This is a genomic window from Aeromonas sp. QDB34 (assembly GCF_027705405.1).
Taxonomy (GTDB): domain Bacteria; phylum Pseudomonadota; class Gammaproteobacteria; order Enterobacterales; family Aeromonadaceae; genus Aeromonas; species Aeromonas hydrophila.
Genome location: NZ_JAPDBT010000001.1, coordinates 451,479 through 509,149, shown reverse-complemented (window position 1 = coordinate 509,149; position 57,671 = coordinate 451,479). Strand labels below are relative to the sequence as shown.

Genomic DNA, 57,671 nt, shown 5'->3' with positions numbered 1-57,671 from the left:
ACTGGCACCCGCTGCCAGCTTCTCGCGGGCCGCCATGGCACTGTCGATACCACCGACGCCAATAATGGGCAGCGCACCATCCAGTGCCTTGGCCAGCTGGCGGATCACTTCGGTGCTCTTGTGCTGCAGCGGACGACCGCTGAGGCCACCCGCTTCAGCGGCATGGGGCATGTCATAAATCATGTCGCGCTCAAGAGTGGTATTGGTGGCAATCACCCCATCAATGCCATTTTTTATCAGAGATGCGGCCACCTGATTAATTTCATCCGGAGTCAAATCCGGCGCAATTTTAACGGCCAGTGGCACGTATTTCTTATATTGCGCGGCCAGCTCCTGCTGACGAACCTTGAGGGCGGCCAACAGTTCATCCAGCGCATCGCCATATTGCAGGGAACGCAACCCCGGCGTATTGGGAGAAGAGATATTGACGGCAATATAACCGGCATGGTCATACACCTTGTCCATGCAGATCAGATAATCATCCTTGCCCTGCTCGATGGGGGTGTCCTTGTTCTTGCCGATATTGATGCCGATGACCCCCTGATATTTGGCTTTCTTGACCTGGGAAACCAGATGGTCGACCCCTTTGTTGTTGAAGCCCATCCGGTTGATGATCCCCTCTGCCGGAATCACCCGGAACAGACGCGGCTTGTCATTGCCGCTCTGGGGTCTGGGGGTGACGGTACCGACCTCGATAAAGCCGAATCCCATCGCCCCGAAGGCATCGATACACTCACCATCCTTGTCCAACCCGGCCGCCAGACCCACCGGATTGGCAAAAGAAAGCCCCATGACAGTGACGGGGCGTTTGGGCAAGGAGTGGCGGAAGAAACAATCAAGCGGCGTACCGAGAAGGCGGGGCAGATATTTGATGGAGAGATCGTGCGCCTGTTCCGGGTTGAGCTTGAACAGGAAATGCCTGGCGAGAGGGTACAGCATGTTTGCTCCTTAAAAAAAGCCCCGGCAACTGGCCGGGGCTTTGGGTGTGATACCGCTGTCATGCCTTAACTGGCAATTACAGTGCTCGGCAATTCAACTGGAGCAGGTTCAACTCCCGCAAGGCCACCGAGAACTTGGCGAACTCGTGGGTACTGGTGGTCTTGAAGTCGGCCAACATGTGGGTCCAACGGGACAAGAGTTGCTCATGCTCCGAAATCCAGTCGGCCAGTATGGTAGCGCATTCTCCCTGATCTTTGCACCCTTCCAGCACTACGGAAGTGAGGCTGCGCTGCTGCCAGTCCAGATCTTCGCGGAAGGAGGCCCGCGCCATCGCCTGCCAGTGGTTGCCCACCGGTTGATGGTTGATCTGGTCGAGGAACCAATGCAGATCCAGCTTGGCGCCGAGACGGTAGTAGACGTTGGCGGCACGCAGGATGTCGGTCTTGTGCTCCGCGGCGATCTGCGCCAGATCCAGGCTGGAGAAGAGGCTGCTCATGTGGGCCACCTGACGGGCGATGGCTTGTGGCACTTGCTTGGCCACCAACGCCGCGACCGCCTGCTGGTGTTCGGCCACTTCGCTCTCGTCCATCACCTCATAGAGGTGCTGCCCCAGCGTCTCGAAGGCCGGGTGGAAGAAGGCGATGTTCTCGCTGATGCTCCAGCTGCGATTGCGGGCGCGCAGGAACCAGCGGGTGGCGCGGCGCACGATGCGACGGCTGTAGAACATCAGTTCGAGCTGGGTCTCTGCCCCCACCAGGTTGTCGCACCCTTCGATGTCGCGCCACAGCTGGTTGAGGCCAAATACCTCGCGTGCCATGGCGAAGCAGCAGGCCACTTCCGCCACCGAGGCACCGGTCTCGTCTTTCATCCGGCTGGCGAAGTTGAGCCCCATGTCGTTGACCAGCATGTTGGCCACCCGGGTCGCGATGATCTCGCCGCGCAGCGGATGCTGGGCCAGTGCTGCCCCGAACTGCTGCTGCAGCTTGGCCGGGAAGCTGGTCACCAGCATGTTGGCGAGGAAGGGCTCATCGGTCACTTCCGGGCAGTTGAGCTGCTCTTTCAGTACCATCTTGCCGTAGGCCACCAGCACCGCCAGTTCGGGTCGGGTCAGCCCCTGCCCCGCCGCCATCCGCTCGGAGAGCTCCTCGTCGGAGGGCAGGAACTCCAGGGCGCGATCCAGCTTGCCTTCCCGCTCCAGCCCCTGGATGAAACGCTGCTGCTCCTTGAGCTGCTCCGCGCCACGGAAACTGGTCACCGAGATGGACTGGGACTGGCGATAGGCGTTGGTGATGACAATCTGCGCCACGTCGTCGGTCATCTCATAGAGCATCTGGTTGCGCTGCTTGAGGGTCAGGTCACCGGCCGCCACCAGCTGGTTCAGCAGGATCTTGATGTTCACCTCGTTGTCGGAGCAGTCCACCCCGCCCACGTTGTCGGTGAAGTCGGTGTTGATGCGACCACCCTGGCTGGCGTACTCCACCCGGCCCAGCTGGGTAAAGCCGAGGTTGCCACCTTCACCCACGATGCGGGCCCGCAGATCGCGGCCATTGACCCGCAGCACATCGTTGCTGCGATCGCCCACTTCGGCGTCGCTCTCGCGGGAGCTCTTCACATAGGTGCCAATGCCGCCGTTCCACAGCAGATCGACGTTCAGGCAGAGCAGCGCCTTGATCAGCTCGTTCGGCGCCATGCTGGCCTTGTCGGTACCGAGCAGGGTCTGGATCTCGGGGCTCAGCTTGATGGACTTGGCCGAGCGCAGGAAGATGCCGCCCCCTTGGGAGATCAGCTCCCTGCTGTAGTCATCCCAGCTGGAACCCGGCAGCTCGAACAGCCGCTTGCGCTCGACGAAGCTCTTGGCCGCATTGGGGGTCGGATCGATGAAGATGTGCATGTGGTTGAAGGCACCCACCAGCTGGGTGTGCTCGGAGAGCAGCATGCCGTTGCCGAACACGTCCCCCGCCATGTCGCCGATGCCGACGCAGGTGAAGTCGGTGGTCTGGCAGTTGACGCCGATCTCGCGAAAATGCCGCTTGACCGATTCCCAGGCGCCGCGAGCGGTGATGCCCATCTTCTTGTGGTCATAACCGACCGAGCCGCCGGAGGCAAACGCGTCGCCCAACCAGTGGCCGTATTCGAGGCTTATTTCGTTGGCAATGTCGGAGAAGGTCGCAGTGCCCTTGTCGGCAGCTACTACCAGGTAGTAATCATCTTCGTCGTGACGCACCACGGATTGCGGCGGGATCACCTCGCCGCCGATGATGTTGTCAGTCACATCGAGCAGGCCGCGGATGAACAGGCGATAGCAGGCCTTGCCCTCTTCCTGGATCACGGCACGGGGGGCGCCTGCCGGCATCTGTTTGCAGTAGAAGCCGCCTTTGGCACCGACCGGCACGATGACGGTGTTCTTCACCTGCTGGGCTTTTACCAGACCCAGCACTTCGGTACGGAAGTCCTCCTTGCGATCAGACCAGCGCAGACCGCCACGGGCCACCTTGCCCCAGCGCAGGTGCACCCCTTCCACTCGCGGCGAGTAGACGAAGATCTCGAACTTGGGCAGCGGCAGCGGCATGTCGGTGATGCTGGAGGGGGCCAGCTTGAAGGAGATGTAGGGCTTGATGTTGCCCGCCTTGTCCAGCTGGTAGTAGTTGGTGCGCAGGGTGGCGTCGATCATCTCCACATAGCGGCGGATGATGCGATCGTCGTCCAGGTTGGCGACCTGATCCAGCTTGGCGGCGAGCTGCTCGTGCAGCTTGGCGGATGCCTTGGCGTCTTGCGATGGCACCTTGGCGTCCTGCTTGCCAGCCGGATCCAGGCGCTGTTCGAACAGGGTGAACAACAGCTGGGCGATATCCGGGTAGCGGGTCAGGGTCTCTTCGATATAGGACTGGCTGAAAGAGACGCCGGTCTGACGCATGTATTTGGCATAGGCGCGCAGCACCGAGACCTGACGACCGGTGAGGCCGGCCCCCAGCACCAGGCGGTTGAAGCCGTCATCTTCCAGCTGCTTGTTCCAGATGGCTGCGAAAGCCTGCTGGAAGCGCTGCTGGCTCTGCTCCAGATCGAACGGCTGCTCACCATGCAGCAGCATGGAGAAGTCGAGGATCCAGAAGATGTCGCCCGCAGGGGTGCGCACCTGATACGGGGTTTCGCCGATGACGCGCAGCCCCATGTTTTCCAGCATGGGCAGCACATCGGAGAGGTGAATGGGTTCGGTGCGGTGGAACAGTTTGAGGCGAACCCGGCGATCGTTCTCCTCCTCCTGGGCGCGGTAGAACAGCATGCCGAGCGGATTGGTCTCGCTCAGGTTGTCCAGCTCCATGATGTCGGCCACGGCGGACCCCGGCAGCACATCTTCCTTGTAGGCGCGGGGGAAGGCAGTGCTGAAACGGCGGCGCAGTTCGTTGCCGCGGGCTTCACCGTAGTGAGAGAGCAGCACGGAATCCAGGCGGTCGTCCCAGCTGCGGGCCGCTTCAATCAGGTTGTTCTGTACTTCGTTCACATCCACATCCACGTTGTTGTTGTTGACCCGCACTATGTAGTGGGTCCGTGCCAGCACGCCCTCGGTGAAGTAGACGTTGAACTCCACCTCTTCGCTGCTGCCAAAATACTTCTGCAGGATCTGCTGGGTCTTGACCCGCAGCGCCGTGTTGTAGCGCTCCTTGGTGACATAGACCATGCAGGAGAAGAAGCGGCCGTACACATCGCGGCGTACGAACAGGCGCAGCATGTCGCGTTCCTGCATCTCCAGCACGCCAAGACCGGTGGCCAGCAGCTCCTCTTCACGGGCCTGGATGAGCTCGTCGCGCGGGTAGGTTTCCAGTACGTTCAGCAGCGCCTTGTAGGCGTGGGAGCCCTTCTCGTGACCGGAGGCGGCCATGATGTGCTCGAGACGGTGACTGATGAGCGGGATCTGGGTCGCGCTGGTGTTGTAGATGGAGGAGGCATACAGGCCGATGAAGCGATCCTCTCCCACTACCTTGCCGTGCTCGTCGAAGCGCTTGATGCCGATATAGTCCACATACGCCGGGCGATGCACCCGCGACTTGCTGTTGGACTTGGTGAGGATCAGCAAGTCAGAACTCAGCGCCGCGTGACGGGCACTGGCCGGCATGTTGCCAAGGCGCTGACCCACTTCCTTGATGGAGTTTTTCATCAGACCCAGGCTGGAGTCGGCCTGGGGCAGGATCTCGTGATCCCCCTCCACCGCCTTGACGTCGTAGCGGCGGTAGCCCATCAGAGTGAAGTTATGGGCGGCTACCCACTTGAGGAAGGCAACGCAGGAGTCCACTTCGGCTTGACTAACCGGGTTCTTGCGTTTGGGCAGCTCGTCGATGATCTCGTTCAGGCGCGCCAGCATCGGCTGCCAGTCACCGACTGCCAGCGCCACTTCACCGGCCACCGAGTTGAGCTCGGCGGTCAGCCCTTCCATCTGCTCCTCGCTGGTGAGGTGATCGATTTCGATGAGGAAGGCGGTCTCGACCGAGGTCTGTTCGGCGCTGTTGTCTAGATCCAGAATGGCGCTGATCTTGCCCTCGTTGCCGCGAATGAGGTGCAGCGGCTGGTGCAGCATCATGTGCGCCGTGATGCCCCGGCGCTTGAGCGCCATGCGGATGGAGTCCACCAGGAAGGGGGAGTCCTGCAGGATGATCTCGACGATGGTATGGGGAGACTGCCAGCCATGGCGGGTCAGCTCGGGATTGTAGACTCGGATATAGGGGGAGGTCGAGGTGCGCTGGTTGAGCGCATTCCACAGGCTGAGCGCGGCGCCATAGAGATCGCTGTCATTGCGATCGTGCAGATCGGTGCTCGCCATGTTGCCGTAGAACTTGGCGACGAAGCACTCGACCAGGGAGGCACTCTTCTTGGGCAACTTCTGATGGATCAGGCTGAGAACGTTTTCGAGCAGAACTGAGGTAGGGGCGTCTTTCAATGCCATTTCTATATTCCTTATCGGACGACATTAACCACCGACACAGAGACATCCACCCTGGATGCCCACCGGTACAGAGTTGCTGCGAAGTGTAATGTCTTGGATCAAGGAAGGCGAGCAAAGGTGATAATGAGTTGTTAAAAACAAGGGGCAGATCACGCCTTAAGCTGTGAAAAATTTTGCCGTTCTGGCAAAAAACAGAAAATCCCACTGGATGGTTACGGATTTACCGGATAGATAGTGACTGAAAGCAGTGAATTGCGCGGAAATATGTTCAAGTTTTGTTAATTTATGCGTTCGAGGCTGATAAAGCGATAATCGTCCTGGGTTTTGAGGCGAAAATAGCCATGTACCCCGCTGATGGCGACGAAAGGCCGGATTTTCTCAATGCCCAGCTCCAGGGTCAGCCCCTGCTCGCTGCGTACCACCAGCCGTTTGGCATGGCCCTGATACATCAGCATGACTTCGTCGTGGCTCAGGGACAGGCGAAAGGTAAACTGCTTCACGATGACTCCTCTGGTCTGATAAACGGCCCGGGTGTTGAAAGGGCGGGAGATGGCTCCCCCACCCCGTCGGGTTTACTGCTGCAGCGCCTTGCTCACCTTCTCGAACAGATCCCGTGCCAGCCCCTCGAGGTTGGCCAGACGGGTCAGCTCGGTGCGGATCAGCGCCTTGCGCCCCTCATCGAGCCGCTTGAACTGGATGAGCGGGGTGATGAGGCGGGAGGCCACCTGCGGGTTGACCTCGTTGAGCTCGATCAAGAGATCGGTCAGGAAGCGGTAGCCGCGACCATCGCGCGCATGGAACTGCACCTGGTTGTTCATGGCAAAACTGGCTACCAGCGCCCGCAGCCGGTTCGGGTTGCGGATGCTGAAGGTGGGATGCGCCATCGCCAGCTTCACCTCTTCCAACACGTCTTCCGCCGGCTTGGAGCCCACCAGTCGCAGCCAGTTGTCCAGCACCAGCCCGTCCTTGGCCCACTTGCCTTCGAAATCGGCCAGCAGCTCGGAGCGGCACGGCAGCAGATGGCTGTTGGCTACCTGCAGCGCCGCCAGGGTGTCGGTCATGTTGTCGGCGGTGGCATATTGCTGGCGTACCAGCAGATCGGCACTGCCGGTGTCGAGCGCCGCCAGATAGCCCAGCACCACGCCCTTGAGCGCCCGCTTGGCCATGTCGGCGTGCACCACCTGATAAGCCGGCAGGCGCAGCGCCTCGTAGCTGCTTGTCAGACTGGCACCGAAGGCGTGGGCCAGCGAGGTGTGGATCTCGTTGCGTACTTGATGGATGGCATCGATGTCGGCCACCTCGAACAGCTCGGCCAGGGTCGCCTCACCCGGCAGCGCCAGGATCTCCGCCTTGAGGGCCGGATCCAGCCCGCCGTCGTCCAGAATGGCGACAAAGGCCGCCAGCAGGGTCTGGGAGAGTTCTACCCCCTGCCCGTGCTGCACTCGGGCCACGCCCTCGATGACCGCCTTGTTGATCAGCATCTGCGCCGCATCCCAGCGAGCAAACTCGTTGCGGGCATGCCGCATCAGGAAGGCCAGCGCCTCGTCGCTGTAGTCATAATGCAGCTTGACCGGTGCCGAGAAGTCCCGCAGCAGGGAGGGCACCGGCTTCACCGCCACCCGATCGAAGACGAAGGTTTGCTCCGCCTCCAGCACGTCCAGCACGTTGCCGATGGCCTTGCCCTGATACTGCAGCGGAATGACGGCACCTTGTTCGTCATAGAGCTCGATGTCGAGGGGGATATGCAGCGGCAGTTTTTGCGGCTGATCCTGGGTCGGCGGGGTGTGCTGGCTCACGTGCAGGTGATAGACGCCGCTTTCGGCATCGTACTCGTCGGTCACGGTGAGCTCGGGGGTACCGGACTGGCTGTACCAGCGGCGGAAGCGGCCGAGATCGACCCCGGAGGCATCTTCCATCGCCTGCACGAAGTCATCACAGGTGACGGCCCGACCGTCAAAGCGCTCGAAATAGAGGCGCATGCCCGCCTGGAAGGCGGCCTCACCCAGCAGGGTGTGCAGCATGCGGATCACTTCCGAGCCCTTCTCGTAGACGGTCAGGGTGTAGAAGTTGTTCATCTCGATCACCACATCCGGGCGGATGGGGTGGGCCATGGGGCCGGCATCTTCGGCAAACTGCGGGCCGCGCACGGTGCGCACGTTGTTGATCCGATTGACCCCGCGTGAGCCCAGATCGGAGGAGAACTCCTGATCCCGGAACACGGTCAGCCCCTCTTTCAGGCTGAGCTGGAACCAGTCGCGGCAGGTGACGCGGTTGCCGGTCCAGTTGTGGAAATATTCGTGGCCGATCACCCGCTCGATGCCGTGGTAGTCGCTGTCGGTGGCGGTAGCCGGATTGGCCAGCACGAACTTGGAGTTGAAGATGTTGAGCCCCTTGTTCTCCATGGCGCCCATGTTGAAGAAGTCCACCGCCACGATCATATAGATGTCGAGGTCATACTCGAGACCGAAGCGCTGCTCGTCCCAGCGCATGGAGTTGATGAGGCTCTCCATGGCAAAACCGGCGCGATCCAGATTGCCCTTGTCGACGAAGATCTCGAGGGCCACCTTGCGGCCGCTCTTGGTGGTGTAATGGCTGCGCTCCACGTCGAAGTCCCCGGCCACCAGGGCAAACAGGTAGCTCGGTTTGGGGAAGGGATCCTGCCACTGCACGAAGTGGCGGCCGTCACCCAGATCGCCACTGTCGACCTTGTTGCCGTTGGAGAGCAAGAAAGGGAACTGGGATTTGTCGGCGGTGATGCGGGTGCTGTAACGGGCCAGAATGTCGGGCCGGTCCAGATAATAGGTGATGCGCCGGAACCCTTCCGCCTCGCACTGGGTACAGTAGGCGTCGCCGGACTTGTAGAGCCCTTCCAGCGCGGTGTTGGCGGCCGGATCCAGCAGGGTCACGATGGTCAGCACGCACTCGGCCGGCAGGTTGAACAGGGTCAGGCTGCTCTCGCCCTGCTCGTACTGGGTGAAGGGCACCCCGTCCACGCTGACGCTGTGCAGGGAGAGCCCCTCCCCATCCAGCACCAGCGGTTCATTGTGCTCGCCATTGCGCCGCAGACGGGAGATGGCGGTCACCTGGGTCAGCGGCTCCTGCAGTTGAAAGTCGAGATCGATGCTGTCGATCCAGTAGAGCGGAGCCCGGTAATCCTGGCGATATTTGGCCGTCATGGCCTGGGAGTGATCGGTCATTATTGTTTGCTTCCACGCTTGTAATTGACGTGTCAGAGGCTGTCACAACCGGTTGGCAGGGTCAAATAGTTTGCATTCAGGCAAAAGAAAGGGCGACCTCAGTCGCCCTTGTTGATTAATTGACTCGCCGATGATCAGCTGCGTTTGCTGAGCTTGGCCAGGTCCGCCGTGATGTTGGCAGCCTCGACCAGATACTCGTCGGGGGCCTCGAAATCGGCAGGCAGTTCATCCAGACTCTTCACCGCCGGCTTGCCGAGACGGGCAAGGCGCTCGTTGGTGCGTTTGAGAGCCTTCTCGTCCTGCTTGGCCTGATCCGCCAGACGCTCCGCCTCGTTGAGGGAGACCGACTTCTTGTCTTTCTCCTCCTTGTAGTCGGCAATGTCCTGCATCACGTAGGCAAACTCCGGATCCTTGTTGATCCGCGCCTCGTGGGCAGACTGCAGCTTGGGCAGCAGGCTGGCGAAGTTGCCGAGCTTGTCGTACTTGGCCGATGCAATCTTGTCCCACGGCAAGGCGTTGAACTCACGGCTCTCGCCCGTCTCTTCCGGCGCCACCGCAGTCGGGAAGCTGATGTCCGGGGCGACACCCTTGTTCTGGGTGCTGCCACCGTTGATCCGGTAGAACTTGGCGATGGTGTACTGCACGTGACCGAGCGGCTGCTCGTAGAAGTCGTACACCTTGGCGAGGCTGCGATGCTGCTGCACCGTGCCCTTGCCGAACGAGTTCTCGCCGAGGATCAGGGCGCGGCCGTAATCCTGCATGGCGGCGGCGAAGATCTCGGAGGCCGAGGCGCTGTATCGGTCGATCATCACCGACATGGGGCCGCCGTAGTAGACGTTGCCGTCGTCGTCACCGTTGACGGTGATGCGGCCCATGTGATCCCGGATCTGCACCACGGGTCCGCTGGCAAAGAACAGGCCGCTCAGGGCAGAGGCTTCGGTCAGCGCACCGCCGCCGTTGCCACGCAGATCGACGATGAGGCCATCGATCTTCTGCTTGTTGAGGCTGGAGAGCTCCTTGATCACGTCATCGTGCAGGTTGACGTAGAAACTCGGGATCTCGAGCACCCCGATCTTCTTGCCTTCGGCGGTGATCACCTTGGACTTGGCGGCTCGGTCTTCCAGACGCACCTTGTCGCGCACCAGCTCGATCTGCTCGGTCTTGGCGGCGGCACCCTTGCCACGCTGGATCTCCAGCTTCACCTTGCTGCCTTTTGGTCCCTTGATGAGTTCGACCACGTCATCGAGACGCCAGCCGATCACATCGACAATCTTGCCGTCGTCCTGCCCTACCCCGACAATTTTGTCATCAGGCTTGAGGTGATTGGACTTGGCAGCCGGACCACCGGGCACCAGGGAGCGAATGACGGTAAAGTCATCCTCGGCCTGCAGCACGGCACCAATCCCCTCCAGCGAAAGGTTCATCTCGGTGTTGAAACGATCGGCGCTGCGCGGAGACAGATAGCTGGTGTGTGGTTCGATGGCGCGGGCGAAGGAGTTCATGAAGAGCTGGAACACGTCCTCGCTCTCGGTCTGGGACATCCGCTTGATGGCGTTGTTGTAACGCTTGCCAAGCAGTTCCTTGATCTCGGGCCACTCCTTGCCGCTGAGCTTGAGGCTCAGGGCATCGAACTTGACCCGCTGGCGCCATAACTCGTTGAGTTCGGCTTCGTCTTTCGGCCAGGCCGCCCCTTCCCGATCAAAGATGTAGTTGTCGGGCTGGGTAAAATCGAAAGGAGTATCGAGCAGTTTGAGGGCGTATTCGAACCGCTCATAACGCCGCTGCTGACTCAGATTGAACATCTCGTAAGCCGGCGCCAGCCGCCCTCTCTCGAGGTCGGTGTCAAAACCGGTACGGTACTTTTCAAAGCGGCTGATATCAGAGGCCAGAAACAGGTTGCGGCTGTAGTCCAGATTCTCCAGATACTTGTCAAAGATCACGGAGGAAAAGGCATCGTCCAGCTTGAACTGCTTGTAATGCGAGCGGGTAAACAGATTGGCAATTCGCTTGCTAGCCGTAGCATGTTGGCTCTCCTGAGCCAACACAGGCAAATCACTTTCCTTGAGCACCGGCTCGATGGCCTGTGCAAGCCCGGCAAGCGCCAGGCTACAGGCAACGAGGGAAAAACGAATTACGCCATGCTTCAACATTTGTCTCCTTAGAGAACCAGGTGCTCGAATTTGACCCGCAGCATCATGCCGGTCTGCAATTGAACCTGAACGTCATCCTTGGTCACTTCCTTGATGGTGGCCGGCACCGGAGACTTGCCCAGCACAACCCGGACGCCCTGATCCACTTTCAGGGTAGCGGCATCCACTTTGACCAGCGGTGCTTCGACAGCAGCGGGAACAGCCTTGGGAGCGGCTTTCGGCTTGTCGGATTTGGCGGCAGCATCGGCCTTGCGCGGGGCAGGACGACGTGGCTGCTTGGCCTTCTCTTCCTTGGTGTTGGTACGACGGCTGGCAAAGACACGCTCTTTGCTCTCTTTGAGGGCTTGCTTGGCATGCTCGATGTGCTCTTCGGTGAGCAGCTCGCCCGGATTGCCGTCCAGATCGACACGGGCCTGACCGGCCTTGAGGCCATGCAGGTAACGCCAGCTGGAGGTGTATTGACGCAGAGCAGAACGCAGCATGGTCTTGGAGACTCTGGCGTCGTCAGCAAGACGCTCGGCCAAATCCTGGAAGATGCCAATCTTGAGCGGCTTGGCCTCTCCTTCAGCGATGAAGCAGGCCGGGAATTTCTCGACCAGGTAGGCAACGATCTCTTTACTGTTCTTCAGCTTCTCAGTGTTTTCCATGTATAACCTTGGCTTTCATATAAACGCGCGGGCACACCCGAGCACAACAAAGGCCCCATTATAGAGAGCTTGGGGCCTTTTGCGAACCATCAAGCAATGACTTAGAGCATGCTTTCCAAAATTTGCACCGTTTCTTCCAGTCCAATCCGATCTTGCGCATCAAAGCGGTTAAAGATTGGACTATCGATATCCAGTACGCCAATGATCTCGCTACCACGCCGCAGCGGGATCACGATTTCGGCATTGCTGGCACCGTCGCAGGCGATGTGACCTTCAAACTGGTGCACGTCGTCGATGAGCTGGGTCTTGCCCTCGGCCACCGCCGTACCACATACCCCGCGCCCGACCGGAATGCGCACGCAGGCCGGCTTGCCCTGGAACGGGCCGAGCACCAGGGTCTCGCCCTGCAACAGGTAAAAGCCGACCCAGTTGATGTCGACCAGCTCCTGGTTTAGCAGTGCAGACAGGTTGGCCAGGTTGGCGATGAGATCCGGTTCCCCTTCCAGCAATGCCTGGGCCTGCTGGTTGAGGGTGCGATAAAATGCTTGTTTTTCAATCATGATTAAATGAACTTCACTCCCTGACAATCAGTGCAAGGTAACGCCCCGCCTGAAAAATTCAAATCAATTTTCACCTCACCCCCCATCCTTTCTTCAATCAGGCGAGGCATTTAGCGGGCGACGGAGAGCGCCAGTTGCTGGCGCTGGCCATTGCTCCACTCGATATTGAGCAGCCAGACCATCAGCGGCGAGGTGCAGGATCCCACCAGGGTAGTCCCCTGCCAGCCCTGCTCGGTGGCCTCAAAGTTGACCGGAATGGTCCCCATGAACATGTCCCGCCCCTCCAGCCACGCTTTTACCGGCGTCACGGCCGGCTCGCCGCCCTGAAGCTGTATCACAAAGTCACGTTCGGCCTGCACCGGCAGCGAGGCAACACGCACGGTCAACGGCTTGTCGCCCAGCCGGGTGTTGCAGCTGGTGTGGGACAGATCACAAATCTGATCTTTTTCTGATCCCGCCACCGCGGTCTGCGCGTTGCCGAACCAGGTTCGATAGGCAACCAATCCGAGCAAAATGGCCAATACGATCGCCAAATGGACAATTTTGCGTGAAGTGAGTCTCTCTTTCATGAAAAAACAGCCTTGTAAGATGTCTGAAAAATGACATTTTCGTGATCTCGCGCAAGGTAAATAATTGAACAGGCGAGACCCAACGGAGCCAAATATATCACTGTTTATACTGTTATTTTACCTGTCAGTTCAGTATCATTCCCATTGAATTTTCATTTAGCTACTTTTTGCTTTTCCTTTTATTAACAGTTGTTAACAAGAGAAAAAGCAGTAGCCAATGAAGTCGGTCCACGTCACTGGACACAAAATCAAACAACAGCAGCATCGGAAGCGGAATACAACGATGAGCCATACAACTAACCATCCTGAGTACAACTACACCGTTGTTCGCCAGTTCACCATCATGACGATTGTCTGGGGAATTGTCGGCATGTCGGTTGGCGTACTGATCGCAGCCCAGTTGATCTGGCCTGCCCTCAACTTTGATACTCCCTGGCTGACTTACAGTCGCCTTCGCCCTCTGCACACCAACGCGGTGATCTTCGCGTTTGGCTGTAGCGCCCTGATGGCGACCTCCTTCTATGTGGTGCAACGCACCTGTCAAACCCGACTGTTCGGCGGCAAACTTGCCTCCTTCGTGTTCTGGGGCTGGCAGGCGATCATCCTCTCGGCCGCCATTTCGCTGCCGCTGGGATACACCACCTCCAAGGAGTACGCAGAGCTGGAATGGCCGATTGATATCGCCATCACCATCGTCTGGGTCGCCTATGCCGTGGTCTTCTTCGGCACCCTGGTCAAGCGCACCACCTCCCACATATATGTGGCGAACTGGTTCTTCGGTGCCTTCATCATCACGGTGGCCGTGCTGCACATCGTCAACAACATGGAAGTGCCGCTCTCCGGCATGAAGTCCTACTCCATGTACTCCGGCGCCATGGATGCCATGGTGCAGTGGTGGTATGGCCACAACGCGGTAGGCTTCCTGCTGACCGCCGGCTTCCTCGGCATGATGTACTACTTCGTACCGAAACAGGCGGGTCGTCCGGTCTACTCCTACCGTCTCTCCATCGTGCACTTCTGGGCGCTGATCTCCCTCTACATCTGGGCCGGTCCGCACCACCTGCACTATACCGCGCTGCCTGACTGGGCCCAGTCGCTGGGCATGGTGATGTCCCTGATCCTGTTCGTACCCTCCTGGGGCGGCATGATCAACGGCATCATGACCCTCTCCGGTGCCTGGCACAAACTGCGTTACGACCCCATTCTGCGCTTCCTGATCGTGTCCCTGTCGTTCTACGGCATGTCCACCTTCGAAGGCCCGATGATGGCGATCAAGACCGTCAACGCCCTCTCCCACTACACCGACTGGACCATCGGTCACGTCCACTCCGGCGCACTGGGCTGGGTTGCCATGGTCTCCATCGGTGCCGTGTACCACCTGATCCCGAACCTGTTCGGCCAGGGCCGCATGTACAGCATCAAGCTCATCAACGTCCACTTCTGGCTGGCCACCGTGGGCACCGTGCTCTACATCGTCGCCATGTGGATTTCCGGGGTGATGCAGGGTCTGATGTGGCGTGCGGTCAACGACGACGGCACCCTGACCTACAGCTTCGTAGAAGCGTTGCAGGCCTCTTATCCCTTCTACTTTGTGCGCTTCCTGGGTGGCTGCTTCTTTGTCACCGGCATGTTGCTGATGGCCTACAACGCCTATCGCACCATCACTGCGCCCAAAGGTTCCCTGGAACCTGTCGCACAGCCAGCATGATTGAAGAGGTCAAAGCATGAGCAACAATAACCGTCACGAGATCTTTGAAAAGAGCGTTCCCATGCTGGTGGTCGGCATCATATTTGCCATCAGCCTGGGGGGCCTGGTCGAAATCACCCCGCTGTTCTTCCAGAAGCAGACCACTGAGCCGGTCGAGGGCCTCAAGCCCTATACCGCTCTGCAAATGGAAGGACGCGACATCTTCATCCGCGAAGGCTGCACCGTCTGCCACAGCCAGATGATCCGTCCGTTCCGCGCCGAAACCGAGCGTTACGGCCACTACTCGGTCGCCGGCGAAAGCGTGTGGGAGCACCCCTTCCTGTGGGGCTCCAAGCGTACCGGTCCGGATCTGGCCCGAGTCGGCGGTCGTTATTCCGACGACTGGCACCGTGCCCACCTGATCAACCCGCGCGACGTGGTGCCCGAGTCCAACATGCCCGCCTTCCCCTGGCTCGATACCAACGTGCTGACCGGTGAACTGACTGGCAAGAAGCTGGCCCTGTTCCGCGATCACTTCGGCGTACCCTACACGGATGCCGACATTCAGGGGGCCGGCGAGGCCGTGAAGGGCAAGACCGAGCTGGATGCGCTGGTAGCCTATCTGCAATCACTGGGTCATGCCCTGAAATAAAGGAGTCAGGATATGGATTACGGCACATTTCGCGGCCTGTATACCCTGCTGTTGATGGCCATCATGATCGGCATCATCGTCTGGGCCTACAGCAAGCGCCGCAAGACCTCCTTCGACGAGGCTGCCAATCTGGTTTTTGCCGACGACGAGCAACCCAGTGCTGATAACAAGAACGCAGGAGCGAAACAATAATGAGCACTTTGTTTAGCATTTTTGTCACCGTCATCAGTCTGGGGACCATCCTCGGCTGCTTCTTGCTGCTGGTCTGGTGCCTGCGCGACAAGATGGGGGTGGAAGAGGGCAAGTCCATGGGACACGCCTTCGACGGCATCGAAGAGATCAACAACCCGCTGCCGAAGTGGTGGACCTACATGTTCCTCTTCTTCATCGTCACCGGTCTGGTCTATCTGATTGCCTTCCCGGGCCTTGGCAACTTCAAGGGCGTGCTGGGCTGGCAGAGCTCCAACCAGGACGTACGCTCGCTGGCCGAGTCCAAGGCTGCGGCGGCCTCCGCCAAGGCCGAAGGGCGCGCGGTGGAATACGATCGCGAGCTCATCAAGGCCGACGAGATCTACGGCGCCAAGTTCCGCGAGCTGGCCTATCAGGCCGATGGCAAGACCTATCGCGCCATCGAAGAGATCGCCGCCGATCCGGAAGCCCGCAAGGTGGGTCAGCGTCTGTTCCTGCAGAACTGCTCCCAGTGCCACGGCTCCGATGCCCGCGGTGGTCGCGGTTTCCCGAACCTGACCGACAGCGAATGGCAATGGGGCGGTGCGCCCGACCAGATCAAGACCACCATCATGGGCGGTCGTCAGGGCGTGATGGCCGCCTGGGGCGAGATCCTCGGCAAGGACGGGGTGAAGGAAGTGGCCTCCTACGTGCTGAGCCTCTCCGGTCGCAAGGTGGACATGGTGGAAGCCAAGAAGGGTGAAGCGCGCTTCACCATCTGCGCCGCCTGTCACGGTCCGGACGCCAAGGGCGGCATCGCCTTCGGGGCGCCAGATCTCACCAACAACACCTGGCTCTACGGCGGTTCCCGTCAGGTGGTCGAGCAGACCATCACCCACGGTCGTCACGGCGTGATGCCGGCCTGGAAGGATATTCTGGGTGAAGACAAGGTGCACCTGCTCGCCTCCTACGTTTACAGCTTGTCCCACAACGACCAGCAAAATAAGCAGTAACATGTGATAAACACGTGATTACTCAGCAAAAAGCCTCGACTCTTCGAGGCTTTTTGTTATCTTGTGTTGACTGAAATTCCTCTGTTTCGTTAATCACTGGTTTCACGGTAGTAGCACTATGTCCCAACCCTGGTATCGCCAATTCTGGCCCTGGTTCATCATCGCCCTCCCGACCGCAGCCGTGATCGGCAGCATCAGCACGGCGATCATCGCCAGCAAGGATGGCGTCAACCTGGTGGCCGAAGACTATTACAAGCAAGGCAAAGAGATTAATCAGGATCTCAGCAAGTTTGATCGCTCCGAAGCCCTCAACATCCACATCGCGCTGGAGGTCAACGGCAACGAGCTGACCCTCAAGCCGCTGTCGGGCGATATCCCGGCCGGCCAGGCGCTCTACCTCTCCCTGTTTCACCCCACCCTCGCCGGCATGGACAGCGAGCACATGGTGACCGCCGACGGCAACGGCGTCTATCGCCTGCTGCTCGACAAGCCGCTCACCGGCAAGTGGCACGTGCGGGTGGATGCCTTCAACCACGAATGGCGGCTGCAAGAGACTGTCCAGCTCCCCACCAAGGCCCCCGTCGAACTCGATCCCAAAGGACGCTGAGTCATGAGCCGTCCTGTTCACCATGACGCGCCGGCAGTGACCGGCGCTTCACTGTTTCTGCCGACAGGCCAGGCGGCCTGCGGCCAGCTGTCATGAGCGGCTGCTTTCACTGTGGTGAGCCGGTGCCCGCCGGCAGCCGCTATGCCCTCGAGATAAAAGGCATAGTCCAGCCCATGTGCTGCCCCGGTTGTCAAGCGGTGGCGGAAACCATTCTGGAGTGCGGCCTGGCCAGCTACTACGAGCACCGCACCGCCCCCGGCACCAAGGGTGAACTGGTGCCCGCAGAGCTCGCCGCCCTCACCCACTATGATCTGGCCGAAGTGCAGCAGGATTTTGTCACCGACAGCGCCACCGGCAGCCACAAGGTGCGCGAGATCCAGCTGACGGTGGAAGGCTTGACCTGCGCCGCCTGTGCCTGGCTCATCGAACGCCATCTGGGCAACCTGGCCGGGCTGCACTACATCAACGTCAACACCACCACCCACCGGGCCCGCATCAAGTGGGATCCGGACCGGCTCTCTTTGAGCGACATCCTCAAGGGCTTTGCCAAGATTGGCTATCGCGCCTACCCCTTCCAGACTCACCAGCAGGAAGCGCTCTATGCCAAAGAGGTGCGCAGCTACATGTTCCGGCTGGCACTGGCGGGGCTCGGCTCCATGCAGGTGATGATGTGCGCGGTGGCGCTCTACATGGACCTCTTCATCAGTGTCGAAGAGGAGTTCATGGTCTACTTCAAGTGGATAAGTCTGATGCTCTCCACCCCCATCATGATCTATTCGGCCCAGCCCTTCTACGTGGGCGCCTGGCGCAGCCTCAGGCAGGGGCACCTCTCCATGGACGTGTCGGTGTCGCTGGCGCTGATCGGTGCCTTCGTCGCCTCCATGTGGGCCACCGTGTTCAACACCGGCGAGGTCTATTACGACTCCATCACCATGTTCGTCTTCTTCCTGCTGCTGGGGCGTTTCCTCGAGCTGCGGGCCAGACGCAAAGCCTCCGAGTCGAGCTCCAACCTGGCGCGACTGGTGCCCATCATGGCCACCCGGCTCGATGAGGAGGGTGAACACGAGGTGGCAGCCAAGACGCTGCAGGTGGGCGACCGGGTGCGGGTACTGGCGGGGGCCACCCTGCCGGCAGACGGCATCATCCTGCTTGGGCAGGCCAGCCTCAACGAATCCATGCTGACCGGCGAACAGCTGCCGCTGCTCAAACAGACGGGGGATGCCGTCTATGCCGGCACCATCAACACCGACGCCCCCCTCGAGATCCGGGTCAGCCATCGCATCGAAGAGTCGCGCCTGGCCCAGATCATGCGGCTGCAGGATCACGCGCTGGACGAAAAACCAGCCATCGCCCAGATGGCGGACGTGCTCTCCCGCCACTTCATTCTGGTGCTGCTGTTCATCGCCGCAGGCGTCTGGACCTTCTGGCACTTCCATCAGCCGGAGCAGGCCTTCTGGGTCACCCTGGCGGTGCTGGTGGCCACCTGCCCCTGCGCCCTGTCGCTGGCCACCCCCACCGCGCTCACCTCGGCCACCGCCCGCCTGACCCGTGCCGGCATCCTGCTGCGCCGCGGCCACGTGCTGGACGTGCTGACTCGGGCCAACCGCATCGTGATGGACAAGACCGGCACCCTGACCACGGGCAACATCAGCCTGACCAGCACGGAGGCCCTGGGCAATCTCGACGCGGCGCGCTGCCTTGCCATCGCCCGCGCCCTGGAGGCCTATTCCGAACACCCCATCGCCCGCGCCTTTCGCAGCAACGCCGCAGAGGACGCAGTGCTGCTGGCGGCCAGCAAGGTGACCCCCGTCATCGGACACGGTATCGAGGGGGTGATCGACGGTCGCCACTATCGGCTCGGCAGTGCCCGCTGGCTCGGCATCAGCGATGCCCACGAAACGCAAGCGGACGGGCTGGTCATCTATCTGGCTGACGAGGATCAGGCGCTCGCCCGTTTCCTGCTGACCGACACCCTGCGCCCCGATGCGAAGGCGCTGATCCAGGCCTTCAAGGCGGCCGGCCTCAAGACCACCATCCTCACCGGCGACAGCTCGGCCCAGGCCGACGAGGTGGCCCGCGAGCTGGGGGTCGATGAGCTGGTCAAGGGCGTCACGCCGGATGGCAAGCTGGCCTATCTCAAGGAACACGAGGCCCGCGGCGACATCAGCATCATGGTGGGTGATGGCATCAACGACGCCCCTGTGCTGGCCGGCGCCCACGCCTCCTTCGCCATGGCCGGCGGCACCGATCTGGCCAAGAACAGCGCCGATGCCATCTTGCTGGCCGACGATCTCTCCCGCCTGCTGGATGCCCGCGCCCTGGCGCTGCGCACCCGCAAGATTATCAAGGAAAACTTCGCCTGGTCCATCGGTTACAACCTGCTGGTGCTGCCGCTGGCGGCGAGCGGCTGGCTGCCCCCCTACGTGGCGGCGGCGGGCATGTCATTGAGCTCCCTCATCGTGGTCACCAACTCCATGCGGCTCAACCGCTGAGCCGTGGCCACAGGGACAGACAGGGTGAAGGGAGCGGGCTCCGGTCAGGTTCCCTTCACCATCGAATCGACGGGTCTGCGGGCACCAACGGGTGTACCATGACCCCTTTCATTGCAAGGCTTGCTGCATGAACATCATCTTCGTCCTCATCCCCATCGCCATCCTCTTCGTCATCATCGCCGGCGCCGTCTTCTTCTGGGCCATTCGCTCCGAGCAGTTTGAAGATCTCGACCGCCAGGGCTCCAATATCCTGTTCGATGAAGAGCAACCCGCCCCCAAACACGTCGAGCATGAGCACAAAGATGACGGCCACCCTTGATCTGCTGGGCGCCCTGCTGGTGGGACTGGCTGGCGCCGGCCACTGCATCGGCATGTGCGGCGGTGTCTCCGCCGCCCTCTCCATGGCCATTCCTGCCGAGAAGCAGCACTTCTGGGGCCGGCTCGGTTACCTGCTCAACTACAACCTCGGCCGAATCTTAAGCTATGTGATTGCTGGTGCCTTGGTCGGAGGGCTGCTGGCCACCACCAGTGAACTCGGCGCGGGCAAGCACGCCATCGCCGGCCTGCGGCTGGTGGCGGCCTTTTTGATGATTGCTCTCGGGCTCTATCTCGCCGGCTGGTGGCAGGGGGTGTTGCTGCTCGAGCGCATTGGCGCGAAGCTGTGGCATCGCCTCAAGCCGCTGGCGGGCAAGTTCATCCCCTTCACTTCCGCCTGGCAGGCACTGCCGTTTGGCATGGTGTGGGGCTGGCTCCCCTGCGGGCTGGTCTACTCCATGCTGACCTGGAGCGCAGCAGCGGGATCCGCCGGCGGTGGAGCGCTAGTCATGCTCTTTTTCGGCCTCGGCACCCTGCCGACCCTGTTTGCGCTGGGGGGACTGGCGGATCGGCTGCGCTACTGGCTGACCCTGCGCAGTTTGCGCCTTGGTGGCGCCCTGCTGCTCATCGCATACGGGCTGCATACCCTCTGGATCGGGATTGCGTCCTTTTGAAACCCTATCCAAAACGGATGAGTTGATGGTAAACTTGTTTGATATAAATCAATTATTCGTATGAGCCTATGATCCCGGAAAAGAAACCTGGCAGACGTATTCAGAGCGGTGGCTGTGCAATTCATTGCCAGGATTGCAGCATCAGCCAGCTCTGCATTCCCTTCACTCTGAACGACAACGAGCTCGATCAGCTTGACAGCATCATCGAGCGCAAGAAGCCGATCCAGAAGGGTGAAGAGTTGTTCAAGGCCGGCGATGAGCTCAAATCGCTCTACGCCATCCGTTCCGGGACCATCAAGTCATACACCATCACCGAGCAGGGTGACGAGCAGATCACTGCCTTCCACCTGGCTGGCGATCTGGTCGGCTTTGACGCCATCCACAAGCAGGCGCACCCCTCCTTCGCCCAGGCGCTGGAAACCGCCATGGTGTGCGAGATCCCGTTCGACGTGCTCGACGATCTCTCCGGCAAGATGCCGAAGCTGCGCCAGCAGATCATGCGATTGATGAGCAACGAGATCATGGGCGACCAGGAGATGATCCTGCTGCTCTCCAAGAAGAATGCCGAAGAGCGCCTCGCCGCCTTCCTGCACAACCTGTCGGTGCGCTTCTCCGAGCGTGGTTTCTCCGCCAAGGAGTTCCGCCTCTCCATGACCCGCGGCGACATCGGCAACTACCTCGGCCTCACCGTCGAGACCATCAGCCGCCTGCTGGGCCGCTTCCAGAAGTCCGGTCTCATCAGCGTCAAGGGCAAATACATTACCGTACTGGATCACGTCGCCCTCGGCGTCATGGCCGGTGCAACCCGCCCCCCCTGCGGTTAAGCTTCCTCTCTCTGGTGCCGGATCGGTTTACCCCGAAATTTGATCCGGCACACGTCCCCCCTTCTCCTCCTGAGCTAAGCTGTAATGGCTAAAGGTCTGCTATCATTGGTATTTTTGCCAAGGAGGAGGAGAACATGGTCAAGTACCGAAAAATTCTGGTGGTCATCAACCCGGAAGAAGAGCGGCAAATCGCCCTCGAACGTGCGGTCAAGGTAGCCGAGCTGGATGAAGGCGCCCAACTGACCCTGTTGCTCACCATTTACGACTTCTCGTATGAAATGACCGCCATGCTGTCGGTGGATGAGCGGGAAGAGATGCGCCACGGGGTGATTGCCCAGCGCCGCGAATGGCTCGACGACATTCTCAAACCCTACCGCGCCCGTGGACTGGATTGCGAGATCAAGGTGGTCTGGCACAACCGTCCCTTCGAATGCATCATTCAGGAAGTGCTGGAGCAGCGCCACGATCTGGTGGTCAAAGCCACTCACCACCACTCCTTCCTGCAAACCTTCATCTTCACCCCCACCGACTGGCATCTGCTGCGCAAGTGCCCCTGCCCCGTGCTGCTGGTGAAAGAGGGTCATTGGCAGCGGGGTGGCAACATCATCGCCGCCATCAATTGCTCCAGCGACGATCAGGATCAGAAGCTGCTTAACGAACGGATCACCGAAGAGGGGATCGCCATCGCCGAGCTGCTCGGCTCCAACCTCTATCTGGTCAACACCTACCCGGGCACCCCGGTCAACGTGGCCATCGAGCTGCCGGAGTTTGACCCCAACGCCTACAACGACGCCATTCGCAAACACCACGAGAGCCTGCTGCTGAGCCACGCCGACAAGTACGGCATCGGCCATCTCTGGACCCGGGTGGCGGAAGGCCTGCCCGAAGAGGTGCTGCCCGATCTCGCCGGCGAACTGCAGGCCACCCTGATGATCATGGGGTGCGTCGGTCGCACCGGGCTCTCCGCCGCCCTGCTCGGCAACACCGCCGAACACGTGGTGGATCGCCTCGCCTGCGACATGCTGATCCTCAAGCCCGCCGATTACAGCTGCCCGGTCGATAGCCGCCGTCCAGCATAAGCCTTTCTTGCCCTCCCCCGGGACATGGCTATAATAAGCCGCTTATTTTTGTCCCGGGTTTCAGGTCATGCTAGAAGAGCTTAACGCCAAAGAAAAATACAGTTTCAACAAACTGCAGAAGCGCCTGCGGCGCAACGTAGGTCAGGCCATCGCCGACTTCAACATGATTGAAGAGGGTGACAAGGTCATGGTGTGCCTGTCCGGCGGCAAGGACAGCTTCGCCATGCTCGACATTCTGATGAGCCTGAAGGCCAGCGCCCCCATCCACTTCGATCTGGTGGCGGTCAACCTGGATCAGAAGCAGCCCGGCTTCCCCGAGCATGTGCTGCCCGAATACCTGACCACCCTCGGCATCGACTTCAAGATCGTCGAAGAAGATACCTACGCCATCGTCAAGGAGAAGGTGCCGGAGGGCAAGACCACCTGCGCACTCTGCTCCCGCCTGCGCCGCGGCATTCTCTACCGCACCGCCCAGGAGCTGGGCTGCACCAAGATTGCCCTTGGCCACCACCGCGATGACATCCTCGAGACCCTGTTCCTCAACATGTTCTACGGCGGCAAGCTCAAGTCCATGCCGCCCAAGTTGGTGAGCGACGATGGCAAGAACGTGGTGATCCGCCCGCTCGCCTACTGCAAGGAGAAGGACCTGGTGCGCTATGCCGAGGTCAAGGCCTTCCCCATCATCCCGTGCAACCTGTGCGGCTCTCAGGAGAACCTGCAGCGCCAGGCCATCAAGCAGATGATGCAGGAGTGGGATCGCCGCTTCCCGGGTCGTCTCGAGACCATGTTCACCGCCATTCAGGACGTGATCCCGAGCCACCTGCTCGATCACAAGCTGTTTGACTTCAAGAGCATCAACCGCGACTCCGGCATCATCGACGGCGGCGACAAGGCGTTTGATCCGCCCGAGCTGCCCAAGGCACCGCTGCTGGACATCGACGAGATGGACATGCTGGACGTGATTGAGGTGCGCTAAGCCCACTTCAACCATAAAAAAGGAGCGCCTGGCGCTCCTTTTTCATTTTTATGCCGGCCACCCTCAGTGACAGCTCAAGATGGGCTAGCCCTTGTGCAGCCAGGGGGTCAGCCGCAGGATCTCCCCCTGCAGCTGCAGCTTGCCCTCGGCAAACTCCGCCAGCTGGGCGTTGCTCAGCAGCAGTTGCCCCTCCTGCCAGGGCAGCGGCAGCTGGCGAGCACCATCGATGAGGTAGGCGGTGCCGCTTGGCGGCACCAGGCTGACCCTCACCCCCGTCATCTCGGGCAGGAAATATTTGCCAACCATGCCGGCCAGCTTCTCCAGCAGGCTCTGCATGTCGTGCTGGCGGCCCGTCAGCTCGCTCACCTTGAGCTCCCACCGACTGTCTGCCGGCGGCGGCACATCCGCCATCACCTGTACCGACAGATCGCAGGCCTCGTGAGGCTCGGTGAGTCCCACCACCACGGTCGCCTTGTCGAGATTCAAGTCATCGTCATAGGGCAGCCGCAATTCGCTGTCGACGGTCACCTCGGCCGCCACGTCCCGATCCAGGGTCGAGACCCGGGCCGAAGTGAGCAGGCAGCGCCGGCCATTTTGCTGATCGGTCAGATAAAAACCCAGCCTGGCGTGACCAAACTCCCCTTTGGCGAAGGTCTTCATCTGGCTGTAGAAGGTGCCGTACTGCAGCTCAAGGGAGGGCTGGGCCACTGCCAGCATGGGCGCCATCAGCAGCGCGGCCGCCATCCCGTATCGATTGTTCATATGCCATCCTTTTGCATCACGCATCTGTACGCGCCGCTATCTGTTGCTGTTGTCTGACGCCCTGCATGCCGTCAGGCGTTGAAATGATCGGGGCCCTGGCTCACCTCGGTCACTTCGACCGCCACCCCGCACAGATCCCGGTAGAGGATCCCCTTGCAGTTGAAATAGAGCGGTGCCACCCAGATAAGTCCGAGCCCCATGGGGATCAGCGCCAGGAAGAACAGCGCCATCATGACCCCGTGCAGCAGCACTATGCTGGGCCAGCCGCGGGCAAACAGGCGCAGGGAGACCAGGATAGCCTGCACCGGCGACAGGCCGCGCTCCAGCACCAGCGGCACGGTAAACACCAGCCCCATGCCGATCAGGGCCGACGGAATGAAGGCCAGCATCACCGGCAGACCCAGCAGTTCGAACAGCGGGCCAAACAGGCTGGTGATGAGGCTGCCGAGCAGGCTCAGGCTGCCAAGGCGCAGGAAGTGGCGAAAGAAGTCGAATACCTGGCTCGGCCGGGCACGCACCCCCACCGACTGCTGCAACCCCAGCATGTCGAGGGAGGAGGTCATGGGCGACATGATGATGGTGATGAGCAGGCTCAGCACCAGGGCCACGTCCATCCCCCCTTCCTGATTGACATAGGGGGCGAGCAGGGTGTTGCTCAGCAGCATCCAGATGGCTGTCACCCCGACGATGGCCAGCAGCAGGCCGAATCCGGTGCGCCGTGTCTGTTGCCAGCTCTCCTGCAATACCCCCTTGAGGTCGAGACGATATCCCTGGCTCAGGGACTGTTCGAGGGAACCACCTATCCGCATTTTGTTACTCAATTGACTATCCAACATCCGAAAAACTGCTATTCAGGGAGCACATTATAGCGATTTGACCCGGCATGCGTAGCCGTTTTTCCCGCACGTCTGCGCTCAAAAAGCCTTTGATTTCATCAGCCCCCATAGTCCAGGCCAGGATCCCCTCCTTGGCCGACGCCAACCAGGGGCGTAGGATGCCAGGCGACAGTGCGGATTTTTCGCGCGTCCCGCCCTACCCGGGATCACAGGGGAACGCGCTTCACAAGGAGATGTTCATGTCTGATTTGACCCTCTATCTTGCGCCCGGTACCTGCGCCATGGCCGTGCGTATCGCCCTCACCGAAGCCGGTACCCCTCACCGGATCAAGCAGCTGGATCTGGCGGCCGGCGAGCAGCGCTCCGCTGCCTATCTCGCCATCAACCCCAAAGGCCGAGTGCCGGCGCTGGTGACCGAGCGGGGCGTGCTCACCGAGACGCAGGCCTTGCTGCTCTATGTGGCGCAGCGTTTTCCCGATACCGGGCTGGCGCCGCTGGACGACCCCTTTCTGCTGGCCAGGATGCAGGAGGTGCACGGCTTTCTCGCCGCCACCGTGCACGTCGCCCATGCTCACGGCCGGCGCGGCAGCCGCTGGGCCGATGATCCGCAGGCCATCGCCGCCATGCAGGCCAAGGTGCCACACAACATGCGCGAGGGCTTTGCCGAGATTGAACGTCATTATCTGGCCGGCCCCTGGGTGCTGGGGGAGCAGTTCAGCCTGGCCGACATCTACCTGTTCGTGGTGGCGAGCTGGCTCGAGGGCGACGGGGTGGCCATCAGCGAGTTTCCCAAGGTAGCGGAACACTATCGGCGCATGCTGGCACGCCCCGGCGTGCAGCAAGGGCTCGCCCTTTAATCCTCTCGTTGCAGGTGCCAGTGCTCTTCTGGCACCTGTTTTTCCCCGTTCTCCCCTCGCCATTGAGATCGTTTTCACATTTCTGCCATCTCTTGGTGGATCAAAATCGCCTGAGCGCCTATCTTCCACCTCATGACGCAACCGGTTGCGTAACCGGTTGCCTAGCTAACATCAGATACGCGGGCATAGCCTGCCGAGGTGCTGTATGAAACGAGGCGTACTGCTCAATGCTCCCCTGAGTGCCCTGGTGGCACGGATGGGTCACACCGACGAGATCACCGTCTGCGATGCCGGCCTGCCTATCCCGGCGGGCCCGGAGCGCATCGATCTGGCGCTGATGGCGGGGACGCCGAGCCTTGAAACCGTGCTGACCGCCCTGCTCACCGACCTGGTGGTGGAGAAGGTGATCATGGCAAGCGAGATCAAGCAGATCAGCCCCGCCGCCCATCAGGCGCTGGTGGATCAGCTGGAGGCGCACGCCGCTGCCCAGGGCAAGCCCATCACCATCGAGTACTGCCTGCACGAAGCATTCAAGGCTCGCTCCCACCAGAGCAAGGCCATCGTGCGCAGCGGCGAGGTGACCCCCTACGCCAACCTCATTCTCTGCGCCGGCGTGGCGTTTTAAATTCCCAAGGAAGCAGCTATGAGCAACGCCAATATGCTCCCCTCGCCCATTCTAGCGCTTTCCGGGATCGTCAAGACCTTCCCCGGGGTGCGTGCCCTCGATGAGGCGGGCCTCAAGGTCTATCCGGGTCAGGTGATGGCCCTGCTCGGCGAAAACGGCGCCGGCAAGTCGACCCTGATGAAGGTACTGACCGGCATCTACCAGGCCGATGCGGGCAGCATCAGCTATCGCGGCCAGCCGGTTCACTTCAAGGGCCCCCGCGACTCTCAGGATCAGGGGATCAGCATCATCCACCAGGAGCTGAACCTGCTGCCGGAGTTGTCGATTGCCGCCAACATCTTCCTCGGCCGCGAACCCCGTACCCGTTTTGGCAGCATCGACCACAAGCAGCTGCGCGAGCGGGCCAGCGGTCTGCTGGCTCGGCTTGGCGTCAAACACGGCCCGGATACCCGGCTCGGGGATCTCTCCATCGGCGAACAGCAGATGGTGGAGATCGCCAAGGCGCTGTCGTTCGATGCCAGCGTCATCATCATGGACGAGCCCACCGATGCCCTCACCGACACCGAGACCGAGCAGCTGTTCGTGGTCATCCGCGAGCTGCGTGAGCAGGGCTGCGGCATCGTCTACATCTCCCATCGCTTGAAGGAGATCTTCGAGATCTGTGATCGGGTCACCGTGCTGCGCGATGGCAAGTGGATCGGCGAGCAGGCGGTGAGCGAGCTCGACGAAGACAGGATCATCGAGATGATGGTGGGCCGCCGGCTGGAAGAGCAGTACCCGCGCCTCGTCCGCGAGCTCGGCCCGGTCAGCCTGCAGGTCAAGGATCTGGCCGGCCCCGGCGTGCGCGGGGTGAGCTTCTCCCTGCGTCAGGGTGAAATTCTGGGCTTCAGCGGCCTGATGGGGTCCGGGCGTACCGAGCTGATGAAGCTCATCTACGGTGCCAGCCCCATCAGCGCCGGTGACATTACGGTGGATGGCCATGCTCTAGTCCCCAAGAGCCCGGCCGATGGCCTGGCCGCCGGCATCGCCTACATCTCCGAGGATCGCAAGGGCGACGGCCTAGTGCTGGAGCTGTCGGTGCGCGAAAACATGAGCCTGTGCGCCCTTGGCGAGTTCATCAGCCACGGCAAGATTGACGGCCAGGCCGAGCGCCAGGCGGTGGGCGACTATGTGCGCCTGTTCAACATCAAGACCCCGAGTCAGGATCAGCTGATCAAGCTCCTCTCCGGCGGCAACCAGCAGAAGGTGGCCATCGCCAAGGGGCTGCTGACAAGGCCCAAGGTGCTGATCCTGGACGAGCCGACCCGCGGCGTCGATGTCGGCGCCAAGAAGGAGATCTATCAGCTCATCAACCAGTTCAAGAAGGAGGGGATGAGCATCATCCTGGTCTCCTCCGAAATGCCGGAAGTGCTCGGCATGAGTGATCGCATCATGGTGATGCACGAAGGGCGCATCAGCGCAGAATTCAACACCCGCGATGCCAATCAGGAGAAGCTGATGGCAGCGGCAGTCGGTAAACAGTGGCAAGCAGAGCAAGAGGCAGCACAATGACAACCCAAACCCTTTCCCGCCGCGGCGTCATGAGCAAGGCCTGGTGGATCGAGAACAAATCCCTGGTCGCGCTGCTGGTGCTGATCGGCGTGGTCTCCTTCCTGAGCCCCAACTTCTTCACCGCCGACAACCTGCTCAACATCCTGCGCCAGACCTCGGTCAACGCCATCATGGCGGTCGGCATGACGCTGGTCATCCTCACCGCCGGCATCGATCTGTCGGTCGGCTCGGTGCTGGCCCTGTGCGGCGCCCTGGCCGCCACCATGGTCGCCATGGAGCTGCCCATCGCCCTGGTGATCCCCCTCACCCTGGGGGCCGGTGCCCTGCTTGGCGGCATCAGCGGCCTCATCATTGCCAAGGGCAAGGTGCAGGCCTTCATCGCCACCCTAGTCACCATGACCGCCCTGCGTGGCGTCACCATGGTCTATACCGAGGGGCGCCCCATCTCCACCGGTTTCAGTGACGGCGCCGATCACTTCGCCTGGCTGGGTACCGGTTACCTGTTCGGTCTGCCGGTGCCCATCTGGCTGATGGCCATCGTCTTCCTGCTGGCCTGGTTCATGCTCAACCACACTCGCCTGGGTCGCTACATCTATGCCCTCGGCGGCAACGAATCGGCCACCCGCCTCTCCGGCATCAATGTGGACCGGGTGAAGCTCGCGGTGTATGGTCTGTGCGGCATGCTGTCGGCACTGGCCGGGCTCATCGTCACTTCCCGCCTCTCCTCCGCCCAGCCGACCGCCGGCATGGGTTACGAGCTGGATGCCATCGCCGCCGTGGTGCTGGGTGGCACCAGCCTGATGGGGGGCAAGGGCCGCATCATGGGAACCCTGATCGGTGCCCTGATCATCGGCTTCCTCAACAATGCCCTCAACCTGCTCGATGTATCGTCCTATTACCAGATGATCGCCAAGGCCAGCGTGATTTTGCTCGCCGTGATGATCGATAACAAAAGCAAGTAAGCACACACAAGGAATGAAATGATGAAAAAGCTCAATACCCTGCTCGCTGCCGCCATCATGTCCGTGCTGGGCACCGCCCAGGCCGCCGATCACACCCTGGCCATGGTGGTCTCCACCCTCAACAACCCCTTCTTCGTCACCATGAAGGAAGGGGCCGAAGCCAAGGCCAAGGAGCTTGGCTACGAGCTGGTGGTGCTGGACTCCCAGAATGACCCGGCCAAGGAGCTCTCCAACATGGAAGATCTCACCGTGCGCAAGGTCAACGCCATCCTGATCAACCCGACCGACTCCGAAGCGGTGGGCAACGCCATCCGGCTGGCCAACAAGGCCAACATCCCGGTGCTGACCCTGGACCGCGGCGCGGCGCAGGGTGACGTCAAGGCCCACATCGCCTCCGACAACGTGGCAGGTGGCAAACTGGCCGGCGATTTCATCACCCAGAAGCTGGGTGCCGGTGCCAAGGTGATCCAGCTGGAAGGGATCGCCGGTACCTCCGCCGCCCGTGACCGCGGCGAAGGCTTTGCCCTGGCCGTGGCCGCCAACAAGCTGGAAGTGCTGGCCTCCCAGCCCGCCGACTTTGACCGCACCAAGGGTCTGAACGTCATGGAGAACCTGCTGGCCGCTCACCCGAGCGTGCAGGCGGTGTTCGCCCAGAACGACGAGATGGCGCTGGGAGCCATCCGCGCCGTGCAGGCCGCCGGCAAAGAGGTGATGATCGTCGGCTTCGACGGCACCGACGATGGCAAGGCCGCCGTGGCCAAGGGTAAACTGGCCGCCACCGTGGCCCAGCAGCCCGCGCTGATCGGCGCCATCGGCGTGGAAACCGCCGACAAAGTGCTCAAGGGCCAGCCGGTGGAAAAATCCATCCCGGTTCCGCTGCAAGTGGTCAGCAAGTAAGTTGACGGGGGAGGTTCGCCTCCCCCTTTTCACTCAAGGTTGACGGTGCCTCCCGGCCTGGATCCGGCTTTCGTGTCCATGCCAAGATGCATCAGGAGTACTCAACATGAATCGTCTCGTCGTTCTGGGCAGTGTCAATGCAGACCACGTGCTGCGCGTTCCCCACTTTCCTCGCCCGGGTGAAACCCTGACCGGCCACAGCTATCAAGTGGTGCCCGGTGGCAAGGGCGCCAACCAGGCGGTGGCCGCCGCTCGGCTAGGTGCCGAAGTCTCCTTTATCGCCCGTATCGGCGATGACGCCATCGGCCACCAGATGAAGACCGGCTTTGCCAAAAACGGCATCGACGTGAGCGCCGTCGAACTCGATCCCAAGCTCCCCACCGGCATCGCCATCATCTATGTGAGCGATGAGGGGGAGAACAGCATCGGCATCTCCGCCGAAGCCAACGGCGCCCTCACCCCGGCCGTAGTGAAAAGCCACCAGACGATGATCGCCGCCGCCCACACCCTGCTGCTGCAGCTGGAAGTGCCGCTGGAGAGCGTGCTGGAAGCCGCCCGGCTGGCTCGCGCCCACGGCACCCGGGTGGTGCTCAACCCCGCCCCCGCTCGCCCACTCTCAAGCGAACTGCTGGCACTGGTCGACCTCATCACCCCCAACCAGACCGAAGCCGAGCTGCTGACCGGCGTCAAGGTCACCGACGAGGCGAGCGCAGCCGAGGCGGCTGCCCGCTTCCACCAGATGGGCATCGGGGAGGTGATGATCACCTTGGGGTCGCAAGGAGTCTATTGCAGCAAGGGGCAGCAACAAGTGCTCATTCCGGGTTTTCGGGTGAAAGCAGTAGACACCACAGCGGCCGGCGATACCTTCAACGGCGCCCTGCTGGCGGCCGAGCTCGCCGGCGCCGACTTTGACGCTGCCGTGCGCTTTGCCCACGGCGCCGCGGCGCTCTCCGTCACCCGGTTTGGTGCCCAGAGCTCCATCCCGAGCAAGCAGGAGGTCGACACCTTCCTGCTTGAGCAGACTGCGCAGGGGCACTGATGGCCAATATCAAGGAGGTGGCGGCGCTGGCGGGGGTGTCGACCACCACCGTCTCCCACGTCATCAACGAGACCCGTTTCGTCGCCGAGGAGACCCGCGAGCGGGTCTTCAGTGCCATGCGCGATCTCAACTATGCCCCGAGCCTGGTGGCCCGCAGCCTCAAGGTGAAGGAGACCAACAGTATCGGCATGCTGGTCACCACCTCCAGTAACCCCTTCTTCGCCGAGGTGGTGCGCGGGGTGGAGCGTTACTGCTTCGAGCAGGGCTACAACCTGATGCTGGGCAACACCGAGGGACAGGCCGAGACGGCCCTGTCCTACCTCAAGATGATGCTGCGCAAACGGGTCGACGGCCTGCTCATCATGTGCAGCGAGGGGCAGCAGGAGGTGTTCAACCAGCTCGACTGGCTCAAGAGCCTGCCGGTGGTGGTGATGGACTGGGGGATGGAGAGCGCCGATGTGGATCTCATCGCCGACAACTCCCATCGCGGCGGTTACCTGGCGACCCGCCACCTGCTAGGGCTGGGTCACACCGCCATCGGCTGCATCACCGGCCCCCACAGCCGCGCCCCCGCCAACCAGCGTCAGGCAGGCTTCGAGCAGGCGATGCAGGAGGCCGGGCTCACCGTCAACCCACAGTGGGTCCAGGAGGGTGACTTCGACTGCGCCAGCGGTCATCAGGCGATGACCCGCCTGCTGGCGCTGCCCGAGCGCCCCACCGCGCTGTTCGTCTGCAACGACATGATGGCGATGGGGGCCATCAGCGCCGCTCATCAGGCAGGGCTGGTGATCCCGCGCGATCTCTCCATCGTCGGCTATGACAACGTGGCGCTGGCCGAATTCATGTCGCCGCCGCTCACCACCGTCAATCAGCCGAAAGAGGAGCTGGGGCGCCTCGCCGTCACCCGGCTGCTGGCGCGCATCAACGGCGAGGCGGTGGCGGATCATCTGATCACCGTCGACCCAGACCTGGTGATCAGGGACTCCTGCGCCCCCCGCCCCTGACATTCACCTGCAATACCTGCAATAAAAGCGCAAGGCAACCCTGGGGTCGCCTTGCTGCGTGTTGTCTCTGGCCGGTTCAATACCGCTCTGTGTGCTCAAGCCAGCTGCCTTGCCTCACTGCCCGCCAGCACCTGCAGTTGCACCAGCCCCAGTCGCCGGGCCAGCGGCTGCAACAGTTCACTGTGCTCCGCGTCATCTGGCAACCAGTAGCGGACAGGCCAGCCGGCCGCCAGCTGGGCCGGGGTGGCGCTGCCAATGTCTCTGAGCGCCAGGGTGCAACCCTGCTGCCGCAATCCCGCCAACAAGGCTGCATCCGGCAACAGCGTCGGCATCAGCAGCACCCGCGGTGTGCGGGATGCAGCCGGCAGATAGGCCACGACATGGGCCAGCTGGGCCTGGTTGTCGAGCGGAAGCAACAACGCCCGCCCATCGGCATGCTGCGCGTCGTGCGTTTGCAGCAGCCGGGCCAGCACGGGCCCCAGCACGCCGCACTCCTGCAGCCAGCGCATGGGACAGGGCGCCCCCTGCTCACGCCAGTAGAGCGTCATTTGCCACAGGTCGTTGCCCTGCCCGTCCGTCAGTCCCTGCAACGCCACTCGCAGCGGTGCTGATTCCCGCCCGGCCAGCCACTCTCGCAGCTGATGAAGCTGATGCTGGCTCAACTGCAACTGTTGCAGCATGGCCGGCTCAAACCAGCAGATGTCCCCCTCCTGGCTGCGTTTGGCCTGATTGAGGGCCAGGATGGCCTGATCCAGCAGCCGGCCGGCATCCTGTTGCTGCGCCTTGGCCACCCCAAGCCGACAGGCCAGATCGAAGCTGCACTCCCGAGTCACGAATTCGAAATGGAGCAGGCTCACCAGCTCATGAATACGGGTTTCCAGCGCGCCATCCGCGCTGGTCAACACCACTGCAAACTCGTCGCCGCCGAGCCGGTAGGCGTGGCCATCGTGGGCTTGCTGCAGCTTGTCGGCCACCGTCTGCAACAGCCGATCACCGACCTGATAACCGAGCAGATCATTGACCTGCTTGAAGCGCTTGAGATCGAGCACCACCAAGGCGCTCGCCTCGCCAGCATGCAGGGCGCGGGAGAGCTGCTCCTGCAGGGCACGGCGGTTGCCAAGCCGGGTCAGGGGATCGAGCAGGGCGAGCCGGCGATTCGCCAGATTGGCGCGAATGAGGGCAGCCACCAGGGCGCCGCCGGTCAGCAGCAGGATCAGTTGCCAGATCTGCAGCCAGAACAGGCTGCTGCGGATCTGGCTGACTGAACGCTCCCGCTCCTGGCCGGAGAGGATCTGATCCCCTATCTGCTCGATGAAACGGGTCTGGCTGGCGATCGCCTCCTGCATGCGGGCAAGCTCGGCCCCCTCGCGCAGCGCACCGGCCTCCATCTGGGGTTCGAGCTGCTTGATCTGCTCGAACAGTCCGGCCAGCGCCTTGCCGAGCCCGTGCCGCTGGCGCGCCTCGGCGGTTTCGCTGCTGATGAGAAAGATATCGAGCCGGTTCCACAGCAGATCGTAATCGAGGCTCAGGGTCTCCATCGTCAGCCGGCCAGCCCGGTAGAGCTGCAGGTCATAGAGGAAACGCTGGGATTCCAGCATCACCTGGCTGATGTTCCAGTGGATATTGCGGTAGAAGGTATCGACCAGCTGCTCCTGGCGATGCTGCAGATAGAGGCTGCTGCCCGAGGAGAGCAGAAACAGCAGCGACACCGCCACCAACAGCAGTTTGTGGCGGGATAGCCCCATCAATCAACGATCTCGATGCGGGTTACCTGCCACACCATGCAGTTGTGGATGGCGGGCACGTCCAGCTTGGGATAGGTGGTGAACGGAATGAGCAGCCAGAGCGGGCCCTTGTTGCGCCGGGTCAGCGGCTTGCCGTCCTCCTGGCGCACCAGGGTCAGCGGCACGCCGTCGAACAGGGCCAGATCCACCACCTGCTGATAGCCGTTGAGGGCCGAGACGGCGATCTTGCGGGCATCCAGGATCCCTTGCGCCGCCAGCACGGCTGCCAAGGTCGGCCCGCGATAGTGGTGGGCGCCCTGGGTCCAGGGGGTGGTGGTAGTGAATTCGGTCTGCGGCAGAGCGGACAGGGCCGCCTCATCGAGGGTCACTGACTGGCCACCTGGCAGCACCAGGGTCATCAGGGGGATCGAGGCCGATGCACCGGCACTGGCCAGCATCAGGAGGAAAAAAGCGATCCATTGCTTTACTGCTGTCATGGTAATTTGCGCCAACTGCGTCCCATTTTTTGTGGCTGCCAGTGTGGCGATTTCACCGGTTCATTGCAACTGTCCAGTCGCACAATAGCTCAGGGACCGCGCATCTCCATCCAGTTGTGGCCCTCGATCTGCGCTGGCTGGTGGACGCCGCAGCTTTGCAGCAGCTCATCCACGTAGGCTGGCACCAGCAACGAGGCCGGGCCGTAGCGCTTCTCGTCAAACTGGCTGCCCACTTCGCTCGGTTCGAGATTGAGCTCGATGGTGTGAGCCCCGTTCAATCCCGCCTCGTGCACGAAACCTGCCGCCGGATAGACGGCGCCCGAGGTGCCGATGGAGATGAACAGATCGCACTGGGCCAGCGCGCTGTAGATGCGATCCAGCCCGAGCGGCATCTCGCCGAACCAGACCACGTGCGGGCGCAGCGGCTGGGGAAACTGGCAGCAGGTGCACAGCTCCTCCTGCTGCAGATCGCCGCGCCACTCGATCACCTGGCCCGAGCCTGGGCAGCGCGCCTTGAGCAGCTCCCCGTGCATGTGGATGAGGTTCTTGCTGCCGGCGCTCTCGTGCAGGTTGTCGATGTTCTGGGTCACCAGGGTGACGCAGCCCGGCAGCAGGCGCTCGAGCCTGGCCAGCGCATAGTGGGCCGGATTGGGGTGGATGTGGGGTTGCTGCAGCTGGTGGCGGCGGGAGTTGTAAAAGCCCTGCACCAGGGCGGGATCCCGTGCGTAGCCCTCCGGCGTCGCCACGTCTTCGACCCTGTGCTCTTCCCACAGACCGTCACAGGCGCGAAAGGTCTTGATGCCCGACTCGGCCGAGATCCCGGCACCGGTAAGAATGACGATGTGTTTCGCTGACTGCACCATGACTGACTCCCTCTGACGACCTCTCTGGCTGACCTTAGCACAGGGTGAAAAACCGGCCTATTCGCCCTTGGTCTTATGACGCGGTTACAGGGTGTCGAGCACGCTCAGATCGAGTCGCACGAACACCAGCTCCCGCCCCGTCACCAGGGTGAGCGGCAAGCCCAGCCCGCGCAGCAGCGCCAGCATGGGGCGATTCTGGGGCAGCACCTCCGCCGTCCACTCGCGAATGCCTTCGGCGCGCGCCAGCAAGGCCAGCGCCAGCAGGATGCGCCGTCCCGCCCCCCGGTGCTGGAAGTGATCGGCGACGATGCAGGAGAACTCGGCCCGATCCGGGTGCAGCCGCCGCCGGATGGACTGGGCCTGGGCCAGCGGTCGCCCCTGACCGTCGGTCAGCAGCAGCCCGATCTGGTGCTCCTTGGGGTAATCGAGGAAGAAGGCGAGCTGCTCGTCACTCGGGATCTGCTTGGCGCGCATGAAACGCAGGTAGACGCTCTGTTCGCTGAGCTCGCCATAGGCGGCCCTGATCCGCTCGGGATCGGCCCCCGCCAGCTCCTGCAAGCGGCAGGGAATGCCCCCCACCTCCATCATCAGTGGCAGGGCAGCCCGGGAATGAGGATGCAGCCAGCCGGCCAGGGCGCGTCGCAGCCGGGCCTCGTCCGGTGGCCAGCAGAGGTAGCGGGCCACCGTCTACCAGCGCCCCGCCACGCCCTGATCGCGCCACAGATTGCTGTCCAGCAGGTTGAAGGGATCGTCCAGATAGAGGGCGATCCCCAGTTCCCTGGCCCGATTGATGAAACGCCCCAGCAGGGAGTCCGGGGTCATGGCTTCCAGCCCGGGCAGCAGACTCTGTCCCAGCAGCAGGTGCTGTAGCGGCATCCGCTCCAGCAAGTCGAACGGGATGTGCTGATCGTTGTCCAGCAGCAGTGCCAGTTTGGCCCCCGCCAGACTGGCCTGCAGCACCAGGGCAAAGCGCTCCGCCTGGCTCAACAGGTGGTCGCGCCGGTGGATGAGCAGGGTGAGCTCGCCAGGCTCCCGATCCTGCTGGACCAGCCACTCGCGTACCCGCTCCCAGCGCGGCGGCAAGCCGGTCACCGCCAGCCAGATGGGCAAGGGCGACGGAGGATCGGATAAGAGCCCGAGCAGTCCTTTCTCTTCTCCCTGCCAGGTGCGGATGGTGCGGCGCAGACCGCTCAAGCGGCGCTGACGCTGCGGCCCCAGATAGAGTGTCTTGAGCAGCCGCAGCAGATCGTCGGCCAGCAGCGGCTTGGCCAGGGCGGCCAGCACGTTGAAACCGGCGTCGTGCAGCAGGCGGCGGGCGCCGTCGATAAGGGTCTGATCGTGGGCCGAGAGCAATACGATGGGCAAGCCACTGTGCTGGTATTGGGGCTGGCTCATCAGCAGGCTGATGGCATCCTGCTCCACCAGACTGAGATCGCTCACCAGCAGCTTGACCTCGCCGCCGGCCAGCGCCTTGATGCAGGCGTTGCCATCCTGCACCCACTGACAGGGCACCCCCAGCCCCTTGATCTCCTGCTGGATGTGGGCCCCCTGAAACGGGTGATCCTCCAGCAGCAGCACCTGGGTCTGGGCCAGCCACTCCTGCCACGCCAGGTAGCGGCCATTGACCCCCGCCAGCCAGTCGTCGGTGAGGCGATAGACACCTTCGGCCTGCGCCGTCAGCTGCGGCAGATAGCCAGCCCCCACATGGGAGTCGGGATCGAACAGGGCGATGGCACCGGCAGCAAACAGCCCTTCCCACTGCCAGCAGGCATCGGGGCGGGTACGGCGTAAGGTGGCGAACTCGGGCAGCTCAACGGCCTTTGCCGTCCGGTAGGCGACCCCGTCCAGGGCGTAGATGGTCACGGGGTGGAACAGGCGCTCGTCCGTCTCTTCCGAGTTCAGCAACGCCAGTAACTCTTCATCTGTGATGATCATGTCAGAGCCTCTCACGTAGTCGCCGGCACACCTCATCCAGAGCTTGCCGCAGCGGGGGTAGCAGGGGTTGCCGTGGATCCCGTTTCCACTGCTCGATCACCTGAACAAGCGGGGTGGCTCCCACCATTTTGGCGGCCCCCTTCATCTTGTGTAAAGCGGCTTCAAGCGCCATCTCGTCCCCTTGTGTGACGCAGCGCTCAATGTCGGCCAGATCCTGCCCGGTCGCATCCAGATAGAGCGGGATAAGCTCCGGCGCCAGCAGCGACACCTCCCGCGCTGCCCAGACCTCCCCTTCGGCCGGCAGGTCGCTTTGAGGGGATGGTTCGGGTGCCGGTGCCTGGTCGGGCTCGCCCAGGCTGCGCAGCAGATTGGCCAGGTCTTTGAGCAGCAGCGGTTTGTCCAGATGGCCGCGACAACCACAGCTGGCCAGCTGCGCCGCCGCCTGCTCGCTGAGATCGGCGGTGATGACGTAGGTGGGCAGATGCTGCCAGCGGGGCGAGTCCCGCAGCTGGCGGCAGAGCTCGGCGCCGTCCATCACCGGCATCTGCAGGTCGGTCAACACCAGATCGACCGTCTCATGCTGCAGGATATCGAGCGCCAGCTGGCCGTTGGCCGCGCTGATCACCCGGGCCCCCAGCTGGGTCAGCTGCATGCTGATCAACACCCGGTTCACCTCGTGATCTTCGACCAGCAGCACCCGCATCCCCTGCCCCGGCAGCGTGATCATGCCCTGGCTAGAGGGCACCAGCCTTGGCTGCATCAGGCTCACCACCGAGCCCGGCACCCAGGGTTCCCCCTGCCAGTCCCAGTAGCGCAGCCCCTGCTCATCCAGCCGGACGCTCAATACCGGGCCGGCCGGATCGTCCTGCAAATCCAGTTCACCCAGCCAGGGCAGCAGATAGTCCCGCTCCGCCTCGCCAAGTTGCACATGCACGCTGGCCACCCTTGGCCGCCAGCGCGGCATCTCCTGCAGCAACACCAGTGGCAGCGCACAGAGGAAGCGGCTGCCGCCGGTCGGCCGCGGCTCGACCCGGATCTCGCCACCCATCTGCTCCATCAGCTGGCGACAGATGGCAAGTCCGAGCCCGGTGCCCTGGGCCCGCGGCTGACCCGCTTCCCCGCCCTGCTCAAAGGGCAGGAACAGCCGCGGCAACAGCTCGGCACTGATGCCCGGCCCCTCGTCGTCCACTCCGCACAACAGCTGGGAGCCAGCGCGGCGGGCCCACAGCACCACCTCGCCACGGGAGCTGAACTTGATGGCATTGGCCAGCAGGTTGTGCAGCACCTGCTGCACCCGGTGGGGATCCAGCTCTACCTGGGCGGGCAGTCGATGATCGAGATCCAGCCGCAGTTGCAGACGCTTGGAGCGGGCCTTGGACCAGTGCACGGCCGCCACGTGCTCGCACAAATCCACCAGATCGGTGGGCTGTAGCGAGAGCGCCAACTGCCGGTTCTCATTGCGGCTGAAGTCCAGCACGTCGTTGAGCAGGCCCAGCAGCTCGTCCCCCGCCTGACGGACGTGGACCAGTGCCGAGCGCTGCTCGGCATTGAGGGAGGTGTGGCTGAGCCACTCCAGCAACCCCAGAATGGCGTTCATGGGGGTGCGAATTTCGTGGCTCACCGCCGCGAGGAAGCGCCCCTTGGCCAGCACCGCCTGCTCGGCCCGCTCGTGGGAGGCCTGCAGCGCCTGCTCCTGCTCGACCCGGGTCGTCGCATCCTGCACCACCCCGTACACCCGCCAGCCCTGCTCGGACTGGCTGCGCCCCCGGCCGTAGAACTGCAGCCAGCGGGTGCCCTTGCCCGGGTGCTCATAGCGCAGCGCGTAGGAAAAAGGCTGACCGGCCTGCAGCATCTCCAGCATGGGGGCCTTCATCTTGCGCCTGTCATGTTGATCCAGTCGGCCCAGCGCCTGACCGGGATTGCGGCGGATCTGCTGGCTGGCCAGCCCCAGCAGCTCGTAGCTGCCACGGCTGATGAACTCTACCTGGGCGATGCCTTCCCGCTGCAGCAGGAACTGGATCACCACCCCGGGCACCGTATTCGTCAATGCCCGCAGGCGGCGCTCGGCCTGGCGCAGCAAGCGGGTGCGCTCGCGCAGGGCGCTGATGTTGGAGAGCGCGATGAGATCCCCTGCCGGCGACTGCTTGCCAAGCTGAAGCGGGATCTGGGCATAGGAGTAAACCTGATCGCCCAGGGCCATCTCCCCCTCGCCCCCCTGCAACTGAGCCTCTGGCAGGTGCAGCTCGGCCAGGTAGCGCGCCTCCAGCCGCTTGGCCTGCTTGTTGCGCTTGATGATCTCGCCCTGGTTGTCCCGCAGAAACACCGGCACCGGCAGCGCCTGGAACAGGGACTCCCTGAACTGGCTCTCCAGCGCCAGGGTCTGCTCCATCTCCTGACGCTGGCTCACTTCCCGGGCCAGCTGCTGGCGGGAGCGCCAGATCAGCCAGATGACGCCGGCACTGATCAACAGCGCCAGCGACACCGACCCCAACCAGATCCCGTAGCTGACCCCGGCTTGCTGGGTCAGCACCAACCTGCGCCAACGCTGATTGAGATCGTCGTTCTGCCTGCTGGTGAAGGCCATCAGGCTCTGCTCCATCACCCCGGCGAGTCGCGGGCTGTGATGACTGATGGCAAAGCCCAGTCCGAAGCGTTGAGGTAGCTCCCTGATATCCAGTCCGTCCAGCTGGTTGTTGCGAAGCGGGTATTGCAGCTGGTAGAGCTCGGCCAGCATGGCATCGGCCTCGCCGCTTTGCACCGCCGCAAGCCCCTGCGCCAGGGTGTCGCTTTTGCGCCAATGATGTTCGCCATCCAGCCGGGCCAGCATCCCTTCGTCATAGAGGGTGGCGGGCACCACGATGTCGCCCTTCACCGCCGCCAGCGTGTCGAACGACTTCGCCTTGCGACTGACCAGGGCATAGCGATTGAGCGCCATGATGCGGGTGAAGTCGAAGGCATCGGTCAGCGCCGGCGTCTCCAGCAGGCCAGCCATCATGTCTGCCTCACCGCTGCGCAGCTTGGCCAGCGCCTCTTCCTTGCTGGCGGTGGGGATCACGTGGAAGTTGAGGCCGGTCTGCTGGCTCACCTGCCGCAGTACGTCGGCGCTCCAGCCCTTGAGCTCCCCCTGCTCGTCGAGACCGCTGTAGGGCATGAAATCCGGGTTGACGACCAGCTTGATGGCGCGGGAGGTGCCAACCAGCCAGGCCTGCTCCTTGTCGGTGAAGTGAAGCGGGTTGATGTCCTGCTCCCCCTGCGCCAGATAACGGTCCAGGTCCTTGTAGAGGGCTCCGGGCGGCAGATAACGGATGGCGGTATCGATGAGCTCGCGCAGTTCGGGCTGGTCGCGCATCATCAGCCGGTAGCTCACCACCAGTTCATCGCTGCGCAGGCGGCGCAGCCGCAGCCCCTGATCCGGATATTCGCGCATCAGGTAGCGCAGTTGCAGATAGTCACCGAGGTAGGCGGTCCCCTTGCCGGCCGCCAGCGCCGCATACCAGTTGTCCGCCTCGGTCAGGGGCAACTGGGTTGAGCGGGGATAAAGCGCCTTGAGCACCTCGTTCGCCTGCCAGATGGGGGATACAAGGAAGGCCGCCCACTCCAGATCGCCGCGATAGAGGATGGCGGATTCGGCCTCCAGCATGGCACGGCTCAGTGCCATGCCCGGCAGGGCCTGCAACGAAGGGCCGACATTGGGAATGAGATCGCAGCGCCCCTCCTGCAAGCCACGCTGCACCGCCGACCAATTGGGCAGCTTCTCATGCAGGAGTGGAAAAGGGAGCTGCTCTGCCAACCGTTCCATCTGATCGATCAGCAAGCCTCCCGATTCCTCGAGATAAGGCGGCCGGATCAGCGCCGGATAACAGATGGTCAGCGACTTGGTGGCATCGGCATACGCCTTGGCCGCCGTGGAGAGGGGTAGATCCATCGCCTGCAGTGGCGTAGCCAGCAGCAGGCCTAGCAATAGGCTGGTTTTTCTCATGAAAAAATAAAAGCCAGGCGGTTGCCTGGCTTTTTGTCACTCGTTGGGCTCAACATTTTCGACCCTGGCCTTGAGCTTCTGACCAGGGCGGAAGGTGACCACCCGCCGGGCGCTGATAGGAATATCTTCGCCGGTTTTCGGGTTACGTCCAGGACGCTGGTTCTTCTCACGAAGATCAAAGTTACCGAAGCCTGAAATCTTGACTTGTTCACCACGCTCAAGCGCTTGTCTGATCTCTTCAAAGAAGGCTTCCACCATATCTTTGGCTTCACGCTTGCTCATCCCCAGCTGGGTGAACAGGTGCTCTGCAATGTCGGCTTTGGTAAGCGCCATAGATCAATCCCTCAAGGATGCATTCAACTCTTCACCAAGGGCCCGCACGACATTGTCTACGGTCTCGGCAATCTCTTTCTCCTCCAGAGTGCGCTGGGTGTCTTGCAGAACAAGACTGATGGCCAGGCTCTTCTTGTCCTCTGCCATGCCAGCACCCTGGTATACGTCAAACAAGTTTATTCCAACTACCTGATTTCCGCCAACTTTTTTAATTACTGCGAGGACATCACCGGCCAGGACTTGACGATCAACCACCACGGCGATGTCACGACGGTTGGCAGGGAACTTGGAAACCTCGGCAGCAACCGGCACCTTGGCCGGGGTCAGCTTGTCCAGCTCCAGTTCGAACATGACGGCGCGACTCTTCAGACCCAGCTTCTTCTCGAGGCTCGGATGGATCACGCCGATGTGGCCGATCACCACGCCATTGCGCAGGATGGCCGCGCTCTGGCCCGGGTGCAGGGCACTGTGCTCGGCACGCTCGAAGCTGAAGGTAGCCCCTTCGGCGGTCAGATCCAGCACCGCTTCCAGATCCCCTTTCAAATCAAAGAAGTCGGCAGCGCGGCTCTTGATATCCCAGTGCTCGTCGCTCTGGTTGCCGGTGATGATACCGGCCAGCATGGGCTCCTGACGGATGCCGTTCTCGGCATTCTCGTCCTTGATGAAACGCAGGCCCTGCTCGAACAGGCGCACCCGCGGCTGCTGGCGGTTCTGGTTGTAAACCACGGCCTGTACCAAACCCGGGAACAGCGAGACGCGCATGGCGGACATCTCGACCGAGATCGGGTTCGGCAGCACGATGGCATCGCTCTGCGGGAACAGGGTCTGCTGAGCCTTGGGATCGACGAAGCTGTAAGTGATCGCTTCCTGGAAGCCGCGATCTACCAGCAAGTCGCGCACGCGCTTCAAGGTCACCTGCCCTTCTGCCTGCTCCACCATCGCCAGAGAGGCGGCGGGTTTGAGGTTCGGGATGTTGTTGTAGCCGTAGATGCGGGCCACTTCCTCGATGAGGTCTTCCTCGATGGCGATGTCAAAACGCCAGGAGGGGGCCAGCGCGGTCCAGCCGTCGGCTTCAACCGTCACCTGCATACCCAGACGGGTCAGGATCTCGACCACCTGCGCATCTGCCACGCTGATGCCGATCACCTTGTCGAGCTTGCTGCGACGCAGCTTGATGGGGGCAGCCTTGGGCAGATGGGCATCGGATTTGACCTCGATGACCGGACCGGCTTCACCGCCGCACTCTCCGCCACAAATGTCCAGCAGCAGACGGGTGGCTCTGTCCATCACCTTGGCTTGCAGCTGCGGATCCACCCCGCGCTCGAAGCGATGGGAAGAGTCGGTGTGCAGACCGTAGGCACGGGCACGGCCTGTGATGGAGAGCGGCGCGAAGAAGGCACACTCCAGCAGGATGTCGGTAGTGGTCTCGGAGACACCGGTGCGATCACCGCCGAAGATACCGGCCATGCAGGCAGGACCTTTGGCATCGGCAATCACCAAAGTGCTCTCTTTGAGCTTCACCTCGTTGCCATCGAGCAGGGTCATAGGCTCATCGGCGTGGGCGCGGCGCACCACCAGTTCCCCTTCAAGCGTCGCCAGATCGAAGGCGTGCATCGGCTGACCGTATTCCAGCAGCAGGTAGTTGGTGATATCGACGATGGCGTCGATGGAGCGAATGCCGCCACGGCGCAGCTTCTCCTGCATCCAGAGCGGGCTCTGGGCGTGCAGGTTCAGCCCCTTGATGACGCGGCCCAGATAACGGGGGCAATCAGCCGGCGCTTCAACCCGGATCGGGAAGGTGGCATCGATGGTGGCAACAGCCGGCGTCCAGGTCGGCTCGACCACGTCGACGCTGTTGAGCACGCCGATTTCACGGGCCAGACCCGCGATGCCAAGGCAGTCGGCACGGTTCGGGGTCAGATCCACGTCGATGCTGACGTCGTTGAGCGCGAGGTATTCGCGGATATCGGTGCCGATGGGTGCGTCAAACGGCAGCTCGATGATGCCATCGGCATCGACGTCGATCCCCAGCTCGCTGAAGGAGCAGAGCATGCCGTGAGACGGCTGGCCGCGCAGCTTGGCTTTCTTGATGGTGAAATCACCCGGCAGGGTCGCCCCTACTTTGGCCACGCAGACTTTCAGGCCGGCGCGGCAGTTCGGTGCGCCGCAGACGATGTCCAGCAGCTCGGCCTCGCCCACGTTGACCTTGGTCACCCGCAGCTTGTCGGCGTCCGGGTGCTGGGCGCACTCGACCACTTCACCCACCACCACGTTGTTGAACTGGCCGGCCACCGCTTCCACGGCGTCCACTTCCAGACCGGCCATGGTGATCTGCTCGGCCAGTGCGTTGTCACTCAACTCGGTGCGGACCCACTCCATCACCCAGGATTTACTGAATTTCATGTTCTCTCGCCCTTACTTGAACTGCTTGAGGAAGCGCAGATCGTTTTCGAAGAAGGCACGCAGGTCGTTGACCCCGTAACGCAGCATGGTCAGGCGCTCAACGCCCATGCCGAAGGCAAAGCCGGAGTATTTTTCCGGATCGATGCCGACCGAACGCAGCACGTTCGGGTGCACCATGCCGCAGCCCAGCACTTCCAGCCACTTGCCATTCTTGCCCATCACGTCCACTTCGGCGCTCGGCTCGGTGAACGGGAAGTAGGAAGGACGGAAGCGAATGGTCAAGTCTTCCTCGAAGTAGTTGCGCAGGAAATCGTGCAGGATCCCTTTCAGCTCGGTGAAGCTGGCATGCTCGTCGACCAGCAGGCCTTCGACCTGGTGGAACATCGGAGTGTGGGTCATGTCGTAGTCGTTACGATAGACGCGGCCCGGTGCGATGATGCGGATCGGCGGTTGCTGATGTTCCATGGTGCGGATCTGCACACCGGAGGTGTGGGTACGCAGCATCAGATCAGGATTGAAGTAGAAGGTATCGTGATCGGTACGCGCCGGGTGGTGAGCCGGGATGTTCAGCGCATCGAAGTTGTGGAAGCCATCTTCAATCTCGGGACCACGGGCAACCTTGAAGCCCATCTCGCCAAACAGGCGCTCGATGCGCTCAATGGTGCGGGTCACCGGGTGCAGACCGCCATTCTCGATGCGGCGGCCCGGCAGGCTGACGTCGATGGTCTCGGCGGCCAGCTTCTGGTTCAGCACGGCGATTTCGAGGGCTTCACGACGCTCGTTCAGGGCATCCTGAACCTGCTGTTTGGCCTGGTTGATCACGGCGCCCGCGGCGGGACGCTCTTCAGCGGACAGGGCGCCCAGGCCCTTCATCTGCTCGGTAAAAAAGCCCTTTTTACCCAGATATTTGACCCGGATTTCGTCAAGGGCGGCGATGTCGCTTACGCCCTCAATTTCGGCCCTGGCTTGGCCGACTACTTCTTCAAGCTGTTGCATGTCTTCCTCGTCACCACTCCCGGTACAGGAGCCTTTAGGCTAAATAAGGTCAAGAGGGGAATAATACAAAAAAAGCCCCTTCACTGACCATAGTTAAGGTGCCCTTTTCTCCCTAGAAATCATTTTGTTATCAAGTAGGGCTTCGAGCCGGACCGGCTTCTTCTTTGTGATTGGCTACACAATTTTAGTTTGATGGCATATGGAGCCATATGCTTGGCCATCATGATGGTCGAGTCATCACCATCTGCAAGCGACAAATGACAGACAACAAAAAAGGAGGCCTGAGCCTCCTTTTAGCATTTATAACAGAACCGGATTAAACCAGAGCTGCTTTGGCCTTTTCAACCAGGGCGGTGAAAGCCAGCTTGTCGTGAACGGCGATATCGGACAGGATCTTGCGATCGATCTCGATGGAAGCCTTCTTCAGACCGTTGATCAGACGGCTGTAGGACAGACCGTTCTGACGGGCTGCTGCGTTGATACGAGCAATCCACAGTTGACGGAACTGACGCTTTTTCTGGCGACGGTCACGGTAGGCATACTGACCAGCTTTGGTTACCGCTTGTACCGCTACGCGGTAGACACGGGAACGGGCGCCGTAGTAACCCTTGGCGGCTTTCATTACTTTCTTGTGACGAGCGCGAGCGGTCACACCACGTTTAACTCTTGGCATTTTTCACATCCCCCCTTATGCGTACGGCAGACAAGCGACAACACGTTTGTGGTCGGCAGCGGAAACAAAGAACTTCGGTCCCAGCTGACGCTTACGCTTACTGCTCTTCTTGGTCAGGATGTGACGCAGGTGGTTGTGCTTGCACTTGAAGCGACCTGAGCCAGTCTTCTTGAAGCGCTTTGCGGCGCCCCGGTTGGTTTTCATCTTCGGCATTTCATACTCCGCATTGTGAGTGACAACAAAATCGCAAGGCGAACCGACTCATGGGGCCAGCCCCATGAGTCAATTTCTTGTGGGCCTTAAGATTTCTTCTTAGGTGCGAGGACCATCACAGCTTGACGGCCTTCGACTTTCGGGAACGATTCGACTACGGCCAGCTCTTCCAGATCGTTCTTGACGCGCTCCAGAACCTTGATACCAAGTTCCTGGTGGGCCATTTCACGACCACGGAAGCGCAGGGTGACCTTTGCCTTGTCCCCGTCTTCCAGAAAGCGAACCAGGTTGCGTAGTTTTACCTGATAGTCGCCTTCGTCGGTGCCAGGACGGAATTTGATTTCCTTGACCTGGACGACTTTCTGCTTTTTCTTCTGTTCTTTGGTGGTCTTGCTCTTTTCGTAGAGGAATTTGCCGTAATCCATGATCCGGCAAACGGGCGGCTCAGCGTTCGGACTGATCTCGACCAGATCCACTCCGGCCTCAAGGGCCAAGTTCAAGGCATCCTGGATGGAGGTGATGCCAATGGCTTCACCATCCAGACCAGTCAGACGAACTTCTTTCAGACGGATCTCTTCGTTGATCCGGTGAGCGCGGGCTTGCGGTTGCTTGCCCAGTTTTTTTCCGCCTTTTATAGCTTATTCCTCCACTTTCTTTTGTCCGCGGGTCTGAACTTCCTGGGTCAACAGAGCAATCAGCTCTTCAACAGGATAAGTGCCCAGGTCAGCCCCTTTACGAGTACGCACTGCAATCTTGCCGGCTTCTACTTCTTTATCGCCGCAGACCAGCATGAAGGGTACTCGCTTCAAAGTATGCTCGCGGATTTTAAAGCCAATCTTCTCATTTCTCAAGTCCGCTTTTGCGCGAAGGCCCGCATCATTCAATGCTTTGGCTACTTTCACTGCATAATCGGCCTGATTGTCGGTGATATTCATGACCACGGCTTGGGTCGGTGCCAGCCAGGTCGGGAACAGTCCGGCGTACTCTTCGGTCAGGATCCCGATGAAACGTTCCAGCGAGCCCAGAATGGCGCGGTGGATCATCACGGGAACATGACGTTCGTTGTCTTCACCCACGTAGGTGGCGCCCAGACGGCCCGGCAGGGCAAAATCGAGCTGCACGGTACCACATTGCCACGCACGATCAAGGCAATCGTGCAGGGTAAATTCGATCTTGGGACCGTAGAAGGCCCCCTCACCCGGCTGCAGATCGTACTTCAGACCGTTCAGCACCAGGGCCTCGGCCAGCGCGGCCTCGGCGCGATCCCAGGCTTCATCGGAGCCGATACGCTGTTCCGGACGAGTGGAGAGCTTGACCACGATGTTCTCGAAGCCGAAGGTGCCATAGACGTCGTAGACCATGCGGATACAGGCAGACACCTCTTCCATGATCTGCTCTTCGGTACAGAAGATGTGCGCGTCATCCTGGGTGAAACCACGTACCCGCATCAGGCCGTGCAGAGAGCCTGACGGCTCGTTGCGGTGGCAGGAGCCAAACTCGGCCATGCGCAGCGGCAGATCGCGGTAAGATTTCAGACCCTGGTTGAAGATCTGCACGTGACCCGGGCAGTTCATCGGCTTGATGGCGTACTCGCGGTTCTCGGACTGGGTGGTGAACATGGCCTGGGCGTATTTCTCCCAGTGACCTGAACGCTCCCACAGCACGCGATCCATCATGAAGGGGCCTTTCACCTCCTGATAGTCGTACTCTTTGAGCTTGCCGCGGATGAAGGTTTCCAGCTCACGGAAGATGGTCCAGCCATCGTTGTGCCAGAACACCATGCCGGGCGCTTCTTCCTGCATGTGGTACAGGTCGAGCTGCTTGCCGATCTTGCGGTGGTCGCGCTTGGCGGCCTCTTCGAGGCGCTGCAGGTAAGACTTGAGCTGCTTCTTGTCGGCCCAGGCGGTGCCGTAGATGCGCTGCAGCATCTTGTTGTTGGAGTCGCCGCGCCAGTAGGCGCCGGACATCTTCTGCAACTTGAAGTGGTGGCAGTGACGCATGTTGGGCACGTGCGGGCCGCGACACATGTCGATGTACTCTTCATGATGATACAGACCGGGCTGGTCATCACGGGCAATGTTCTGATCCAGGATCTCGACCTTGTAGGTCTCGCCACGGGCTTCGAACACATCGCGTGCTTCCTGCCAGGAGACCTTCTTCTTGATGACGTCGTAATCCTTGGCGGCCAGCGCCAGCATGCGCTCTTCCAGCGCCGCCAGATCTTCGTCGGTCAGGGTACGATCGAGATCGATGTCGTAGTAGAAACCGTTGTCGATGACGGGACCGATGGCCATCTTGGTCTGGGGCCAGAGTTGCTTGATGGCATGACCCAGCAGGTGAGCACAGGAGTGGCGCAGGATGTCCAGACCTTCTTCGTCTTTGGCGGTGATGATGGCCAGGGAGGCATCGGCTTCGATCAGCTCGCAGGCATCCACCAGTTCACCGTTTACCCGACCGGCAATGCACGCCTTGGCGAGACCGGGACCGATGTCCGCGGCCACATCCATGACGGAAACGGCGTGGGCAAATTGACGTTGGCTGCCATCAGGCAGAGTAATGATTGGCATTGTGTGTTTCCTTATACAGTGGTGCCCCCTACCAAAGGGCACATGCGGGATGGAAAGATTCATTCAAAAATGGGTGATGTTCTGGCTCTCCACAGCACTTTGCGAAGGCGCCCCGTGACGCAAACAACCCGTTCAACGTCGCAAGACAAACCAAAAACCGGACCATGCTACCAGAAGTAGGCAAGGCTGTATCGGGTTTGCTGAGATTTTCTACAGTCAGATGAAGTGCTTGGCAGCTATTCCCCCAGCAGGGGCTGCCAGTTGAAATCGAACGTGGAGCTCCCCTCCTGCGCCAGTTCCAGCTCCTGCAGCACCTTGAGCGCCAGCTGATTGCCCTGCTTGGCGGCCTGATAGAGCCACTCCTTGGCACGGGGCAGATCGACCCGCCCGCTGACCCCCATCAGATGCAGCACCCCTACCTTCAACATGGCGGGCACATCGCCGTTCTTGGCTGCCAGCTCCATCCAGTGAAACGCCTCGCGCAGATCCCGCTTCACCCCGGCCCCCCGCAGGTAGACCTCCCCCAGCCGGTATTGGCCGAAGGCATCCCCCGCCTGCGCCGCCTGACGATAGAGCGTGATGGCCCGGCTGATATCCTGCTCGCTCCCCTGCCCCACTTCATGGCTCCAGCCCATCAGCGCCTGGGCCCGTGGCTGGCCCTGCTCGGCCAGCGGCGACCAGATCCGGGTCGCCTCATCGAAATGACCGGTGCGCCAGGCGCGATTGGCCGAGGCCAGCTCCTGCTCGGTGGAGAGCGGGATCAGACGCCAGATAACCAGCGCGATGACAGCGATGAAGAGCCAGCGGGAGGTGATGGGTGCCATGATGATTTCCGTGATCCAGTTCGCATTTCGTCTATGTAAACGAAATGTAGCGCCGCGATCAAGCAAGAGATCCCTTTGACATGCTTTTTATGGCCGGCTGGGTCGGCAGGGCTTGCATTCGGCAATGAGGGTCAGCATGATGGCTGTATATATAAACAGTACTAGTGCGATGCGATGGCAGGTCGAGGCAGTTCCCACAATGTTGATCACCGCTTCAGCGGCCAGCGGGTCGATGCGGTCGATGACGGCTGGTCCCAACCCGAGTGGGAAGCGGCATTTGCCGCCAGCGCTCCCCGCACCGAGGTGACGGAGATCTGCGCCCGCAGCATCATCAGTTACAACAGCTCTCCCGACGTCCCTTTCAGCCGCTCCATCAACCCCTATCAGGGCTGCGAACACGGTTGCATCTATTGCTACGCCAGACCGAGCCACGCCTATCTCGAGCTCTCCCCCGGCCTCGACTTCGAGACCCGCTTGTTCGCCAAGCTCAATGCCGCCGAGCTGCTGCGCCGGGAATTTGCCAGACCCTCCTATCAGCCGCAGACCATAGTGCTGGGAGCCAATACCGACCCCTATCAGCCCATCGAGCATCGCTATCGCCTCACCCGCCAGCTGCTCGAGGTGATGCTGGTCCACCGCCATCCGGTCGGGATCATCACCAAGAGCGCCATGATATTGCGCGACCTCGATCTGCTGACGGAGCTGGCCCGGGAGGGACTCTGCCAGGTGATGGTGTCGGTCACCACCTTGAATGAGACGTTGCGGCGACAGCTGGAGCCAAGAGCCAGCACCGGGGCCGGCCGGTTCAAGGTGGTGGAGAAACTGGCCCGCGCCGGCGTGCCGGTCGGTGTGCTGACGGCCCCCATGATCCCGCGGCTCAACGAGCCCGAGCTCGAGCAGATCATCAAAGGCGCTGCCGAGGCCGGAGCCCACTGCGCCGACTATATCCTGTTGCGACTGCCCCACGAGCTGGCGCCGCTGTTCAGTGACTGGCTGGAGCAACACTATCCCGGCCAGAAGGAGGCAATCCTCAACCAGCTACGGGCCAGCCGGGACGGCGCCCTCAACAGTCCCGCCTTCGGCAGCCGGATGCGGGGAGAAGGCCAGTTTGCCGATCTGCTGGCCCAGCGCTTTCGGTTGATCGCCAAACGGCTCGGGCTCGGCAAGCGCCACTTTCAGCTGCGCCAGGATGCCTTCATCCGCCCAGGCGAGCAGTTGCGGCTGTTCTAGGCTCCCATCAAGCCCGCCACGGACAAGGTCTCAGCCCCTTGGTCGCGACGCACTGGCCTTGCTGCTGCGGGCAATCAACTCGGCGGGCAAACGGGCTGGCTCATGTGCCACCTCAGGTTCATGTTCGCCTGCGCGGGCATCCATCTCTGCCTCGCCCCATACCCGGCTCCACCAGATCTCCCACATTACCCAGCTGGTCATGACATGCTCCTGGCAGGTGTTACCTGCGTCTATGGTGGTTTCTCTCCAACGGAAGCCGCATGGCTGGCCGCCATGACAGAGCGATGACATTCACATGAAGGAGCCGTGTCGAGGCCATGCTTCCATCAGGGCAGCCTTGGCAAGCTGTGCCCGTTCTTTCTGCCATGACAGGCAAGACTGGGCAGAGGAAAAAGGAAGAGAAGGAAGGAGGATAACGGGGGACGCCAGCGACAAGCGAGCCAATGAAAAGAGCGGCCATGAGGCCGCTCTTTGGTATCGGGTAAAGGGGAGCGATTATTCGTCGCCCGCTTCACCTGCATCGACAGCACCGGTGTCCGCTGCGGTATCGGTGCCTTCAGACACCTCCCCTTCAACGGCCAGCACTTCGTTTTCGTCTTCGTCGCTCTCGGCAACGCGCTGCAGACCGACCACGGTCTCGTCTTCACCGGTACGGATCAGACGCACACCGCCGGTGTTGCGGCCGATGACGCTCACCTCGGACACCCGGGTACGTACCAGGGTACCGCCGTTGGTGATCAGCATGATCTGGTCGGTATCTTCGACCTGGATCGCATCGATCACCTTGCCGTTGCGTTCATCCACCTTGATGGAGATGACGCCCTGGGTACCACGGCTCTTGGTCGGGTACTCGTCCAGCGCAGTACGCTTGCCGTAACCGTTCTCGGTAGCGGTGAGGATGGCCCCGTCGCCACGCGGCACGATGAGGGACACCACCTTGTCACCGGCGCCCAGCTTGATGCCGCGCACACCGGCAGCGGTACGACCCATGGGACGTACGCCCTTGAAGGTACCCTTGCTTTCGGTGCCTTCGCCGTTGTCGCTGCCATCATCGTCGTTGCCGGCGTCGTCGTCGGTGTCGACTTCGTCAGTGGCATCGGCATCAGCGCGACCGCTGCCTTCCGCGAAGCGAACCACCTTGCCCGCATCGGAGAACAGCATGATCTCGTTGCTGCCATCGGTGATATCCACCCCGATCAGCTCATCACCCTCTTTGAGGTTGATGGCGCGGATGCCGGAGGAGAGCGGACGGCTGAAATCGGACAGGCTGGTCTTCTTCACGGTACCGTTGGCGGTGGCGAAGAACACATACTTGTCGGCGTCATATTCTTTAACCGGCAGAATGGCGGTGATGCGCTCACCCTCATCCAGCGGCAGCAGGTTGATGATCGGACGACCGCGAGCGCCACGGGACGCCTCCGGCAGTTGATACACCTTGAGCCAGTAGACCTTGCCACGGGTGGAGAAGCACAGAATGGTGTCGTGGGTGTTGGCCACCAGCAGACGCTCCACAAAGTCCTCTTCCTTGATCCGGGTGGCCGACTTGCCACGACCACCGCGGCGCTGGGCCTCGTAGTCGGAGAGCGGCTGATACTTCACGTAACCCTGGTGAGACAAGGTCACGACCACGTCTTCCGGGGTGATCAGATCTTCGATGTTGATCTCGGCACTGGACATGCTGATTTCGGTACGACGCTCGTCGCCGTACTGCTCGCGCACGGCCAGCAGTTCGTCACGGATCACTTCCATCAACCGTACCGGGCTCGCCAGGATGAACAGCAGCTCGGCGATGAGATCCAGCAGAGATTGGTACTCTTCCAGGATCTTCTCGTGCTCGAGGCCGGTCAGCTTGTGCAGACGCAGGTCAAGGATGGCCTGGGCCTGCTGCTCGGTCAGGTAGTAGTGACCTTCGCGGATGCCGAACTCGGGTTCCAGCCACTCGGGGCGGGCCGCATCGTCACCGGCTTTCTCCAGCATGGAGGCCACGTTGCCGAGCTCCCAGCCACGGGCAACCAGGCCCGCTTTCGCATCGGCCGGGGTCGCGCTGTGGCGAATGAGCTCGATGACGGGGTCGATGTTGGCCAGCGCCACCGCCAGACCTTCCAGGATGTGCGCCCGATCCCGCGCCTTGCGCAGTTCGAACACGGTCCGGCGGGTCACCACTTCACGGCGGTGCAGCAGGAACGCATCCAGGATCTCTTTGAGGTTCATCACCTTGGGCTGGTTGTTATCGAGCGCCACCATGTTGATGCCGAACGTGGTCTGCATCTGGGTGTGCTTGTAGAGATTGTTCAGCACAATCTCGCCGGACTCGCCGCGCTTGATCTCGATAACGATGCGCATGCCGTCCTTGTCGGACTCATCGCGCAGGGCACTGATGCCCTCGATCTTCTTCTCTTTGACCAGCTCGGCGATCTTCTCGATCAGCCGCGCCTTGTTCACCTGATAGGGGATCTCGTGAACGATGATGGTCTCGCGACTGGTCTTCTCGTCCACCTCCACTTCGGCCTTGGCACGCACATAGACGGAGCCACGACCGGTACGGTACGCCTGCACGATGCCGGAACGACCGTTGATGATGCCACCGGTGGGGAAATCCGGGCCGGTGATGTAGGTCATCAGCTCGTCGATGGTGAGGTCGCCGTTCTCGATCAACGCCAGACAGCCGTTGACTATCTCGGTGAGGTTGTGAGGCGGAATGTTGGTCGCCATGCCCACCGCAATACCGGAGGAACCGTTGACCAGCAGGTTGGGAACCTTGGTGGGCATGACAGCCGGGATCATCTCGGTGCCGTCATAGTTCGGCACCCAGTCCACGGTCTCTTTGTCCAGATCGGCCAGCAGCTCATGGGAGATGCGGGCCATCCGCACTTCGGTGTAACGCATGGCGGCGGCGCTGTCGCCGTCGACCGAACCGAAGTTGCCCTGACCATCGACCAGCATGTAACGCATGGAGAAATCCTGCGCCATGCGAACAATGGTGTCATACACGGCAATGTCGCCGTGCGGGTGATATTTACCGATTACGTCACCGACCACACGGGCCGATTTTTTATAGGGCTTGTTCCAGTCGTTCCCCAGCTCGTTCATTGCATACAGAACGCGGCGGTGAACCGGTTTCAAGCCATCACGCACATCCGGCAGAGCTCGTCCTACGATCACGCTCATGGCGTAATCAAGATAGGAACTCTTGAGCTCTTCTTCGATGTTGACCGGCGTGATCTCTCTGGCCAGATCGCTCATAGAAAGCCTTAATCCCTAATTAGTTGTTCTTTGGCTTAAACAGCGCGACATGGTAACACACTGAGCCAAATACCTTAAGCCACAAATCCGGTAACAAGTCGGGCTGGTGTGACAAAGTCCGTCCGTTATAATGCCCGCCAGGACAACAGATTGCGCGCGCCCCACCCAGCCTGCGCGCCCTTGCCACAGGATCATCAAAAAATGCACAGTGATGCCAATGTCGATCTGACAGAAATTGCCAAATTCGAAGCCATCGCCTCCCGCTGGTGGGACATGGAGGGAGAGTTCAAGCCGCTGCACCAGATAAACCCGGTGCGCCTTGACTGGATCACCGACAAGAGCGGCGGCCTGTTTGGCAAGCGCATCCTCGACATCGGCTGCGGCGGCGGCATTCTCGCCGAGAGCATGGCCCGCCGGGGTGCCAAGGTCACCGGCATCGACATGGGCAAGGAGCCCCTCGGGGTCGCCCGCCTCCATGCCCTCGAGGCGGGCGTGGAGCTCGAGTATCGCCAGATCACCGCCGAGGCCCACGCCGATGAGGCCCCCGGCCAGTACGACGTGGTCACCTGCATGGAGATGCTGGAGCACGTGCCGGATCCCGCCTCCGTGCTGCGCGCCATCGCCACCCTGGTGCGCCCGGGCGGCAAGGTGTTCGTCTCCACCATCAACCGCAACCCGAAAGCCTATCTGATGATGATCCTCGGCGCCGAGTACCTGATGAAGATGGTGCCCAAGGGTACCCACGACCACAAGAAGTTCATCACCCCCGCCGAACTGTGTCGCATGGGTGAGGCAGCAGGCCTGCTGGTACGGGACATGAGCGGGGTGCACTACGCGCCGCTCTCCAACAGCTTCAAGCTCGGTCGCAACGTCGACGTCAACTACATGGTGGCGTTCGAGCGCCCGGAGCAAGGCTGATGACGACTCACTCTGCTGCGCCCCTTGGCTGCGTGCTGTTCGATCTGGACGGCACCCTGCTCGACACCGCGCCCGATCTGGGGGCCGCCGTCAACCACGTACTGATAAGTGAAGGTTTTGCCCCCCTCTCTGACGACATCATCCGTCAGACCACCTCCCACGGGGCGCTCGGGCTGCTCAGGGCCGGTCTTGGTGACGAACTGCTGGAAGAGCTGGGCGCCACCCGCCTTCGCACCGCCCTGCTCGACTACTACGCCGCCAACCTCTGCGTTGGCACCCGTCCCTATGAAGGGATGGTGGATCTCATCGAGTGGCTCGACGAGAAGCAGCTGCCCTGGGGCATCGTCACCAACAAGCCGGGCTTTCTCACCGAGCCGCTGCTGGCGGCCCTGCCCGCGCTCGCCAGTTGCGGTGTCACCGTCAGCGCCGACACCCTGCCGGTGCGCAAGCCCGACCCCGCCCCCATGTACTTTGCCTGCGACCAGCTTGGCGTCGAGGCGAGCCACTGCCTTTATGTGGGGGATCACGTGCGCGACATCGAGGCTGGCCGCAACGCCGGCATGCGCACCGCCGTCGCCGGCTGGGGTTATCTCAATGATGACGAAGATCCGGCCCAGTGGGGCGCCGATCTGCATTTTGACACCGTGCAGGCCCTGCACCACTGGCTGCGCTACGAGCTGGGCTGAGATTGCCAGCCCGTGCCGGGCACCTCTGGTACAGGAAGCAGACAACAGAGATGGATAACAAAGGCAGCTTTGCCGCCAAAGGGTGGCCAGATGAGCACTGTTGACTGATCGCGGCAGTGCCTCGGTAGTCACCACGGGGGATCGCTGGCGATCCCCCGTTTTGGCGGTTTGACAAGCAGGGAAGCGGCGAGATCGGACACCTTTTGACCCTTGCTGCACAAGGGATAATCAGGCTGAATTTGCTAGTAAAAACACCCCCTTTTCGCAAGCAAAAAAAGTTATTTAAATTTTCCATGTTCGATCATCAGAGTTGCATTTACCGGATCGGACGGATGAAAACCCACTCGCTGTGAGCGTCCACTAACACAGAGCGGAACACCCACAATTTATCCACAGCTAATCCCTTATCCACAGATTGCAAAGCCGGGCCGACCTCACTATCTTGTAGCTCGAAATCAAAATAACACTATATCTTGTGATTCATCGCACAATAGGTCCCCACCTCCCACGTCTCTCACAGGCCTGGAGGCGAACGCCGTGCGATGGTTTTTCGGGAATCAACTAAAGGTCATCAGCCAATGAACTTGTTTGTGACGAAGCGTAACGGCCACAAAGAACCCATCGATCTGGATAAAATTCACCGCGTGCTCGACTGGGCTGCCGAGGGTCTCGACAACGTGTCGGTCTCCCAGGTGGAACTCAAGTCCCACATCCAGTTCTATGACGGCATCCGTACCGCCGATATCCACGAAACCGTCATCAAGGCCGCTGCTGACCTGATCTCCGAGCAAAGCCCGGACTACCAGTACATGGCCGCCCGCCTGGCCATCTTCCACCTGCGCAAGAAGGCCTACGGCCAGTTCGAGCCGCCCCACCTCTATCAGCACGTTGCCAAGCTGGTGGACATGGGCAAGTACGACAAGCACCTGCTGGAAGACTACAGCCAGGCCGAATTCGAGGAGCTGAACCAGCACCTGGATCACTGGCGCGACATGGACTTCTCCTACGCGGCGGTCAAGCAGCTGGAAGGCAAGTACCTGGTCCAGAACCGCGTCACCGGCGAAATTTACGAGAGCCCGCAGTTCCTCTACATCCTGGTAGCGGCCTGCCTCTTCTCCAAGTATCCGAAAGATACCCGTCTGGACTACATCAAGCGCTTCTATGATGCGGTCTCGACCTTCAAGATCTCGCTGCCGACCCCGATCATGAGCGGCGTGCGCACCCCGACCCGTCAGTTCAGCTCCTGCGTGCTGATCGAGTGCGACGACAGCCTGGATTCCATCAATGCCACCGCCAGCGCCATCGTGCGTTACGTGTCCCAGCGCGCTGGCATCGGCATCAACGCCGGCCGCATCCGTGGTCTGGGCAGCCCCATCCGTGGCGGCGAAGCGTTCCACACCGGTTGCATCCCCTTCTACAAGTACTTCCAGACTGCCGTGAAATGCTGCTCCCAGGGCGGCGTGCGCGGCGGTGCGGCCACCCTGTTCTACCCGCTGTGGCACACCGAAGTGGAGAGCCTGCTGGTACTGAAGAACAACCGCGGCGTGGAAGAGAACCGGGTCCGTCACATGGACTACGGCGTGCAGATCAACAAGCTGATGTATCAGCGCCTCATCAAGGGCGGCGACATCACATTGTTCTCCCCGTCCGATGCACCTGGCCTGTACGATGCCTTCTTCGCGGATCAGGACAAGTTCGAAGCGCTCTACGTCAAGTACGAGCAGGATCCGAGCATTCGCAAGAAGACCCTCAAGGCGGTCGATCTCTTCTCCCTGATGATGCAGGAGCGCGCCGGTACCGGTCGCATCTACATCCAGAACGTGGACCACTGCAACACCCACAGCCCGTTCGATCCGAGCGTGGCGCCGGTGCGCCAGTCCAACCTCTGCCTCGAAATTGCGCTGCCGACCAAGCCGCTCAACAACGTGGATGACGAAGAGGGCGAGATCGCGCTCTGTACCCTGTCCGCCTTCAACCTGGGTGCCATCGAGAAGCTGGAAGATCTGGAAGAGATGGCAGATCTCGCCGTGCGCGCCCTGGATGCCCTGCTCGACTATCAGGACTACCCGCTCAAGGCCGCGATAAAGGGCAGCATGAACCGCCGTACCCTGGGGATCGGTGTCATCAACTACGCCTACTACCTGGCGAAGAACGGTGCCCGCTACTCCGACGGTTCCGGTCTGGCGCTGACCCACCGCACCTTCGAGGCGATCCAGTACTACCTGTTGAAGGCCTCCGTGCAGCTGGCCCGCGAGTTCGGCCCCTGCCCGGCCTTCAACGAGACCACCTATGCCCAGGGGATCCTGCCCATCGATACCTATAAAAAGGATCTGGACAACCTGTGCAATGAACCCCTGCACCTGGACTGGGAAGCGCTGCGCGAGGAGATCCGCACCGTGGGTCTGCGCAACTCCACCCTGACCGCCCTGATGCCGAGCGAGACCTCCAGCCAGATCTCCAACGCCACCAACGGCATCGAGCCGCCGCGCGGTCTGGTGTCGGTCAAGGCCTCCAAGGACGGCATCCTCAAGCAGGTGGTGCCCGAGTATGACCGCCTGAAGGATCAATA

At 61.5% G+C, this 57,671-nt stretch carries 48 protein-coding genes (2 of these 48 cut by a window edge); 22 read left to right on the top strand and 26 right to left on the bottom strand.

Annotated elements, in window-relative coordinates:
* From pyrD to OKC29_RS02255, 8 genes are all read right to left on the bottom strand, one after another.
* Window positions 1-939: the 5' portion of a quinone-dependent dihydroorotate dehydrogenase gene (gene pyrD / locus OKC29_RS02290; RefSeq protein WP_073350224.1), read on the bottom strand. 72 nt of this gene lie to the left of the window's left edge; only the first 939 of its 1,011 coding nucleotides appear in the window; its start codon is at window positions 937-939; its stop codon lies off the left edge, out of view.
* A 76-nt stretch (window positions 940-1,015) separates the two neighbouring features.
* Window positions 1,016-5,875 (bottom strand): NAD-glutamate dehydrogenase, encoded by a 4,860-nt coding sequence (locus OKC29_RS02285; RefSeq protein ID WP_073350222.1) that lies wholly within the window; start codon window positions 5,873-5,875, stop codon window positions 1,016-1,018.
* A 278-nt stretch (window positions 5,876-6,153) separates the two neighbouring features.
* Window positions 6,154-6,375 (bottom strand): DUF2835 domain-containing protein, encoded by a 222-nt coding sequence (locus tag OKC29_RS02280; protein ID WP_005300804.1) that lies wholly within the window; start codon window positions 6,373-6,375, stop codon window positions 6,154-6,156.
* A 72-nt stretch (window positions 6,376-6,447) separates the two neighbouring features.
* Entirely contained in the window at window positions 6,448-9,072 is a 2,625-nt protein-coding gene (gene pepN / locus OKC29_RS02275) for an aminopeptidase N (protein WP_073350220.1), read from the bottom strand.
* A gap of 134 nt (window positions 9,073-9,206) precedes the next feature.
* A complete protein-coding gene (gene prc, locus OKC29_RS02270) occupies window positions 9,207-11,222 on the bottom strand; it encodes a carboxy terminal-processing peptidase (RefSeq protein WP_016350681.1) in 2,016 nt (671 codons plus the stop codon).
* 8 nt (window positions 11,223-11,230) lie between these two features.
* Complete coding sequence (proQ, locus tag OKC29_RS02265) at window positions 11,231-11,869, bottom strand: RNA chaperone ProQ (RefSeq protein ID WP_073350218.1); 639 nt, start codon at window positions 11,867-11,869, stop codon at window positions 11,231-11,233.
* A 101-nt stretch (window positions 11,870-11,970) separates the two neighbouring features.
* Window positions 11,971-12,429, bottom strand: coding sequence for a GAF domain-containing protein (locus OKC29_RS02260; RefSeq protein ID WP_073350216.1), 459 nt, complete (start codon window positions 12,427-12,429; stop codon window positions 11,971-11,973).
* Between the two features lie 110 nt (window positions 12,430-12,539).
* A complete protein-coding gene (locus tag OKC29_RS02255) occupies window positions 12,540-12,998 on the bottom strand; it encodes a hypothetical protein (RefSeq protein ID WP_073350214.1) in 459 nt (152 codons plus the stop codon).
* 283 nt (window positions 12,999-13,281) lie between these two features.
* Between OKC29_RS02255 and ccoN the strand changes: the two genes are divergently transcribed.
* From ccoN to ttcA, 11 genes are all read left to right on the top strand, one after another.
* On the top strand, window positions 13,282-14,706 hold the full coding sequence (gene ccoN, locus OKC29_RS02250; RefSeq protein ID WP_016350679.1) for a cytochrome-c oxidase, cbb3-type subunit I: 1,425 nt from the start codon (window positions 13,282-13,284) through the stop codon (window positions 14,704-14,706).
* Window positions 14,707-14,722: 16 nt separating this feature from the next.
* Window positions 14,723-15,337, top strand: a complete 615-nt coding sequence (ccoO, locus tag OKC29_RS02245) for a cytochrome-c oxidase, cbb3-type subunit II (RefSeq protein WP_005300783.1) — start codon at window positions 14,723-14,725, stop codon at window positions 15,335-15,337.
* Between the two features lie 12 nt (window positions 15,338-15,349).
* Window positions 15,350-15,529: a CcoQ/FixQ family Cbb3-type cytochrome c oxidase assembly chaperone gene (locus OKC29_RS02240; protein WP_005300779.1), complete on the top strand. Its 180-nt coding sequence runs from the start codon at window positions 15,350-15,352 to the stop codon at window positions 15,527-15,529.
* Window positions 15,529-16,518 carry a cytochrome-c oxidase, cbb3-type subunit III gene (gene ccoP, locus OKC29_RS02235; RefSeq protein ID WP_011706147.1) on the top strand — a complete coding sequence of 330 codons (990 nt, stop codon included), beginning with the start codon at window positions 15,529-15,531 and terminating at the stop codon, window positions 16,516-16,518. Before OKC29_RS02240 ends, ccoP begins: the two co-directional genes overlap by 1 nt.
* A gap of 118 nt (window positions 16,519-16,636) precedes the next feature.
* Window positions 16,637-17,125, top strand: a complete 489-nt coding sequence (locus OKC29_RS02230) for a FixH family protein (protein WP_011706148.1) — start codon at window positions 16,637-16,639, stop codon at window positions 17,123-17,125.
* Between the two features lie 92 nt (window positions 17,126-17,217).
* Window positions 17,218-19,617 carry a heavy metal translocating P-type ATPase gene (locus OKC29_RS02225; protein WP_073350212.1) on the top strand — a complete coding sequence of 800 codons (2,400 nt, stop codon included), beginning with the start codon at window positions 17,218-17,220 and terminating at the stop codon, window positions 19,615-19,617.
* A gap of 127 nt (window positions 19,618-19,744) precedes the next feature.
* The gene (ccoS, locus tag OKC29_RS02220; protein ID WP_024945238.1) at window positions 19,745-19,936 is read left to right on the top strand and encodes a cbb3-type cytochrome oxidase assembly protein CcoS; all 192 of its coding nucleotides are present in this window, start codon (window positions 19,745-19,747) and stop codon (window positions 19,934-19,936) included.
* Window positions 19,920-20,606 carry a sulfite exporter TauE/SafE family protein gene (locus OKC29_RS02215; RefSeq protein WP_073350210.1) on the top strand — a complete coding sequence of 229 codons (687 nt, stop codon included), beginning with the start codon at window positions 19,920-19,922 and terminating at the stop codon, window positions 20,604-20,606. Before ccoS ends, OKC29_RS02215 begins: the two co-directional genes overlap by 17 nt.
* 68 nt (window positions 20,607-20,674) lie before the next feature.
* Window positions 20,675-21,430, top strand: coding sequence for an FNR family transcription factor (locus OKC29_RS02210; RefSeq protein ID WP_005300768.1), 756 nt, complete (start codon window positions 20,675-20,677; stop codon window positions 21,428-21,430).
* A 134-nt stretch (window positions 21,431-21,564) separates the two neighbouring features.
* Window positions 21,565-22,509: a universal stress protein UspE gene (uspE, locus tag OKC29_RS02205; RefSeq protein WP_005300766.1), complete on the top strand. Its 945-nt coding sequence runs from the start codon at window positions 21,565-21,567 to the stop codon at window positions 22,507-22,509.
* Between the two features lie 67 nt (window positions 22,510-22,576).
* Window positions 22,577-23,485, top strand: coding sequence for a tRNA 2-thiocytidine(32) synthetase TtcA (gene ttcA / locus OKC29_RS02200; RefSeq protein ID WP_011706151.1), 909 nt, complete (start codon window positions 22,577-22,579; stop codon window positions 23,483-23,485).
* A gap of 84 nt (window positions 23,486-23,569) precedes the next feature.
* Here ttcA and OKC29_RS02195 read toward each other — a convergent pair whose 3' ends face one another.
* Window positions 23,570-24,247: a DUF2987 domain-containing protein gene (locus tag OKC29_RS02195; protein ID WP_073350208.1), complete on the bottom strand. Its 678-nt coding sequence runs from the start codon at window positions 24,245-24,247 to the stop codon at window positions 23,570-23,572.
* Between the two features lie 71 nt (window positions 24,248-24,318).
* The gene (locus tag OKC29_RS02190) at window positions 24,319-25,056 is read right to left on the bottom strand and encodes a hypothetical protein (protein ID WP_029303065.1); all 738 of its coding nucleotides are present in this window, start codon (window positions 25,054-25,056) and stop codon (window positions 24,319-24,321) included.
* Window positions 25,057-25,322: 266 nt separating this feature from the next.
* Between OKC29_RS02190 and OKC29_RS02185 the strand changes: the two genes are divergently transcribed.
* The 7 genes from OKC29_RS02185 (at window position 25,323) to OKC29_RS02155 (ending at window position 32,018) form a co-directional block, all read left to right on the top strand.
* Window positions 25,323-25,940: a glutathione S-transferase family protein gene (locus OKC29_RS02185; protein WP_073350206.1), complete on the top strand. Its 618-nt coding sequence runs from the start codon at window positions 25,323-25,325 to the stop codon at window positions 25,938-25,940.
* A gap of 205 nt (window positions 25,941-26,145) precedes the next feature.
* Entirely contained in the window at window positions 26,146-26,565 is a 420-nt protein-coding gene (gene rbsD, locus OKC29_RS02180) for a D-ribose pyranase (RefSeq protein WP_011706155.1), read from the top strand.
* Window positions 26,566-26,583: 18 nt separating this feature from the next.
* Entirely contained in the window at window positions 26,584-28,116 is a 1,533-nt protein-coding gene (gene rbsA, locus OKC29_RS02175; RefSeq protein ID WP_029303068.1) for a ribose ABC transporter ATP-binding protein RbsA, read from the top strand.
* Window positions 28,113-29,078 carry a ribose ABC transporter permease gene (gene rbsC / locus OKC29_RS02170; RefSeq protein ID WP_011706157.1) on the top strand — a complete coding sequence of 322 codons (966 nt, stop codon included), beginning with the start codon at window positions 28,113-28,115 and terminating at the stop codon, window positions 29,076-29,078. Before rbsA ends, rbsC begins: the two co-directional genes overlap by 4 nt.
* A 21-nt stretch (window positions 29,079-29,099) precedes the next feature.
* Window positions 29,100-29,975 (top strand): ribose ABC transporter substrate-binding protein RbsB, encoded by an 876-nt coding sequence (gene rbsB, locus OKC29_RS02165; protein ID WP_010634030.1) that lies wholly within the window; start codon window positions 29,100-29,102, stop codon window positions 29,973-29,975.
* Window positions 29,976-30,081: 106 nt separating this feature from the next.
* Window positions 30,082-31,014 carry a ribokinase gene (rbsK, locus tag OKC29_RS02160; RefSeq protein WP_073350204.1) on the top strand — a complete coding sequence of 311 codons (933 nt, stop codon included), beginning with the start codon at window positions 30,082-30,084 and terminating at the stop codon, window positions 31,012-31,014.
* A complete protein-coding gene (locus OKC29_RS02155; protein ID WP_073350202.1) occupies window positions 31,014-32,018 on the top strand; it encodes a substrate-binding domain-containing protein in 1,005 nt (334 codons plus the stop codon). Before rbsK ends, OKC29_RS02155 begins: the two co-directional genes overlap by 1 nt.
* A 95-nt stretch (window positions 32,019-32,113) precedes the next feature.
* Here the strand turns inward: OKC29_RS02155 and OKC29_RS02150 are convergent, their stop codons facing one another.
* The 14 genes from OKC29_RS02150 to OKC29_RS02085 all read right to left on the bottom strand — a co-directional run bounded on the left by OKC29_RS02150 (window position 32,114) and on the right by OKC29_RS02085 (window position 49,025).
* The gene (locus OKC29_RS02150) at window positions 32,114-33,763 is read right to left on the bottom strand and encodes a GGDEF domain-containing protein (protein ID WP_162275683.1); all 1,650 of its coding nucleotides are present in this window, start codon (window positions 33,761-33,763) and stop codon (window positions 32,114-32,116) included.
* Entirely contained in the window at window positions 33,763-34,239 is a 477-nt protein-coding gene (locus OKC29_RS02145) for a hypothetical protein (protein ID WP_049047120.1), read from the bottom strand. The genes OKC29_RS02150 and OKC29_RS02145 overlap by 1 nt, the downstream gene beginning before the upstream one ends.
* A gap of 89 nt (window positions 34,240-34,328) precedes the next feature.
* Entirely contained in the window at window positions 34,329-35,102 is a 774-nt protein-coding gene (gene cobB / locus OKC29_RS02140; RefSeq protein ID WP_011706162.1) for a Sir2 family NAD+-dependent deacetylase, read from the bottom strand.
* Window positions 35,103-35,186: 84 nt separating this feature from the next.
* Complete coding sequence (locus OKC29_RS02135) at window positions 35,187-35,786, bottom strand: GNAT family N-acetyltransferase (protein WP_044799961.1); 600 nt, start codon at window positions 35,784-35,786, stop codon at window positions 35,187-35,189.
* Window positions 35,787-35,789: 3 nt separating this feature from the next.
* Window positions 35,790-37,037 (bottom strand): response regulator, encoded by a 1,248-nt coding sequence (locus OKC29_RS02130; RefSeq protein ID WP_073350197.1) that lies wholly within the window; start codon window positions 37,035-37,037, stop codon window positions 35,790-35,792.
* Window position 37,038: 1 nt separating this feature from the next.
* A complete protein-coding gene (locus OKC29_RS02125; RefSeq protein WP_162275821.1) occupies window positions 37,039-40,998 on the bottom strand; it encodes an ATP-binding protein in 3,960 nt (1,319 codons plus the stop codon).
* A 54-nt stretch (window positions 40,999-41,052) separates the two neighbouring features.
* Window positions 41,053-41,349: an integration host factor subunit alpha gene (ihfA, locus tag OKC29_RS02120; RefSeq protein ID WP_005300715.1), complete on the bottom strand. Its 297-nt coding sequence runs from the start codon at window positions 41,347-41,349 to the stop codon at window positions 41,053-41,055.
* A gap of 3 nt (window positions 41,350-41,352) precedes the next feature.
* Complete coding sequence (gene pheT, locus OKC29_RS02115; RefSeq protein ID WP_073350195.1) at window positions 41,353-43,752, bottom strand: phenylalanine--tRNA ligase subunit beta; 2,400 nt, start codon at window positions 43,750-43,752, stop codon at window positions 41,353-41,355.
* A 12-nt stretch (window positions 43,753-43,764) separates the two neighbouring features.
* Window positions 43,765-44,748 carry a phenylalanine--tRNA ligase subunit alpha gene (gene pheS, locus OKC29_RS02110; RefSeq protein ID WP_011706167.1) on the bottom strand — a complete coding sequence of 328 codons (984 nt, stop codon included), beginning with the start codon at window positions 44,746-44,748 and terminating at the stop codon, window positions 43,765-43,767.
* 316 nt (window positions 44,749-45,064) lie between these two features.
* Complete coding sequence (rplT, locus tag OKC29_RS02105; RefSeq protein WP_005300683.1) at window positions 45,065-45,421, bottom strand: 50S ribosomal protein L20; 357 nt, start codon at window positions 45,419-45,421, stop codon at window positions 45,065-45,067.
* Window positions 45,422-45,436: 15 nt separating this feature from the next.
* Entirely contained in the window at window positions 45,437-45,634 is a 198-nt protein-coding gene (gene rpmI / locus OKC29_RS02100) for a 50S ribosomal protein L35 (protein ID WP_005300673.1), read from the bottom strand.
* Window positions 45,635-45,720: 86 nt separating this feature from the next.
* A complete protein-coding gene (gene infC, locus OKC29_RS02095) occupies window positions 45,721-46,251 on the bottom strand; it encodes a translation initiation factor IF-3 (protein WP_208021905.1) in 531 nt (176 codons plus the stop codon).
* A 21-nt stretch (window positions 46,252-46,272) separates the two neighbouring features.
* A complete protein-coding gene (thrS, locus tag OKC29_RS02090; RefSeq protein WP_011706169.1) occupies window positions 46,273-48,201 on the bottom strand; it encodes a threonine--tRNA ligase in 1,929 nt (642 codons plus the stop codon).
* Between the two features lie 236 nt (window positions 48,202-48,437).
* The gene (locus tag OKC29_RS02085) at window positions 48,438-49,025 is read right to left on the bottom strand and encodes a tetratricopeptide repeat protein (RefSeq protein ID WP_026080375.1); all 588 of its coding nucleotides are present in this window, start codon (window positions 49,023-49,025) and stop codon (window positions 48,438-48,440) included.
* 174 nt (window positions 49,026-49,199) lie between these two features.
* On the opposite strand from OKC29_RS02085, the gene OKC29_RS02080 reads away from it, so the two are divergent.
* A complete protein-coding gene (locus OKC29_RS02080) occupies window positions 49,200-50,255 on the top strand; it encodes a PA0069 family radical SAM protein (protein ID WP_073350193.1) in 1,056 nt (351 codons plus the stop codon).
* A gap of 30 nt (window positions 50,256-50,285) precedes the next feature.
* Here OKC29_RS02080 and OKC29_RS02075 read toward each other — a convergent pair whose 3' ends face one another.
* Together OKC29_RS02075 and gyrA are read right to left on the bottom strand one after the other, a co-directional pair.
* Window positions 50,286-50,456 (bottom strand): hypothetical protein, encoded by a 171-nt coding sequence (locus OKC29_RS02075; protein ID WP_017410128.1) that lies wholly within the window; start codon window positions 50,454-50,456, stop codon window positions 50,286-50,288.
* 294 nt (window positions 50,457-50,750) lie between these two features.
* Window positions 50,751-53,498, bottom strand: coding sequence for a DNA topoisomerase (ATP-hydrolyzing) subunit A (gene gyrA / locus OKC29_RS02070; protein ID WP_029300958.1), 2,748 nt, complete (start codon window positions 53,496-53,498; stop codon window positions 50,751-50,753).
* A 201-nt stretch (window positions 53,499-53,699) separates the two neighbouring features.
* Between gyrA and ubiG the strand changes: the two genes are divergently transcribed.
* The 3 genes from ubiG to nrdA form a co-directional block, all read left to right on the top strand.
* The gene (ubiG, locus tag OKC29_RS02065) at window positions 53,700-54,416 is read left to right on the top strand and encodes a bifunctional 2-polyprenyl-6-hydroxyphenol methylase/3-demethylubiquinol 3-O-methyltransferase UbiG (RefSeq protein ID WP_016350657.1); all 717 of its coding nucleotides are present in this window, start codon (window positions 53,700-53,702) and stop codon (window positions 54,414-54,416) included.
* Window positions 54,416-55,102, top strand: coding sequence for an HAD family hydrolase (locus OKC29_RS02060; RefSeq protein WP_011706174.1), 687 nt, complete (start codon window positions 54,416-54,418; stop codon window positions 55,100-55,102). Before ubiG ends, OKC29_RS02060 begins: the two co-directional genes overlap by 1 nt.
* A gap of 578 nt (window positions 55,103-55,680) precedes the next feature.
* Window positions 55,681-57,671, top strand: partial view of a class 1a ribonucleoside-diphosphate reductase subunit alpha gene (nrdA, locus tag OKC29_RS02055; protein WP_162275682.1) — the 5' portion only. 277 nt of this gene lie beyond the right edge of the window; the window shows 1,991 of its 2,268 coding nt (coding positions 1-1,991); the start codon lies at window positions 55,681-55,683; its stop codon lies beyond the right edge, outside the window.

What these genes read in the sequence shown, in the direction of transcription:
- uspE (WP_005300766.1), top strand. Translation starts at nt 21,565, where the DNA reads ATGGTCAAGTACCGAAAAATTCTGGTGGTCATCAACCCGGAAGAAGAG.
- prc (WP_016350681.1), bottom strand. Translation starts at nt 11,222, where the DNA reads ATGTTGAAGCATGGCGTAATTCGTTTTTCCCTCGTTGCCTGTAGCCTG.
- ttcA (WP_011706151.1), top strand. Translation starts at nt 22,577, where the DNA reads ATGCTAGAAGAGCTTAACGCCAAAGAAAAATACAGTTTCAACAAACTG.
- OKC29_RS02285 (WP_073350222.1), bottom strand. Translation starts at nt 5,875, where the DNA reads ATGGCATTGAAAGACGCCCCTACCTCAGTTCTGCTCGAAAACGTTCTC.
- OKC29_RS02150 (WP_162275683.1), bottom strand. Translation starts at nt 33,763, where the DNA reads ATGGGGCTATCCCGCCACAAACTGCTGTTGGTGGCGGTGTCGCTGCTG.
- ccoP (WP_011706147.1), top strand. Translation starts at nt 15,529, where the DNA reads ATGAGCACTTTGTTTAGCATTTTTGTCACCGTCATCAGTCTGGGGACC.
- OKC29_RS02155 (WP_073350202.1), top strand. Translation starts at nt 31,014, where the DNA reads ATGGCCAATATCAAGGAGGTGGCGGCGCTGGCGGGGGTGTCGACCACC.
- pheT (WP_073350195.1), bottom strand. Translation starts at nt 43,752, where the DNA reads ATGAAATTCAGTAAATCCTGGGTGATGGAGTGGGTCCGCACCGAGTTG.
- OKC29_RS02195 (WP_073350208.1), bottom strand. Translation starts at nt 24,247, where the DNA reads ATGAACAATCGATACGGGATGGCGGCCGCGCTGCTGATGGCGCCCATG.
- OKC29_RS02230 (WP_011706148.1), top strand. Translation starts at nt 16,637, where the DNA reads ATGTCCCAACCCTGGTATCGCCAATTCTGGCCCTGGTTCATCATCGCC.
- OKC29_RS02260 (WP_073350216.1), bottom strand. Translation starts at nt 12,429, where the DNA reads ATGATTGAAAAACAAGCATTTTATCGCACCCTCAACCAGCAGGCCCAG.
- OKC29_RS02080 (WP_073350193.1), top strand. Translation starts at nt 49,200, where the DNA reads ATGGCAGGTCGAGGCAGTTCCCACAATGTTGATCACCGCTTCAGCGGC.
- OKC29_RS02130 (WP_073350197.1), bottom strand. Translation starts at nt 37,037, where the DNA reads ATGATCATCACAGATGAAGAGTTACTGGCGTTGCTGAACTCGGAAGAG.
- rbsC (WP_011706157.1), top strand. Translation starts at nt 28,113, where the DNA reads ATGACAACCCAAACCCTTTCCCGCCGCGGCGTCATGAGCAAGGCCTGG.
- OKC29_RS02255 (WP_073350214.1), bottom strand. Translation starts at nt 12,998, where the DNA reads ATGAAAGAGAGACTCACTTCACGCAAAATTGTCCATTTGGCGATCGTA.
- ccoS (WP_024945238.1), top strand. Translation starts at nt 19,745, where the DNA reads ATGAACATCATCTTCGTCCTCATCCCCATCGCCATCCTCTTCGTCATC.
- rpmI (WP_005300673.1), bottom strand. Translation starts at nt 45,634, where the DNA reads ATGCCGAAGATGAAAACCAACCGGGGCGCCGCAAAGCGCTTCAAGAAG.
- proQ (WP_073350218.1), bottom strand. Translation starts at nt 11,869, where the DNA reads ATGGAAAACACTGAGAAGCTGAAGAACAGTAAAGAGATCGTTGCCTAC.
- OKC29_RS02060 (WP_011706174.1), top strand. Translation starts at nt 54,416, where the DNA reads ATGACGACTCACTCTGCTGCGCCCCTTGGCTGCGTGCTGTTCGATCTG.
- ubiG (WP_016350657.1), top strand. Translation starts at nt 53,700, where the DNA reads ATGCACAGTGATGCCAATGTCGATCTGACAGAAATTGCCAAATTCGAA.
- rbsA (WP_029303068.1), top strand. Translation starts at nt 26,584, where the DNA reads ATGAGCAACGCCAATATGCTCCCCTCGCCCATTCTAGCGCTTTCCGGG.
- thrS (WP_011706169.1), bottom strand. Translation starts at nt 48,201, where the DNA reads ATGCCAATCATTACTCTGCCTGATGGCAGCCAACGTCAATTTGCCCAC.
- ccoN (WP_016350679.1), top strand. Translation starts at nt 13,282, where the DNA reads ATGAGCCATACAACTAACCATCCTGAGTACAACTACACCGTTGTTCGC.
- OKC29_RS02225 (WP_073350212.1), top strand. Translation starts at nt 17,218, where the DNA reads ATGAGCGGCTGCTTTCACTGTGGTGAGCCGGTGCCCGCCGGCAGCCGC.
- OKC29_RS02215 (WP_073350210.1), top strand. Translation starts at nt 19,920, where the DNA reads ATGACGGCCACCCTTGATCTGCTGGGCGCCCTGCTGGTGGGACTGGCT.
- OKC29_RS02240 (WP_005300779.1), top strand. Translation starts at nt 15,350, where the DNA reads ATGGATTACGGCACATTTCGCGGCCTGTATACCCTGCTGTTGATGGCC.
- pepN (WP_073350220.1), bottom strand. Translation starts at nt 9,072, where the DNA reads ATGACCGATCACTCCCAGGCCATGACGGCCAAATATCGCCAGGATTAC.
- OKC29_RS02185 (WP_073350206.1), top strand. Translation starts at nt 25,323, where the DNA reads ATGTCTGATTTGACCCTCTATCTTGCGCCCGGTACCTGCGCCATGGCC.
- ihfA (WP_005300715.1), bottom strand. Translation starts at nt 41,349, where the DNA reads ATGGCGCTTACCAAAGCCGACATTGCAGAGCACCTGTTCACCCAGCTG.
- OKC29_RS02075 (WP_017410128.1), bottom strand. Translation starts at nt 50,456, where the DNA reads ATGACCAGCTGGGTAATGTGGGAGATCTGGTGGAGCCGGGTATGGGGC.
- rbsD (WP_011706155.1), top strand. Translation starts at nt 26,146, where the DNA reads ATGAAACGAGGCGTACTGCTCAATGCTCCCCTGAGTGCCCTGGTGGCA.
- OKC29_RS02210 (WP_005300768.1), top strand. Translation starts at nt 20,675, where the DNA reads ATGATCCCGGAAAAGAAACCTGGCAGACGTATTCAGAGCGGTGGCTGT.
- OKC29_RS02145 (WP_049047120.1), bottom strand. Translation starts at nt 34,239, where the DNA reads ATGACAGCAGTAAAGCAATGGATCGCTTTTTTCCTCCTGATGCTGGCC.
- OKC29_RS02190 (WP_029303065.1), bottom strand. Translation starts at nt 25,056, where the DNA reads ATGCGGATAGGTGGTTCCCTCGAACAGTCCCTGAGCCAGGGATATCGT.
- rplT (WP_005300683.1), bottom strand. Translation starts at nt 45,421, where the DNA reads ATGCCAAGAGTTAAACGTGGTGTGACCGCTCGCGCTCGTCACAAGAAA.
- ccoO (WP_005300783.1), top strand. Translation starts at nt 14,723, where the DNA reads ATGAGCAACAATAACCGTCACGAGATCTTTGAAAAGAGCGTTCCCATG.
- gyrA (WP_029300958.1), bottom strand. Translation starts at nt 53,498, where the DNA reads ATGAGCGATCTGGCCAGAGAGATCACGCCGGTCAACATCGAAGAAGAG.
- pheS (WP_011706167.1), bottom strand. Translation starts at nt 44,748, where the DNA reads ATGCAACAGCTTGAAGAAGTAGTCGGCCAAGCCAGGGCCGAAATTGAG.
- OKC29_RS02085 (WP_026080375.1), bottom strand. Translation starts at nt 49,025, where the DNA reads ATGGCACCCATCACCTCCCGCTGGCTCTTCATCGCTGTCATCGCGCTG.
- rbsB (WP_010634030.1), top strand. Translation starts at nt 29,100, where the DNA reads ATGAAAAAGCTCAATACCCTGCTCGCTGCCGCCATCATGTCCGTGCTG.
- cobB (WP_011706162.1), bottom strand. Translation starts at nt 35,102, where the DNA reads ATGGTGCAGTCAGCGAAACACATCGTCATTCTTACCGGTGCCGGGATC.
- rbsK (WP_073350204.1), top strand. Translation starts at nt 30,082, where the DNA reads ATGAATCGTCTCGTCGTTCTGGGCAGTGTCAATGCAGACCACGTGCTG.